Source organism: Microbispora catharanthi (genome assembly GCF_006334915.2).
GTDB lineage: Bacteria > Actinomycetota > Actinomycetes > Streptosporangiales > Streptosporangiaceae > Microbispora > Microbispora catharanthi.
On sequence record NZ_VDMA02000021.1, the window covers coordinates 111,967 to 163,461 of the forward strand.

Here is a 51,495-nt window from a genome sequence, read left to right on the forward strand (position 1 = left end):
TCCTAATCATTCATAGCTTGAATTATATGAGGACGGTAGCATTGAAGGCATGAACGGTGTCAAGCTGACCTCCACGCTGGCCTTCCGGCTCGGCACACTGGGGGCCGTGATGACCGAGCGGTTCTCGGCACGCCTGGCCGCCCACGGACTCAAGCCCAAGCACGTGGGGCTGCTGGCCCTGCTGGAGTCCGGAACGGCGACCTCTCAGCTCGACATCGCCAAGCTGATGAACGTGGCGCCCAGCCTGGTGGTGTCGCTCGCCGACCGCCTGGAGGAGCTCGGCGCCGTACGGCGGGAACGTGACCCCATGGACCGGCGCAGGCAGACGCTCGCGCTCACCGAAGAGGGCCGGGAGTTGCTGGCCACGTGCACCGCGGCGGCGGCCGAACTCGACACGGAACTGACCGACGGCCTCAGCCCCGAGGAGACGGAGGCACTGCGGATCGTTCTGGGCACGCTGGCCCGCCGCAACGGCCTGCCCGCCGACTAGAGGACCAGCGCCACCTCGCCGCCCGGCCGGCGCAGGTCATCCCTGCGAGCCGTTCGCGGCCTCTATGCGCGCGCCCTAGTGACCTGGTGACCCGGTGACCTGGTGACGCTTGACGAGTGTGACGAGCGCCACATCTTCTCCCTTACGACCACTGTGACCTGCCGTTTTGCGCTTTTGATCCTTTTTAGGTGATCCTTACCCTTTTGGTGCCCTTTGCAGCAATATGGGGCAACTTGGTAGTTTCCTTGCCCTACGACGGGGTCCACGTGACGCCGTCGTTACGAACCCGGCCCGGCCGTGTTCGAGAGACGACCATCCACTGTCACCGTCGCCACGTCCTCTCCGCCCCCCTGGGCGCCGGTGATGCCGAATCCGTGCAGCAAGGAGGCTCGGAACCGGGGAACCAATCGACCTTCGACGAAGGTCTGGGGTGAATCGGCGCGCCAGCGCCGTAGGGCGACTTCCCTGCCCGAATCCGTCAGCTAACCCGGTAGGCGCAAGCGGAAGACCCTAGGGAGAGATCCCCTGTTCACCAACTCCACCACTCTGCTCCGCATTGCCTGCGTCACTCTCGGTAGCGCGACGCTCACCGCCTCCGCAGGAGCACTGAGCGCACTCCCCGCGGCCGCCGCGACGGCGACGACAACGGCAACGGCGACGGCGACGGCGACAGCCCCGCCCTCGGCCCCGGCGGTCATCCCACCCGAGCCCCCCGCTACGGTGACCACCCCGTACAACGGCGAGGCCCCCGCGGCGTCCACGGCGGATGTCTCCGCGAACACGAAACTCACCAAGTCGGCCCGCCAGCAGGAGAAGGCCGAGCACGCCATCAAGGTGGCGAAGAAGCACCTCGGCGATCCGTACATATGGGGCGCTACGGGCCCACGGGCGTTCGACTGCTCGGGGCTGGTCCAGTTCGCCTGGCGCAAGGCCGGCGTCAAGCTGCCGCGCACGACGTGGTCGATGCTCGACGCCGTCAAGAAGAGGGTCTCCCTGGCGCATCTCAAGCCCGGCGACCTCATCTTCACCAGTGGCGGCGGCCACGTGGGCATGTACATGGGGCACAAGAAGGTGATCAGCGCCCCCCACAGCGGCGCGGTGGTCAGCGTCGACAAGCTCAACGGTTACTGGAGGAGCAGCTTCCTCGCCGCCGTACGCCCCGGCGTCTGACCCTGGGCCGTGAAGACATCCTCGCCGGAGATGCCCCGAGGCGTGCCGCCGTCCGGGGCATCTCCGCCGAGGGCCGACCAGGAGCCGGAGACTACGCGTCCTTCGCGATGAGGCGCTGGAGCAGGGCCAGCAGGGTCTCGCGGTCCCCGTCCGACAACGGGATGTAACACCTGGCGAGCACCTCGTCGGCGACCTTGTGCCCGGCTTCCAGGACTCGCTCCCCGGAAGGGGTGAGATGGTGCTCGATGCGCCGGCCGCGCCCGGGCCGGCGCTCGATCCACCCCTGGGCCACCAGCCGCCCGGCGAGGGTTCCGAAGGCCTGCTCGGTCTGGAAGGTCGCCGCGGCCAGCTCCCGGGCCGACGCGCCGGGAGAACGGCTCATCGCCCGGAGCGCGTCCCACTGGGCCAGCGTCGCGCCGATCGCCGAGAGCCCGCTCTCCAGGGCCCGGTGCTGCCGATACTGGGCCTGCTTCACCGCTCGTCCGAGTTCTTGCAGATCGCCATGCACGGCATGAGTCTAGTACGAGACTAAGGTAGTTTAAATAAACATCCTTAGTTATGCTGGGCCCATGAACACCATCCCGCTCTACGACGACCTGTCCCTCACGGTTTCGCAGGCCGGAACCGGCAGACCGGCCCTGATCCTGCACGGCGGCGGCGGCCCCGCAACCGTCGCCGGCCTCGCCCAGCACCTTCGCCGGACGACGCACACCATCACGCCGGTGCACCCCGGCTGGGACGGCACCCACCGCCCCTCATGGCTCACCGGCATAGACGACCTCGCCCTGGCCTACCTGCACTACCTGCATCGGCTCGGACTGCGCGACGTCCTCGTCGTCGGCTCCTCCCTCGGCGGCTGGACCGCCGCCGAGATGGCCGTACGCGACACCGCGGGGATCATCACCGGACTGGTGCTGATCGACGCCGTCGGCGTGCACATCCCCGGCCAGCCGATCCGCGACTTCTTCTCCCTCGACGCCCGCGGCGTCGCCGAGTACGCCTGGCACGACTCGCAGCGCTTCTACGCCGATCCGGCCGACGTTCCCGCCGACCAACTCGCGCGCCGGGCAGCCGACATGGCCACCATGCGCACGCTGGCCGGCGACCCCTACATGCACGACCCCAAACTGCTCCGCCGGCTGCGACACGTCGACGTACCCGCTCTCCTGCTGTGGGGGGAAAGCGACGGGATCGTCACCCCCGCTTACGGTGCCGCCTACGCCGACGCCTTCGGAAACGGCCGGCTGGAGGTGATTCCGGAGGCCGGCCATCTGCCGCACATCGAACAGCCGGCAGCCGCCTTCACCGCGATCGACGACTATCTGCGGGCAGCCGCGGCCCGGTGAGCGGCGGCGCACCTCGAAGCCGCACCTACGCTGCGCATCATGGAACTCCGGCAACTCAAATACTTCGTCGCGGTCGCCGAGGAGCTTCACTTCGGACGTGCGGCCGAGCGGCTGATGATCGTCCAGTCGGCGGTCAGCCAGCAGGTCGCACGGCTCGAGCGTGAGCTGAGGGTCGAGCTGTTCGACCGGTCGCCGCGGCATGTGCGGCTGACGGAGGCGGGTGAAGCGTTCCTGCCCGCCGCACGCGAGGTGCTGGACGCCGAACGCCGGGCGCTGACCACGATCGAGCGTTTCACGGACGGCCGGGAGACCGTGCTGCGTGTCGGCACCAGCAGGGGCATGGGGCAGCGGCTCGAGCGGGTACTCGAACGGCTGGTCGCGGGGACGCGGGTGGAGCTGCTGTCGGCCTCACCGGAAGAACGGCTGCGGCGAGTCGCCGACGGCCGGTTGGACGCCGCCTTCGTCCGCGGCGTCGTCACCGCGCCAGACGGCGTGCGGCTGATCCCTGTCTGGCAGGACCCGCTGCTGGTCGCCCTTCCCGCCCATCACCCGCCTGCCGAGGCGGCGGGCGATCCCGTCGCGGACGTGCCGTCCGCGGGGATCGACCTGGCCGAGCTGGCCGGGCTACCCCTGTACCTGGTCGGCCGCGAGGTCAATCCGCCGCTGGTCGCTCTGGTGCGCGAGGCATGCAGGGACGCCGGATTCGAGCCCGTTCCCGGGCCTCCGCACAGCTCGCTGCAGGACACGCTGGCCGCCCTGGGCGCGGGGATCGACGGATGGACAGTGATCTACGCCGCGGCGGCCGGGCAACTCCGAGGCGGGCGGGTCGCGTTCCTTCCCGTGCGCTCGCCCTACCCGTTGTCCCTTCCGACAGTGCTCGCCGTAGGCGGGACCACGCGGGCGCGCCCGCTGGTGGAGGCGTGCCGGGCGGTGGTGCGCGACGATCGCGAATCGTGATCGTGGCGTGCGCGAAGTGCTTCTCGTTCGAGCGGGTGCTTCCGTCGTGAACTGGGGTCATGCCAGTTGTCACCATTCAGCAGGGTCCACGAGACGCCGAATCCAGGCGAGAGCTGGTCGCCCGGATCACGGACGCCTTCGTGCACACGTACGACATCCCGGCCGACACGGTCCAGGCGGACCGGCCGACCCCGGCGGAGAATCGGCGATGACGGTTCTCCCGCCGGCGCGGCCGCACGCGGGGACCAAGTTCGCGGGAATCGCGGCGGGCAGCTTCATGATCGGGCTGGATGCGTCGGTCCTCAATGTGGCCCTGCCCGACATGCGACGGGAACTGCATGCCTCCGCGGCGTCGCTGCCCTGGACCGTGGACGCGTACACCGTCGTGCTGGCCGGTCTGCTGCTCGCGTCCGGCTCGATCGCCGACCGCTTCGGGCCGCGCCGCGTCTACCGGGTGGCGCTTGCCGGCTTCGCCCTCGCCTCACTGGTCTGTGCCGCGGCGCCGAGTGCGGGCGTGCTGATCGCGGGCCGGGCGCTGCTCGGCGCGCCGGCGGCCGGGCTGGTGCCGGCCTCGATGGCACTGCTCGCCGCCCTGTATCCGGACCCCGACCACCGGTCCAGGAAGATCGGCGCGCTCGTGTCGATCAGCGGACTGGGCATCGTGGGCGGTCCGGTTCTGGGCGGTGCGCTGGTGGCGGCCGGAGGCTGGCGGCTGGTGTTCCTGGTGAACCTGCCGGTGGCGGTGCTCACCCTGCTGGCCTCCGGTGGGCTGAGCGACCATCGCGGGGGTACGCCACGACCACTCGACCTGGCCGGGCTGCTCCTTTCCGTCGCCGGGCTCACCGCGCTGACGTTCGGACTGGTGGACGCGGGGACATCGGGCTGGGTTCGGCCACTGCCTCTCGGCGCGCTGACGGCCGCGGCGGTCGCGTTCGGGGTCTTCTCCGTGGTTCAGCGGCGAACCCGAGCGCCCGTCCTCCCGCCCGCCCTGACGGCGCTCGCCAGGGTGCGCACGGACCTGGCCGTCGCGGTGGTCTCCCAGCTCGTCTTCTACGGCCTGCTGTTCACCCTCACCCAGTGGATGGTGCGTGACGTCTCCCCGCTCCGGGCCGGGCTGTCCTTCCTCCCGATGACGGTGCCTGTGATCTTCATACCGATGGTCACCGGTCGGCTGGTCGTCCGCTTCGGCGCCCGCCCCGTGATGCTCGCGGGGTTGGTCCTGGATCTGCTGGGCGGCCTGCTGCTGACCATGGGAAGCACCTCGACCTGGGCGATCGTCGCGGTGCAGGTTCTCATCGGCGCCGGCAGCCCGCTCGCGATCCCCGCGTGCATCGCCGACATGTCCGCGGCCGTACCGCTCGAGCTGGCGGCGACCGGGCAGGGGGCGCTGAACGCGGCGCGCCAGGCGGGAACCGCGATCGGCGTGGCCGTCTTCGGCACGTTGAGCGCACTTTCGACCACGGGGATCGTGCTCGCCGCGTTCGCGGCGCTCACGGTCGCGGTGGTCTCCCTGAATCGGCTACCGCGACGTGCAGCACCGGGCCACCTCCGCGCGCGACTCACGCCGAATCCGCGGTAGCCGTACGACGCCTTGGGAGGGCACCGCCGGCAGGTAGGGCTGCGCTTCAGGCGACGACTGTGCCCGGCGCGGGCGGGACCCTGCGGGCGGAGGCCGCGAGCCGGTCCGCGAGCGCGGCGACAAGGCCGCGGAGCTCGTCCGGTCGCTCGATGACGAACGGCCGGTCGAGCGACGCGAGCACCGGAGGCAACCAGTCGAGCCGCTCCGCTCGCAACTCGACGCGGAGCCAGCCCTCGGTCTCGGGATCCGCGCCTTCCTCGGACGGGGACTCCTCCACGGTCGCGACGCCGGCGGGAAGCCGGACGCGGATCTGCTCGACCGTCCCCTGGATCCGCAGGACCACTTCGTGCCGATACCGAGCCTTGGCGAACCCTGACAGGACGTGCTGCGCCGGATCGAGCCCGGCGGGCGGCTCGAACGAACCGGGCAGGGTCCTCGCGTCCGCGATGCGATCCAGCCGGAAGGTTCGATCCTCGCCGATCGCGGGATCCGCACCGGTGACGTACCACCGGCCCGAATGAGCGACGAGTCCGTAAGGATGCAGCGTGCGTTCGCTGCGCCGGCCGTCTGCGGCGGTGTACCTGACCGAGATCGGCCGGCGATGGCGCACCGCATCGGCGACGGAGAGCAGGACCGCGGTGTCCGGGGCGGCGAACTCGCCGGGCGGAGCCGTGAAGGCGAGGGATTCGAGCACGGTGCCGAGCCTGTGGGCGAGCCGCTCGGGCAGGACCCGCCGGATCTTGGCCGCCGCCGTCTCACTCGCCGTGTCCGTCGTCGTCGTCAACCCTGCCCGGCGACCGGCGACCAGGCCGAGCAGCACGGCGAGCGCTTCGTCGTCGCTCAGCATGAGCGGAGGCATGCGATATCCGGGGGCGAGCCGATACCCCCCGTAGCGGCCGCGCACCGACTCGACGGGCACGTCGAGGTCGACCAGGTGGTCCACGTAACGCCGCACCGTGCGCTCGTCGACGCCGAGCCGGTCGGCGAGCTCGGCCATCGTCCGAATGCCACCCGACTGCAGGAGCTCCAGCAGCGTGAGAACGCGATGAGTAGGTCGAGCCACGTCACACAACCTAGTGACAATACTGGGCGGTTTCTGTCCGGTATCCGCCCTAGTGTGCCATCGGAGAACGACCCAACGACCCAGGGAGATCACCATGGACTTCGTATCGATCCGCATCATCACGGACGACGTGGCGCGCCTCGTGGACTTCTACGAGCGAGCCACGGGGGTGGAGGCCAGCCGGTTCAGCGAGGACTTCGCCGAGCTCAGGACGGCCTCCGCCACCCTCGCGATCGGCAGCACCCGCACCGTCACGCTCTTCGCCCCCGGCGCCGCCCGGCCGGCCGGCAACCGCAGCGTGATCATCGAGTTCCTCGTCGACGACGTGGACGGCGTGCATCAGAACCTGTCCGGCTTCGTCGAGGACTTCGTCAAGGAGCCCACCACGATGCCTTGGGGCAATCGGTCGCTCCTGTTGCGTGACCCCGACGGCAACCTCGTCAACTTCTTCACCCCTGTCAGCCCGGCCGCCATCGAGAAGTTCGCCCGCTGACGACACCGTTATCGCCCCGGCAGACGCCCGCGCTCTTTCCCCAGACCGTCTCCACCCGATCGCGGCGCGTGGCCGTCCCCGCGCCGCCCCGGGTCCTGAGGACGAAGTCATCGGCGCGGAAGTCGTCACGAAGGCGACCGGCGCGGGCGAGGGTGGCCATCGCCTCGAACCGGCGGCGGTGATCGCCGCGAGTAGCGCTTGCTTGTCGGCGAAGTGCCGATAGAGGGTGCCGACACCCAAACCGGCACTCGCGTCACCGGCGGCGCAAAGTCATCGACCATGTAATTTTCATCGCCGCGCCAATGGCAGCGGCGGCTTCTTCCCTGTTCAGAACCGAAGGAATGGACGGTCAGAGGCGAGGGGCTCTCGATGAGAACGCGAGATCCTTGACAGATCTCATGACTTCATATTTGCTCCGCCTCACCACCACCTCCAGTCGCCCGGCAGAGAGGAGCACTTGGTCGCCCCCGTCGCTGTTAGCGCTAACATGTCGTCGGCTCAATGCCGGGCGGAATTTGCCGGAATCGGCAGAGCCCGGTACAAGCGGCCTTCTATCTGGTATTCACCAGGTCGGAAGGCGCATTTCGAGATTCCGCCCCGTTCTCCATCAGGACCGCCGAGGAGAGAAGGCGGCCGGCGCCATGCCAACGCTGACGGACCTCTGAACTCACCTTGCTCTTCACGGCAGGGAAAAGGGCGAGCACGCGCACGCCGACGATGGTCGGCCGCCGCGCTCCTCCGGGTCGACTGACGGTGGGCTCACTTAGCGTTCGAATCCGTCCGGGGAGGCCGCTCGGCCGGCATGCACATGCCGACTGCGGGCGCCCCACCGGATAAAGGAAAAACCACTTGCTTCCCTATCGACGTATGTCGATTTTCGAACGGCAAAGGGAGTTGCGTTAAGTTGAGACAGAGATCCATCTTTACCGCTATCGCGGCCGCCGCGCTTCTCGTCCTGAGTACGGGACGCATGGCACTGAGCGACAGCCTCGGTGCGACCACGCCGTCCTCGGCCAGCGCCGTCGCGGCGGCGACCGCCGGATGCGGCAAGGCCCCGACGCTGAGAAGCGGTTCGCAGACGATCACGACCAGCGGCAAGAATCGCAGCTGGATCCTGAGGATTCCCGACAACTACGACAACAGCCACCCCTACCGGTTGATCTTCGCGTACCACTGGTTGAACGGCACCGCCCAGATCGTCGACTCGGGCGGATCGGACGGAGCCGTCTGGGCCTACTACGGACTCAAGCAGCTCTCGAACAACAGCACGATCTTCATCGCGCCCCAGGGCATCAACAACGGCTGGGGCAACACCAACGGTGAAGACCTGACCTTCACCGACGACGTGCTGAAGCTGGTCGAGGGCGATCTCTGTGTCGACACGACGCAGCGCTTCGCCATGGGGTGGAGCTACGGCGGCGCGATGAGCTTCGCGGTCGCGTGTGCCCGTCCGACGATCTTCCGTGCGGTCGCGGTCTACTCCGGCGCGCAGCTCAGCGGGTGCAACGGCGGCACTCAGCCCGTCGCCTACATGGGAATTCACGGCATCCACGACTCGGTGCTCAACATCTCCAACGGACGGTCGCTACGTGACAGGTTCGTCACGAACAACGGCTGCACCCCCATGACCCCGCGAGAGCCCACACAGGGGAGCCTGACGCACATCACCACCACCTACTCGGGGTGCCGGGCCGGATACCCGGTCGTCTGGGCCGCGTTCGACGGGGACCACACCCCCTCCCCGAACGACGGGTCCACCTCGACCAGCGGTGCCAGGACCTGGACCTCGGGAGAGGTGTGGAGGTTCTTCACCCAGTTCCAGTCGACGACGTCTCCTTCTCCTTCTCCCTCCCCGTCGTCGTCGCCCTCCGCGTCCCCGTCGTCGTCCCCGTCGGCGTCGCCTTCTCCGTCGCCGTCGCCGTCGCCCAGCGCCGGATCGGGCGCCTGCCGCGTCAGCGCCACCGTCAACGCCTGGAACAACGGCCTGACCGAGAACTTCACCATCACCAACACCGGCTCCTCGGCCGTCAACGGCTGGTCGCTGGTCTTCACCCTCCCCAGCGGACAGACCATCACCAACGGATGGAACGCCACCTACTCCCCCACCAGCGGACAGGTCACCGCGAAGAACGTCAGCTACAACGGCTCGCTGGCCCCTGGAGCCTCCACTGATATCGGCTTCCAGGCCACCCACACCGGCAACGCCGCCAAGCCCACCGCGTTCACCCTCAACGGAAGCCCCTGCACCGTCGCCTGATCGACAAGGATGACCGGGGGTGGCGCCCGACCGGGCTCCACCCCCGGGCCCTTTCCGGCGTACAAGACCCGCAACCGGGGCAAGCCGTCCCTTACCGCGGTCCAGTTCGCCAAGCATCAGAAGGAAGAGCCGCAGGGGGCTCCGCCCCCTGCCACTTTGCGATCGGGTCACGAGGGCGGCCGAGTGGCCTCACGTTGACTAGCCTCACCGGCATGCCCCTTGCCTCGATGCCCAGCCCTTCCCAAGGGGTCTGGTATCTCGGATTCATCCCGATCCGGGCCTACGCATTGTGCTTCATCGTCGCGATCGTCTTCGGCACCTGGCTCAGCGAGCGCCGCTGGCGCGCCCACGGCGGCGAGAAGGGCGCGATCAGCGACATCGCGGTCCCCGCAGTGATCTTCGGCCTGATCGGTGCTCGCCTCTACCACGTCATCACCGACTGGCAGACCTACTTCGGTCCCCGCGCGGTCAAGGAGCCCTACCGGGCGCTGTTCATCTGGGAAGGCGGGCTCAGCATCTGGGGCGCGGTCGCCCTGGGAGGCGTGGGCGTGTGGCTGGCCTGCCGCCGCCGGGGGATGTCTCTGGCCGCCGTGGCCGACACGGTCGCGCCCGGCATCGCGTTCGGGCAGGCGATCGCCCGCTGGGGCAACTGGTTCAACCAGGAGCTGTACGGCAGTCCGACCACGTTGCCGTGGGGCCTGGAGATCGACCAGGCGCACGGCGGCGAGCCGGGGGTGCTCTACCACCCGACGTTCCTGTACGAGTCGCTGTGGGACGCGGCGCTCGGTTTCGGTCTGATCCTGGCCGGCAGGCGGTTCACGCTGCGCCACGGCCGCCTGTTCGCCCTCTACGTCGCCGGCTACACGTTCGGGCGGTTCTGGATCGAAGGGCTGCGGATCGACCCGGTGGGCGGAGTGGACCACGCGGTGACGCTCCTGGGGCTGCGGATCAACCAGTGGACCTCGATCGTGCTGTTCATCGGCGCGCTGGTCTATCTCTGGGCGACTCGCCGCGGCGCTGCCGAGCGCCCGGCTGAACGCACTGATGCCGCTGCTCCCTCATGACCGCCCGGTCGCCGGGCCGACCGTGAGCCCTGCGGCCAGAGCGTCGAGCATGCCCTGGCGGAACGCGCGCATGGAGGGCACGGTCGCGTGGTGGTCGAAGTCGGCGCCGTGGTACATGCCGGGCTCGACGACGAGGTCGACCGGCACGCCGGCCGCCCTCAGCCGTTCGGCGTAGCGCAGGTTCTCCGAGTAGAACAGGTCGAGGTCGCCGACGCCGATCCACGCGGGCGGTAGGCCGCGGAGATCCTCCCGGCGGCCCGCCGCGGCGTAGGGGCGGGGTTCGGCGACGCGCGGCCCGCGACCGAGATAGCAGCTCCAGGCGTAGGTGTTGGAGCGCGGCGTCCATCCGATCCTGCCGCGTCCCCGATGGTCGCGCACCAGTGCCGTACGGTCGTCCAGCATGGGGTAGAGGAGCATCTGGAACGCCACCGGAAGCCCGTGATCGTGCGCCTTCTGCACGACCGAGGCCGCCAGCCCGCCGCCGGCGCTCGCTCCGCCCACCGCGACGCGCGCAGCGTCCACGCCGAGTGCGGGGGCGGCGTCGTGCAGCCAGCGCAGCGCGGCGAAGCAGTCGTCGAACCCGGCGGGGAAGGGGTGCTCCGGAGCGAGCCGGTAGCGTGCGCTCACCACCACGATCCGCAGGTCGCGGGCGATGCGGCTGCACAGTTCGTGGTCGCTCTCGGGATGGCCGAGAATCGTGCCGCCCCCGTGGATCCACAGCAGCGCCCCGCCGGGGCGCCGGGGCCCCGGCGACTCGTACACGAAGGCGTCCTGTCCGCCGGGGACGTCGTGCCGCGTGACCGCCACTCCCGCGACCGGGTCCGTCGTGCGGCGCGAGCGCCGCCGGGCGAGGGTCAGGCTCAGCTTGCCGATAATCGGGCGCGGCAGCCACAGCGCCGGTGTCCTCAGCTCCGGCGCGACGGCAGACAGTGTGTGGTGACGACGCGCCGCCGAGGCCGCCACCGAGGCCGCGACGGTGGCCGCCCCGAGCACTCCCGCCGCCGCGCCGCGCGACGTGCTCAACGCCCTGCTCCCGTCGACACGGGAACGACCTCAGAGGTGGCGTCCTCGTGCAGGGTGAGTTCGAGAACGGGCGCGATCGTCCCGCCGAAGGCGGCCCTCGCCTCCGCGGGCTCGGCCGTCCACGGGTCCGGCCCTCCGGTGGAGCGGTAGTTGAGGAAGCTCACGACCTTCAGGTCGGGCAGGACCAGCCAGGCGTACGCCTGGTCGGGCTCCTCCGCGGGGTTGCGCAGCACGAGCCCCGAGCCGTTGAGCGGCGTGTACGGCCCGGTGAGGCTGGGGGCGACGAAGCCGTAGAGCCCTGTGGGCGCGCTTCCCAGCGGGTGGAACGAGTGACGATGCGTGCAGAAGAAGAGGTAGTACGACGACCGGTGCACCACGATGTGCGGCCGTTCGATCTCGTGGTTGACTCCGTCGGCCACGAGGAGAGGCTGCCGCAGCGACCAGCCGCCCGGTGTCGCGGCGGCGAGGGCCACCGCGCCCATGAAGGCGTGGTCCGCGTCGGCGGACGCCGCGACGGACGCGGCGACGAGCAGGTACTCACGCCCGTCGGCGGGGTCGCGGAACCAACCCGGATCGCGGAAGGCCCTGATCCGCCCGGGCCCTCCCTCGACCTCGTCGGCCGGCAGGTACGTCACGCCGTCCGAGCGGAGGACCTCCCGGTGCTCGGCGGCCTGGTCCAGCAGGATCCGGCCGTCATCGGTCACCAGCCGGGCGCGGGCCTCGACGACGGTCTGGGCGAACGTCGGCCGGGCCTCCCCTCGCCGGCCCGCGGCCGTGTAGAACACCGACACCGTGCCGTCCGGTCTGCGGACCGCCGATCCCGACCACTCGCGGCTGCCCGGCGAGGCTCCGTCGGCGAAGGCGTGGCCGAGGTCGGTCCAGCCGTCGCCGTCCCTGGCGAGCAGCCGGAGGCGGGCGCGGTCGTGACGCTCCTCGGGGTGGCCGAGGGCGGGTGCGGAAAGCGCCATCCACAGCTCGCGGCCCCGCACCACGGACGTCGAGCCGTCCTCCTCCTGAATCGGCCACAGATCCCAGACGTCGTCGTGGGGCAGCACGCGCGGCGGCGCCTGAAGGCCCATGACCGGTGCCGTCGTCGCCGCGTCACCCACCGGCGCGGCGAGGTGCCGCCGCGTCCAGCGTGCGGGCTCGCCGTTCACGCGGTCCCCCCGTCACGTCGCCGTCCTCCGGCGAGCGCCTCGTACGCGCCGGACCGGGTCTCCGGTCCGGGCGTGCCACCTCGCCGCCCCCATGGAGCCATTCGAAGAACCTCCAACTCAGTCGCGCCGGGCGTTTCCCGGCGCGTCACAGAAAACGGTCGATTCGGGCCGCGCCGCGCGTGCGAGTTCAACGGCTCCGACCACTCCCGAGCGGTCGCAGAGGGAGGGGCCGGTGACGTACTCCTCCATGGCCGCGGGGCCGGCGGGCACCGGCGCCCCCGGGTAGCCGGCGGCGAGGGTGAGCAGCCGCGCCCGCACGGCCGGAAGCAGCGCGGGGTGCTTGGCGACGCCCCCGCCCACGACGATCCGCTCGGGCGACAGGGCGTAGGTCAGGTTCATGACGGCGAGGGCGACGTACTCGGCCTCGAGTTCCCAGGCCGACGGGTCGTCCAGGTGCTCGGCCGGACGCCCCCATCGCCGGCGCATCGCCTCACCCGACGCGAGCCCTTCGAGGCAGTCGCCGTGGAAGGGACAGCTCCCCGCGAACGGGTCCCTGACCGGGTCGTGGGGGACGCGGATGTGGCCGAACTCAGGGTGCAGAAGTCCGTGCAGGAGTCCGTCGTTCACCACCGCTCCCACGCCGACGCCGGTGCCCACGGTCATGTACGCGAACGTGCCGAGCCCCGCGCCCGCTCCCCGCCGCCACTCCCCCAGCGCCGCGACGTTGACGTCCGTGTCCAGGCGGACGGGTACGCCCAGCGCGGCGCGCAAAGGGGAGACGACGTCGACGTTCGCCCAGCCCGGCTTGGGCGTGGCCAGGAGGCGGCCGTACGTCGGCGAACCCGGTCGCACATCCACCGGGCCGAAGGTGCCGATGCCGAGCGCGGCGAGCGGCCGACGGTCCTCGAAGAACCGCACCGCGGCGCGGATGGTCGTCTCCGGCGTGCTCGTGGGGATCACTTCGGTGGCGAGAACGTCTCCGCCGGCGTCGGCCACCGCGCACACCCACTTCGTCCCGCCCGCTTCGATCCCCCCGTAGACCGGGGCGGCTGCGTCCACGCGCGTCACCCCTTCAGGGAGCCCTGGAGCAGAGCCGTGACGAAGCGGCGCTGGAAGACGAGGAAGATCACTAGTGTGGGGGTCAGGATCAGCAGCGACCCCGCGCACAGCAGTGGCATGTCGGTTCCCCACTGCCCCTGGAAGGCGCCCAGGGCCCCGGACATCGTCCGCTTCAACGGGTCGTCGACGAGGACGATCGCCAGGAGGAACTGGTTCCAGGTCCACAGGAACAGCAGGATCGCCAGGGACGACAGCGCCGGCATGGCCAGCGGGACGTGGATGCGCCAGAAGAGCTGCCACACGTTCGCGCCGTCCATCCGCGCGCTCTCCGACAGCTCGTCGGGCATGTTGACGAAGTGCGCCCGCATCCAGAAGACCGCGAACGGCATGAACAGCCCGATGAGCGGCAGGATGATGGCCCACCGGGTGTTCAGCAGCCCCATGTCGCGCACCTGGTAGTACAGCGGCGTGATGATGCCCTCGAACGGCAGCGTCAGCCCGAGAACGAACGCGAGGAACACCAGATTCCGTCCCGCCATCCGCAGGTGACCGATGGCGAAACCCGCCAACATCCCGAGGAGCAGCGAGACGGGAACCACGCCGAGCACGATGAGCGTGCTCGATTTCACCAGCTCGATCATCCGCGCGGCCTGGAAGGCCTTGACGAAGTTGCCCCACTGCGGATCGCGCGGCCACTCCAGGCCCGAGGGGTAGCTGCCGGACGGGTGCAGGGCGGTGACGAACAGGCTGACGAACGGCATGAGCGTGACCGCCATCAGCAGGACGAGCAGCAGCCTTCCGGTCCAGGTCTCTCGACGTCCAACGATCATGAGGACCTGTCCTTGGTGAGCCACTGGATGGGAAGGGCGACGACGAGGACGAGCACCATGAGCACGACGGCCAGTGCGGACGCCATGCCCACCTGCCGCTCCGAGAAGGCCAGGTAGTAGATCTCCAGCCCGGGGACCATGGTCGCGTTCCCCGGTCCGCCCTGGGTGGAGACGTAGACGATGTCGAAGCTCGCCAGAGCCGCGATCACGGTCACCGTGACGCAGACGCCGATCTCCTGGCGCAGGCTGGGCACGGTGATCGAGACGAACTCGCGCAGCGGCCCCGCTCCGTCCATCCGGGCCGCCTCGTACAGCGCCGGGTCGATCTTGCTCATGCCGGACAGGAGAAGGATCGTGCACAGGCCGAGCAGCACCCACGCCCCGATCACGCCGACCGCCGGCAGGGCCGTGGAGAAGTCGCCCAGCCACGCGCGTGCCACGCCGCCGAGCCCGGCGTACGTGAGCAGCTGGTTGACCAGTCCGGTCGACGACAACAGCCAGCTCCAGGCGATGCCGGCGGCGACGAGCGGGATGACCTGCGGCAGGAACAGGACCGTGCGCGCCACCAGCGCGAGCCGGCTCGCGGCGATCCGGCGGATCGTCGACGCGATCGCCAGGCCCAGCACGACCGGGATCACGCTGAAGAAGACGATCAGCTTGATCGCGTTGAGGATGGAGGCGAACAGGTCGGGGTCGGTGAACACCCTGGCGTAGTTGCCCAGCCCGGCCCAGGTGGACGGGCCGATGCCGTCCCAGCGGTACAGCGAGTACTGGACGGTGAGGGCTATCGGCCGTAGGACGAAGACCGCGTAGACGATGAGCGCCGGAGCCACGAACAGCCAGCCGACCCAACTCGGCGTGCGGAACCCCGCCGCGCGGGCGGGGCTCCGCTTCCTCGTCACGGCTGCCGGCCCGGGGCGGGTCGCGGGGGGATCGACCGCGCTGTCGGGAGTCGGCCGTGTCATCGGTGCTCAGCTCCCCCCGACCTGGCTCGTGTAGTCGCTCTGCACCGACTTCAGCAGCTCCGCGGGGGTCTGCTGCCCGGCGACCAGCTTCTGCAACTGGGGCGTCCAGCTCTTGGCGTAGATCGCGCCGGTGGCGTTGGCGATGAAGTCCATCGAGCCGTTGTCCTCGGCGATCTTCGCCCCAGCCTCCAAGGTGCTCGCTGTGACCGTGTCCTTCGCCACCTCCGGCATGGGGGCGTCCGCCGGGCCCATCGGGTGCGACCCGCCGACCTTCACGCCGATCTCACGCGCCTTCGGGTCGGTGGCCACCCAGTTGAGGAAGAACGCCGCGCAGTCGGCGTTCTTCGCCTTGGAGCTGATCCCGTAGGTGAGGGGCGCCGACATCGCGGCCTGCTTGCCGCCCTGCTGCGCCGGCGGCATCAGGAAGAAGCCCACCTCGCCCGGCATCTGCTTGTCGAGGTTCCCCGACTCCCAGTCGCCGTTGAACATGAACAGGCCCTCGCCCTTGATGAAGCGGCTCATCATCGTCGCGTAGTCGACGGCGTTGACGTCCTTCCAGAAGTACCCGGCCTTGATCCACTTCTCCAGGTGCTGCGTCGCCTGGAGGTTGGAGGGGGTGTCGATCGTGGCGCCCGGCTTCTGGTAGATCCAGTCGTTGATCGGCTTTGCGGGACCGTACGCGGCCATGAGGTCCTGCAGAGGGAAGGCGAGACCGCCGGTGGCCCCGCCGTTGAACTGGGCGATCGGAGTGATGCCCGCGCTCTTGGCCTTCGCGAGCGCGTCGTCCAGTTCGGCCAGGGTGGCCGGCGGGGACGACATGCCGATCTTGGCGGCGAGCTTCGTGTTGTAGAACACGCCGGTCATGCTGAAGTTCAGCCCCATGGCGTACAGCGAGCCCTCGCCGCGGGTCTTCCCGCCGGGGACCATGCGCATCTGTTCCAGCTGGGAGGCCGGCCAGGAGTCCCAGCCGAACGCCTTCGCGTAGCCGTCGAGGTTCTTCAGCAGGTTGTTCTTCACCAGCTCCGACACCTGGGGAAGCCGCATCAGGTCCGGCGGATCGTCGGCGAGGACGCGCGGCGCGTTCTGGGTGATCACCGCGAACTGGTCCTCGCGGATGTTCCATTTCACGTTGGGGTGCTGCTTGGAGAACTCGGTGCTGAGCTCCTTCGGCAGGGGGAAGCCGGTCTCGACATAGGCGTTCAGCGTGACCGGCGCCGTGCCGCAGGTCGGCGCGGCCGCCAGGGACGCGCCGGTGGCCTCCGGCTGGGGGGCGTCGCCGCCGGGCGCCCCGCAGCCTGCCGCCAGCGTCCCCCCCATCACGACCGCGAGCGCGGCCCCGTTCCAGCGAGTTCGACGCGACATCTGCGTCTCCTTGATTGCTCGGGGACTCGCCGGCACACACCGGATGCCCCAGGACTCAGGTTTGCTAAATCGGATTAGCAGTGCGATAGTCTCATCACACGAGTCGCGGGGTGTCAACCCCCACATCGCAGGAGGTCATCCGGTGAGCCCACGACGGGTCACGCTGGCGGATGTCGCCAAGATCGCCGGCGTCTCGCCGACCACCGCGTCGCTCGCGTTGTCCGGACGCGGCCGGGAGTTGCGCATCTCTCAGGATGTCGAGCAGCGCGTCCTCAAGGCCGCGGCCGAGTTGCAGTACCGGCCGAACATCGTATCCGTAGGCCTGCGAACTGGGACAACTCGGACTATCGGCTTTGTTTCGGACACGGTCGCCACGTCCCGGCTCGCCGGCGACATGATCAAAGGAGCACTCGAGGCCGCGCGGGAGCGCGGCTTCATGCTGTTCATCGGTGAGACGGAGGGGGACGCCGAACTCGAGCGGCTCCTCCTGCAGGCCATGCACGACCGTCAGGTGGACGGGATCATCCTGGCCGCGATGTACACGAGAACCATCAGGGTGCCGAAGGGCATGGCGGTCGCCCCCGCCGTGCTGCTCAACGCGCTCCCCAAACAGCCGTCACCGCTGCCCTCGGTCATCCCCGACGAGATCGAGGCCGGACGCGTCGCCGCGAGGGCTCTGCTCGACGCCGGCCATCGCGAGGGCATCCACCTGATCGGCGCCGGCCCCGGGCGGCGCAACGTCCCGGCGGGCGGAAGTGTCGCGGCCGTCGAACGGCTCATCGGCATTCGCGAGGTGCTCGCCGAGGCGGGGGTCAAACCGGCGGGCGGCCACGTCACCCCTGACTGGCAACCGGAGTACGGCCTCGCCGCGACCCGGGCGCTGCTGCAGAAGGAGCGCCCGCGGGCGTTGATCTGCTTCAACGACCGGCTCGCCCTGGGCGCCTACCAGGCACTCGACGACTTCGGGCTCAAGGTGCCCGCCGACGTCTCCGTCGTGTCCTTCGACGACCACCCCATCGCCTCGTGGATGCGTCCCCAGCTGACGACGGTGGCCCTCCCCCACTACGAGCTCGGCCGCAAGGCCGTCGACGTGCTGTTCACGGAGATCGGCCGTGACCGTGAGGACGACGGCGGGGAGGGCGAGGTGCATCGCGTGCCGATGCCCATCCGCCTCAGGGAGTCGGTCGCGTCGCCGGGCGCCTGACCGGCACGCCGGCAGTACGAGCAGGAGGAGCTGCCTCAGGGCCGGATGCCTGCGGGGAACCCGGTCCAGCGTAGGTCGGGCGGGAGGTGGCTCATGTCGTTGAACATCACGATCGTGGGCGGCAGCCCGTCGCGATACTCGATCACCGTCAGTGCGGTGTTGGCGCTGTTCAACCCGAGCCACCGGGATGGCGGCGCGTCCAGTGCGTGCCGCACCAGCCACGCGATCGGGTAGGCGTGCGTGACCAGGACCTCGTGTCTGTCGGGCCGGGTCCCTTGCGTGGTCGGGTCGGGGACCTTCGCGAACCGGGCGATCAGGGCCTCGGCGAGCCTGTGGCCCGAGGCCGCCTCGGTGTCGTCGTAACCGTCGAAGAAGCCGGCCCAGGACGGGGGTGTCTCGGCCGGGCCGGGAACGTAGGGCACGTGGTCGACGAGTTCGGCGGCCTCGGTTACGGGCACGTTCGGTAGATGACGGGCGAGTTCGTGCGCGCTTGCTACGGCCCGTGGGAGCGGAGAGTGCCACACGGCGTCGACCGGTACGCCGGCGAGCCGTTCGCCCAGCAGGCCCGCCTGCCGGCGCCCGATGTCGGTGAGTTCCCCGAACGCGTCGGCCGCGCCGTGGCGTGCCAGGTAGAGGCGCCGAGTTGTCATGCGTCGTCAGGGGCGGTCCGTGCGGGCCGTTTCCCCTCTCCTTTCGATCGGTACGTGCGGGGTCGGCGGCGGGACGCTTCGCCCGGGGACGGAAGCGATCGGTCACGCGTTCGCCGCCGTGACGGTGCCGGTGGCGCCGTCGACGGTGATGACGGTGTCGTCGCGGAGCCTGCTCGTCGCGTTCGGAATGCCGAGGACGGCGGGGATGGCGTGCTCTCGAGCGACGATCGCGGCGTGCGAGAGCACGCCTCCGGTTTCGGTGACGACGCCGGCGGCGATGCGCAGCAGCGGCGTCCACGCAGGGTCGGTGAAGGGGCAGACGAGGATGTCGCCCGGGCGCACGCGCGCGAAGTCGCCGGGACCACGGACGATCCTCGCGGTGCCGGTCACGGTCCCGTGGCTGCCTGGCGTTCCGGTGAGTGTGGCGGCTGGGATGTCGGAGGCGCCGGAATGCGATGTCGGTGGCGGGGGTGCGGCGGTGACCGGCCGTGCTTGCAGAATCCAGGTGCGGCCGTCGGCGATCGCCCACTCGATGTCCTGCGGTCCGCCGAGTACGGCAGCGATCTGTTCGCCCAGCCTGGCCAGCCGCGCGGCGGTCGCGTCGTCAACCGTCGGCTGGTTCCGGGCGGCGGTGGGCACGTCGCGGATGACGAGCCGCGTGCCGCGCCGGTCAAGGCGCTTCCGCTTGTCTGCGACGGTGCGGGCGACTGACCCGTCCTCGGCGACGCGGTAGGCGTCAGGGGTGACCCTGCCCTCGACGATGCTGGGGCCGAGGCCCCAGGACGCCTCGATCCGGGTCGCGTCGTCCGGGGCCGCGGGTGTGAACATGACCCCGGACATCTCGGCGTCCAGATGGCGTTGCACGATGACGGCCATCAAAAGATCGTCGGACGCTTGGTCGGCGCGGCCGGAGGCGGCCCGGTAGGCGATGGCACGCGGGGAGAACAGCGAGGCCCAGCAGGCACGCACGGCCTCGGCGACCGCACTGACTCCGTGCACGGCGAGGAAGCTCTCGTGCTGACCGGCCGCCGACGCCTGACCGGTGTCTTCCCTCGCTGCCGATGATCTCACCGCCACGGGTGGGCCGCCGATCTCGTCGAGCACGCGTCCCAGCGCGTCGATCACGGCCCCGTGGACCGGGCGGGTCTCGATCGTCCGCCGCACCGCATCGACGTCGTCCGGCTCTCCGGCGAACCGCCCGAGGTCCAGGTCGCGGACAGCGGCGAGGTAGGCGGCGAACGGGACGACGAAGCCGTCAGGGACCGGCAGACCCGCACGGAGCAACGCGCCGAGTGCGCCGGCCTTGCCCCCGCAGGTATCGGCGACAGCCTCCATGAGGGGTACGATCACCCACCCCACCTTTCAACAGAAGATTGACAACAATTTGTTGATTGTGCATCCTGAGGCGCATGGATCGCAAGCACGACATGGCTCACGGCGTGCACGCCGACCACGTCCAGGCCCAGCGTGAGCGGGACGCGCGCGAACGTCTTCTGAGCCTGGGCGCAGATGAGCTCGAGGCCCGCCCCTGGCGCCCCTTACCCGCCCCACTGTCGGCGGTCGACCTCGCGCAGTTCGCCGTCTGGCGCAACGCCGAGTTGGACCCGGAGGACATCCTGAGCGCGCTCGCCCTCCTGCCCGCCGCACGAGCCGAAGTCGAAGGACTCGAATCCGCCCTGCTGTTCATCGCCCGGAGCGCAGGTCTGACCTGGGCACAGATGGCGCACGTGATGGGGTTCAACTCCCCGCAGGCATGCCAGCAGCACTACACCCGCCTGGCGGCACGACAGGACGCCGACTCGTGACGCGGGACTCTCCGCTCAGCCTCCTGGTCCTGCACGCCGTTCGCATCACCGGGTTCGCGGACACTCCGGTGATCGCTCGTCGGTACGGACTCGACGCGGACACGACGAAAGAGGTGCTGCGCGACGCCGAGGCACATGGCTGGGTCGAGCACACCGCCTTCGCCGGCACCGGAGGCTGGTCGTTGACCGAACCGGGCCGGACCGAGAACGAGCGCCTGCTCGCGGCCGAGCTCACCCGCGTCGGCGCCGCCGACGAGGTCCGGGACGTCTACCGCAGGTTCCTCCCGCTGAACGCCCTCCTGCTGCAAGCCTGCACCGACTGGCAACTCCGGCCCACCGCCGGCGATCGGCTCGCCGTCAACGACCACTCCGATCCCGCCTGGGACGCAGGAGTGCTGCATGAGCTCGCCTGCGTCGACCGGGCGCTCACCCCACTCGCAGACCGGCTCGGCCGCGTCCTCACGCGGTTTAGCGGATATGACACACGATTCACCACAGCCCTGGGGCGCGCCCAAGCCGGGGACGGCGCCTGGGTCGACCACACCGACGTGGACTCCTGCCATCGCGTCTGGTTCGAGCTCCACGAAGACCTCATCGCCACGCTCGGCCTCGACCGGCACGCGGAACCCTGACCCCGCTACGGGGGCCCTGGCCCGCTCCCCCCACAGGTGACGACGGCTGCCGGCCGACCCGCCACGGCCTGTCCGAGGCTGTCCCTTCCACGGCGAGTAGCGTGGTCAACATGCGGATCGAGGACTACGCCCTCATCGGGGACACGCAGTCAGCCGCCCTCGTCGGTCGCAACGGATCGATCGACTGGCTCTGCCTTCCCCGGTTCGACTCCCCCGCATGCTTCGCCAAGCTCCTCGGTGACGAGTCCAACGGGTTCTGGCGGCTGGCCCCCACCGGACATGAGATGGCCACGCGGCGCGCGTACGTCGACGACACGCTGATCCTCGAGACCATATGGGAGACCTCCACGGGGACCGTCAAGGTCATCGACTTCATGCCTCCCCGGCACGTCAACCCCTCCTTGGTCCGGATCGTGGAGGGCGTGTCCGGGACGGTGGACATGACCGCAGAGATCAGCATCCGGTTCGACTACGGCAGGATCGTCCCTTGGGCCCGCCGCTTCGACGGCCGACTCCACGCCATCGGCGGGCCCGACTCGGTCTGGATCGCCACTCCCCTCCACCTGGAGGGCAGCGGCGACCGCCACACCGGCGCCTTCACGATCGCCGCAGGGCAACGCCGGTCGTTCGTGTTCACGTGGCACCCCTCGCACCAGCCGGAACCCCGCGGCATCGATCCCGGCGAGCAACTCACCGAGACCAACCTGTTCTGGGAGGAGTGGGTCTCCCGCTGCTGGCTCCCGGGCCGCCACCGCGCCGCCGTGGTCCGCTCCCTCATCACGCTCAAGGCGCTCACCTACAGCCCGACCGGCGGCATCGTGGCGGCTCCCACCACGTCGCTGCCCGAGCATCTCGGCGGGGTGCGTAACTGGGACTACAGATATTGCTGGCTGCGCGACGCCGCGATGACACTCGACGCCCTGACCGAATCCGGATACGTCACCGAGGCCGGCGCCTGGCTTGACTGGCTGCTCCGCGCCATCGCGGGCCGCCCGGAGGACCTCCAGATCATGTATGGCGTGGCAGGCGAAAGGCGCCTGCCGGAGCAGACGCTCGACTGGCTTCCCGGGTACGAAGGCTCCCGGCCGGTGCGGATCGGCAACGGCGCCGCCGGCCAGCTTCAGCTCGACGTCTACGGCGAGGTGCTCAACTGCTTCTACCGGGCCCGGAAGCTGGGGATGCCGCCTCACGACTACGCCTGGACCATCGTCTGCCGGCTGATGGACTTCCTGGAGCACAGCTGGGCCCAGCCCGACGAGGGCCTGTGGGAGGTACGCGGCCCGCGGCGGCACTTCGTCCATTCCAAGGTCATGGCGTGGGTGGCGGCAGACCGGCAGGTGCGGGCGATCGAAGAGCTCGGCCACACCGGTCCCCTCAAGCGCTGGCGGGCCATGCGGGACCGGATCCACGCCGAGGTCTGCGACAGGGGCTTCGACCGCGAGCGCGGCACGTTCACCCAGTCGTACGGCTCTCGCGAACTCGACGCGGCGCTGCTCCTCATCCCGATCGTCGGCTTCCTGCCCCCTGAGGACCCCCGGGTCACCGGCACGATCGACGCGATCGAACGTGAGCTGATGTCCGACTGCTTCGTGCTGCGCTATCCGATCTCCGAAAGCAACCACATCGACGGCCTGCCCGGAGCCGAAGGTGCCTTTCTCGCCTGCAGCTTCTGGCTGGCCGAAGCGCTCAACCTTGTCGGCCGCAAGGACGAAGCCATGGTCCTGTTCGAGCGGCTGCTGGCCCTCACCAACGACGTGGGCCTGCTCTCCGAGGAGTACGACTTCGTCCAGGCGCGCCATCTGGGCAACTTCCCTCAGGCGTTCACCCACCTGCACCTGATCCATACAGCCCTGGCGCTCTGCTAGTGGTGCCGGAACGTTCACCGGCTTGATGCTCACGCGAGCTCGGATCGGAGGATCTCCGCCACGGAGCGGTGGGCGCCGAGGCGGGATGGGATGGCGGTGAGCCCTGCCACCACAAGCGGGGTTCCGAGCAACACGAGGAGCAGCCACCCTGGCGAGGGGATGGTGAGAACTCCGTGTCTGAAGATATCGCACAGGTAGATGCCTACAGGGATGCCGACGACGGCACCCGGCAGCGCGGGGAGCAGCTGTGCCGCGGACAGTCCTGCGCTGACCTGTCCGGGGGTCGCGCCGAGAGCGCGTGACAGTGCCGATGAACGCCTGGCGTCGAGCTTCGTCGCCCAGGTGACGGCGATCATGTTGATGGTCGCGAGAACGACCAACATGATCGTGATCATCGCCATCAGCTGGTTGATCCGGTCGATCCGCGGATCGTCTACATCGTGGGAGAAGTGACGGGCCAGATAGGAATCGTTGGCCAGGATCGTGACGATCCCGGTGACGGTGATGGCGACACTGAGCGCGCTCAGGACGGCGCGGCGTGGCCGGCGGGCGGTCAGCCGCAAGCCGAGAAGCATGGGGACGGGCAGTCGTGCCGAGACGGCGATCAACCAGGCTCTGCGCCGTGGCGGGCGGGCCTCGTCGGCCAGTGCGCTGACCGTGCTGGTGCGGGCGGCTCGGATGGCGGGAACGAGCGTTGCGGCCAGCGCCACCGCCAGTGCTACGGCGAGGATGAGCACGATCGCGGACACGGTCAGCGACGGCGCGCCCGGGGTACCGATCAGGCCGGCACCGGTCCTGGCGAACGGCGGGGCGGCCAGCCATCCGGCCACCAGCCCGACCGCTGCCGCTGCCAGGGCCAGAACCAGATGCTCGGCGAGGAGCACGGAGGCGACGAGCCCCGGCGTGCCGCCGACCGCCTTGAGCAGTCCGACCCGCCTGGTCTGCTCCACCATTCGGCGGCCGACCAGCACGGCCAGGCCGGCGACCGCGAGCAGGCCGAACAGCCAGCCGCCGATCCGCATGGCCTGCTGCGCGTTCTCCACCACCAGGTTGTCCACGTCAAGGATCCTCTGCCACGGTGACAGGATCGGCTCGGTCGGAGACCAGTTGGCGTTGTGGGCGATGGCGAACGCTTGGGCCTGGGCCGGATTGGCCAGCTTCAGGTTGAGGAGGTAGGACAGGGACCCCGCTGATGTGGCAAGAGCCGTGGCAGCCGGCTTGGTGAGCCAGACCAGGCCGGGAGTGGGGAACCTCGAGGAATGGAGCAACGACGCCGGAATGCTGGCGCAGCCCATGCTGCAGAGGCCTCCGGGGTAAGCCGGAAGGCCGGCGGTGACCGCCATCCCGACGACCCGGAATGAGCGGCCACCCAGGGTGACCTGATCGCCGACGTGAACGCCGAGCGCGTCGGCGAAGCTGCGCTCGATCACCACACCGCCGTCGCGCACCCAACTGCCCTGCGTCGGTTTCGGCTGGTCGATCGAGGCCGGCGCCAGGTCGCGCCCTTCTGCCATGACGTCTGCTGTACGGCCCCGTGCCCCGATCACGGTGAAGGCGAGCGGATACGGCCCGCTGTGGCCGGTGACGCCGGAAGCGTGGATCAGCGCGTCGACGACGGCGGACTGGCCGGGCCCAGCCGGGAGGCTCGCCACCACGTCCGGCCCGGCCGTCGCCGCCCGGGTCTGCTGGTACGGCTTGTCGGTCACCCCATACAGGGCGAGCCCGATGGTCAGTGTGGTGGTGGCGACCCCGATCACGAGGATCATCAACACCGCCTCGACCGGGCGTCGCCGCAGGTCTCGGATGGCGAGGCGGAGAATGAGCAGGATGCGGCCCACTGCGTCAGCCCTCCAGCCCGGCGAAAGCGCCGGGGTTGCCGCTGATGAGGCCCATCGTTCTGGTCTCGTCCACGAAGGCGCCGTCGCGCATCGAGATCAGTCGCTCCGCGGTGGCGGCGATGCGCGAGTCGTGGGTGATGATGATCAGCGCCTGCCCGGCCCTGTGCAGGCTGCCGAACAGTTGAAGTACGTCCAGTGTCGCGGCGCTGTCCAGATTGCCGGTGGGTTCGTCGGCGAGGACGACGAGCGGCTTGTTGCTCAGCGCGCGGGCCACCGCGACCCGCTGGCGCTGACCGCCGGACAACGCCGAGGGCAGAAACCCGGCCCGGTCGGCCATGCCGACCCGTTCCAGCAGATCGATGGCCTGTGCTCGTGCCGCCCGCGGCGAGCGGCCGGCCAGCAGTGCCGGCAACTCCACGTTCTCCACCGCGCTGAGCTCGTCGATGAGGTGGAAGGCCTGGAAGACGAAGCCGACGGCCTCACGCCGCAGCCGAGCCAGGGCCTTCTCGCTCATCTGATCGAGACGGCATCCGGCCAGCCGTATCTCACCATCGGTGGGCCGTTCAAGCCCGCCGAGCAGATGCAGCAGGGTGGATTTCCCACAGCCGCTGGGGCCCATCACGGCCACCATTTCGCCCGGTGCGACATCCAAATCGACACCGTCGACGGCGCGCACCAGTCCCGTGGCTTTGCCGAACTCCTTGCGCAACCCGCGGGTGCGCAGTACCGAAGTGGTGTGGGTCATGGTTCATTCCTTCGCATTGCGGTCAGCGTGCAATCGGAAAGCGCACAGCGGCGCCGATACTGCTTGTCCGGCCCGCGGCCTCGCAGCATGCCGACCACGGTAGGTAGCGGCCGACTGATGACGACATACGGCTGAGAGGCGTCTGCGAGGTGTATCCAGGTACACCTCCGATTGAGGGTTCAGCAGCACTGTGGGCTCGACCACGTGCCCGGCACACTGAACGGGAGTGACCCCGGCCAAGGAGATCAGCAGTGAGCGGCACAGCGACGACCCCGGGCGCACAGATCCCTCGGCGTGGACCTTTGTCCTGGATGGGCGGGGGCCTGGTTGCCGCTGCCCGCGGGCTGGCATTCTGCCTGGCGTTCAGCGGGCTGACGCTGGCCGGGGCCGCCGCCCTGCTGGCGGCTCCGGCCCTGGTGCTGGCCGTGCTGACCTACGGTGGGGCGCTGCCCGGCGGTGACCATGGCGTCGTGTGGCTGGGCGTGGCGGTCACGCTGGTGCCCTGCGGCGTGCTGGGCGTGCGCTGGGTGGCCGGGCTGACCAGGCGGCTGGCCGGGAAGTGGTCGGGGGTGCCCATCGCCGTTCCGTACCGGCCGGATCCGGGCGGCGAGCAGACCAGCCGTTGGTCGCGGCTCCGGCGGTGGACCGGCCGGCTGCTGGCCGACCCGGCAACCTGGCGGGACCTGCTGTGGACGGCCGTGAACGCATGCGGGGGCTGCGTTCTGGTCGCCGCGCCGGCCGGGCTGGTGCTCTATGGGCTGGGGGCCATGGTCGCGCTCGGCCCAACCGGGTCGCGGGCGCCGGATCTTCCAGCGCCGGCGGCCCCTGCGGCGCCGTCTGCTCCAGGTCCCGCTCTGCCGGCCGAGACGCACTCCGAGGGCCTCATCCACTGGCTGGCCATCCCGCTTCACCCCGGCAGCCTTACCGCGTGGCTGGCCATCCCGCTGGGTCTGGCGATAACCGCACTCGGGCTGTGGGCCGGCCGGCGAATGCTGCCCGCGTACGGCGTGTTCGCCCGCTCGATGCTGGGACCGACCCGCCAAGCCGAGCTGGCGCTGCGGGTCCGGCACCTGGCCCGGACCCGGTCCGACGCCATCGACACCGGCGCGGCCGAGATGCGCCGGATCGAGCGGGACCTGCACGACGGCGCGCAGGCCCGGCTGGTGGCGATGGGAATGACCCTGGACGCAGCCTCGCAGCTGCTCCACACCAGCCCCGCGGCTGCCGAGGCACTCCTGGCCGAGGCCAAGGATTCCTCCGTCAAGGCGCTGGCCGAGCTGCGTGACCTGGTCCGCGGCATCCACCCGCCGATGCTGGCCGACCGCGGCCTGTCCGACGCGGTCCACGGGCTGGCTCTGGACCTGCCGCTGCGGGTCCATTTCGCCGGCGAGCTACCCGGTCGTCCCCCGGCACCGGTCGAGTCGGCGGCCTATTTCGCCGTCAGCGAGCTGCTGGCCAACGTGTCCAAGCATGCGGGGGCCGATCAGGTGTGGATCGACATCAGCCATGCCGGCGGGGTGCTGCGGATCGGCGTCACCGACGACGGCCGCGGCGGTGTCGACCCCGCCCGCGGCACCGGCCTCCGCGGCGTCGAGCGACGCCTTGCCGCGTTCGACGGCGTTCTGGCCGTCAGCAGCCCGCCAGGCGGGCCTACCATGGCGACCATGGAGATCCCGTGCGCGTTGTCATCGCCGAAGACCTCTTCCTCCTGAGGGACGGTCTGACCCGGATGCTCGAGGCGCACGGACTGCAGGTCGCTGCCGCCGTCGACAACGGGCCGGATCTACTTGCCGCCGTAACAGCGGACAAGCCCGACGTAGTCATCGTGGACGTCCGGCTGCCCCCGACCTTCACCGACGAGGGACTGCGGGCTGCGCTGGAAGCCCGGCGCCGGATGCCCGGGCTGCCGGTGCTGGTGCTGTCGCAGTACGTCGAGCAGCTGTACGCCCGCGAATTGCTGGCCGGCGGCACCGGCGGCATCGGTTACCTGCTCAAGGACCGGGTGGTCGACAGCGCCCAGTTCGTCGACGCGGTGCGCCGGGTGGCCGGCGGCGGTACCGCGATGGACCCGGAGGTGATCGCCCGCCTGCTGGCACACAACTCCGGCGACGGCGCCGTCACCGCACTCACCCCGCGCGAGCGCGAGGTGCTCGCCCTGATGGCAGAAGGCCGCTCGAACGCGGCGATCGCCGTGCAGATGGTCATCACCGAGCGGGCCGTCGCCAAGCACACCGCGTCCATCTTCCTCAGGCTCGGTCTGCAGCCCTCCGACGATGACAACCGGCGGGTCCTCGCCGTCCTCGCCTACCTCAACCGCTGACCCCGCGCGCGACATGCCCATACTTCGCAGATCATCGATCGCCGGAGCCGTGAAGAGCACGTCGGACACGGGCTACTCGAGGCATCGAGTCGAGGGGTGTCGAGCCCCTGGACCCGGGTAGGGCACAGCACGGTCACGGAAAGTCAGCGCGCGAGCACTTTCCCGCAGCGGTGTCGGGCGATTGGTGCCGTCAGCGAATAACACCCGATCGAACGGGATAACCAAAAGGATGGATCATGAAGAAGTCCTTTGACGTCGTCGTGATCGGAACAGGGGAAGCCGGCTCAGCGGTGGCCATGCGATGCCGGGCGGCCGGCCGGAACGTGGCGATCGTCGACTCCCGGCCCTTTGGCGGCACCTGTGGGCTGCGTGGCTGTGACCCCAAGAAGGTGTTGGTGGGAGCGGCCGAGATCATCGATCGGAAACGTCGCATGGAGGGCCGAGGCGTTGCTGGTGACCTGCGCATCGACTGGCCTGAGCTGATCCGTTTCAAGGCCACGTTCACCGACCCCTTTCCCCGGCAGCGTGAGGATGGCTTCGTCCAAGCAGGGGTGGAACCCTTCCACGGGCGTGCACGCTTTCTTGACCAGCGTTCGATCGAGGTTGGCCAGGACGTGCTCGACGGCGCTCACCTGGTCGTAGCAGTCGGCGCGTGGCCGGCCAGGCTGGGCATCCAGGGCGAGCACCATCTCACCCGCAGCGACCAGTTTCTCGACCTGCAGGAGTTGCCTCGACGGATCGCGTTCGTCGGAGGTGGTTACATCGGCTTCGAGTTCGGGCACATCGCGGCCAGGGCCGGGGCGACAGTCACGATCTTGCACGGAGGGGCTCGGCCGCTCAAACACTTTGACCACGACCTCGTGGCGCGGCTATTGGAGCGCACCCGTGACCTGGGCATCGACGTTCGGACCGGTACGAAGGTCACGGGCGTCGAGGGAGCACCGGGAAGCTTCAAGGTCACGGCCCTGACGGATTCGGGGCCTGAGGTCTTCGAGGCGGACATGGTTGTCCATTCGGCCGGTCGCGCACCCGAGGTGGACGATCTCGATCTGTCCGCCGCGGGGGTCGAGTTCGATCGCCGTGGGATCCGGGTCAACGGCCACCTGCAGAGCGTCTCGAACCCGGCGGTGTACGCGGCGGGTGATGCGGCCGACAGTGGAGGTCTGCCCGAGACGCCCCTCGCGCAGTACGAGGGCGGCCTCGTCGCCGAGAACATCGTGGAGGGCAACCAGCGTACGGCGGACTACCTCGGCATGGCGAGTGTGGTCTACTCGATTCCCGCACTGAGCGCGGTGGGGATGACGGAGGAGGAAGCCCACCTCAAGGGTCTGACGTTCACCGTCAACCAGGCGGATACCTCTGGCTGGTACTCAGCGCGGCGGGTCGCCGAGCCTGCGTCGATGTACAAGATCCTGATCGAGAAGGACAGTGGCAGGATTCTCGGAGCTCACCTCTTGGGCCCGGAGGCTGACGAGTTCGCGAACGTCTTCGCTCTTGCCATCCGAGCGGACGTCCGCGCTGACGCGCTGAAGCACGCGCTGTTCGTCTACCCGACCCAGGCCTCCAACATGGCATGGATGCTGTAGTGCCCGATCTCGGACGGGCCAGACGGAGGCCACCATGAACCGCGCGCTCTATGGCCAGTAGCGACGGCGGGACTCGGTGAACTTGGCCGGATCGTGGTCGTGCCATCGGCGCAGTTCGGTCGAGAGCGCCACATCCCTGCTCCCGGTGGGGAGCGTCATCGCTGGGCCTCGCGACCCCGGCGCCACAGGCTGTCCACAGCGAGGGCTCCTCCCCCGCTATAAGCGATGGCCTCCAAGCAGGCCTGACCACCGCCCGGAGGTCTCAGCAATCCGGCTACTCCTCCGAAGAGGTCGTCAGCCCAGTCGCGCACCAAGCCGATGGGGCAGGAGACTCCGGTGCCAACGAGCGTGTATCTATGTGATCCACGCGCAGAGCTGCGATCTTCCGCCAGTCAGCCAGGACCACGCGGGCGTCGGACGCGGCGTCGCCCGTCAGGAAGCCGACTGCCGAGCGTTGATCGAACTCCGAGGGTGGGACGTGGTGGACGTCTACTCCGACAACGACGTCAACGCCCACTCCGGAAGCCCCCGCCCCGCATGGCAACGACCCCTTGACGACATCGAGGCCGGGACCGTCGACGCCATCGTGTGCTGGCACGTGGACAGGCTCGTACCAGAGCCTGCTGAGCCAGGCGGTCGAGTGATCAAGGGATCACAGGTGCCAGCCGAGCAGGTTCCAGTGCTGGCAGAACCAGAGGAGGGCGAGCAGTCCCGCCAGCACGACCACCTGGTGGCCGCGGGCCAGGACGCCCGCGCGCCGCCAAGCCCTCACGGTGGTGGCGATCGCGGCGACGGTGAGTGCGAGGACCAGCAGCGGCAGCACCAGGAGGACCTGGACGTTGGCCGGCACGCCGTACAGGATGCTCGTGTCGCCGGTCAGGACCAGCGTGAACAGCACCACGAACACCAGTCCGACCGCGGCGGCGAGCCCGGTCAGCACACGCCCGGCGCGCCAGACCCGCGGAACGGGACGCTTCTTGGCCCGGCGGACCACAGCGGCCACCGGCAGGCCGAGCACGGCGGTCAGAGCGGTGACGGCGAACAGCAGGACGATGACGACATTGACCGGCGGGGTATCCCACCAGGGGACGCGTTGGTAGGCGGGGCCGTCCGTGGCCACGTACGCGACACCGCTCCCGCCGGTCACCAGCGCCAGCCGCTGCGTGCCGCCGCTCTGCTGATACAGCCCGGGCCCCAGCGGGCTCCACGTCGAGCCCCTGAAGGTGAGCTTCCCACCCTCCACCCGCAGCCGGGTGGAACTGGTCAGGGCGACCACCTTCTCGATGCTGGACTCGGCGGACCGGGTGAGCTTGTAGAAGCCTTCGACAGGCATGACGGAAGCACCGCCGCCGGGCACGGCGCGCTTTCCGGGCAGGAAGCGGTCGAAGAAGGCAGGAATGATCTCGGTCATGGCGTCGCCCCCGTCCAGACTGTTCGTGGAGACGAACAGGCCGAGGCCGGCGTCGGGCACCAGCAGCAACGCACTCTGGAAGCCCTCCCAGCCGCCGTCGTGCATGATCACGCGGTGCCCGTTGAGCGTCTGCTCCTTGAACCCGTGGGCGTACCCGTCGATGCGCGGGTCGGCCGCGAACGTCCGCCGGTGCATGAGCCGGGCCGTCGGCTCGTCGAGGACGCGCCGGCCGCCGAAGCGTCCGTCGAGCAGGTGAGCGATCATGAAGTGGGCCATGTCGTTCGCGGTGGCACTGATCGACCCGTCGGGGGCGAGGTTGTCGAAGACGAACGGCTTGCGCCGATACGCCCCGCCCTCGTAGTCGTAGCTGCGCGCCAGATCCGCGGCCAAGGGGGCGGGGACGGGCTCGGCGGCCGTGCTGTGCCGCATCGCGAGCGGGTCGAGGATGTGGTCGCGCACGTACTCGTCATACGGCTGCCCGCTCACCCGCGACACGATGTATCCGGCCAGCGCCGCCCCATAGTTCGAGTACGCCGACACCTCGCCGGGCGGGCGCACCCGCGCGGGCATGTTGTCGGCGAGATAGTCCGCCAAGGGCGGCACGTCGTCCTTGCTCCGCGACCCCACGCCGATCGTGCGGTCCTCGAACCCGGCCGTGTGGTCCATCAGGTCCTGCAGGGTGATCGGCCGGGGGTAGGTCGCGGGGATCCGGAACGCGGCGAGGTAGCGGTTCACGTCCGCCTTCAGGTCCAGCCTGCCCTGCTGAACCTGCTGCATCACCGCGGTCCAGGTGAACAGCTTGGTGATCGAGGCGATCCGGACCATCGAGGTGTCCGGGTCGAAGGGCCTGCGGTTCTCGACGTCGGCCAGTCCGTACCCCTTGCTGAAGAGCGTCTTCCCACCGCCCACCACCGAGACGACCGCGCCCGGCACGTGGTTGGCCGCCAGCGCGTCCCCCATCGCGGCGTCGAAGAAGCCCGCCAAAGCACGTGCGTCGGGAACATCGGTAGCCGCCGCGGCAGGGGAGGCGACGCAGGGCGGCACGAGGATCATCAGCGCCGCGCACACCGCGACGAGCATCGAACGGAAGAGATACACGGGACGGCTCCTGACCTTGTCGAGGCCATCCACGATGCGGCCGGCGAGGGTGCGGCCACATCGCCATCGCGGCCACAGGCGTATGCGACGAAAGTCGGAGACCGCCCGGCGTACGGCATCGACGCCGGTATGAGGTGGCGCGCCGCCGCCCTGGCTACGCTGAAGCGATGCTGTCGTACCGCGCGGCGCTGCGGCGGGTGGCCGCGCTCGGGCCACACGCGATCAGCGCGGCCTTCGTGGCGCTCTGCCTCTTCCTCACCGTCCTGGCGGTCAAGACGCCGTGGGCGCCGCTGCCGCGACCCGTCATCGCCGCCGCCGGGCTGGCAGGCACGGGTGCGGTGTGGTTCCGGGGCCGGTGGCCGGTCGCGGTGGCCGTCGCCGGGGCGGGCGCGTACGTGCTGTCGGGCAATCCGGGACCGCTGCTGATCAGCCTCTTCTCCGGCGCGGGCACGCGCTTCCTGGCACTGGCGGCGATCGGCATGGCGGGGTTCCTGGCCCAGCAGTGGGTGGACGGCGGCCGGTTGGGCACCGACGCGCTGATCTCGGCGATGACGGCCACCGGGGTCACGCTGGCGGCAGGGGCATACGCCACGACCCGCCGCGAACTGACCCGATCGCTGCGCGAGCGCGCCGAACGCGCCGAGACCGAGCAGCGTCTGCGCGACGAGCAGGCGAGGTCCGCTGAGCGCGGCCGGATCGCCCGGGAGATGCACGACGTGCTCGCGCACAAGGTAACGCTCATCTCGCTGCACTCCGGCGGCCTGGAGGTGAACGCGAGCGCAGGGCCGGAGCGCGTCGAGCGGGAGGCGGCGTTGATCAGGGTTAGCGCGCAGGAGGCACTCGAAGAGCTGCGCAAGATCCTTGGCGTGCTGCGCGCCGGGCCCGACGATGACGACGGCTTCCCCGACCTGCGGCGGCTGGTGGACTCCTGGGTATCGGCCGGCGGGACCGTTGCCCTGCACGGCGATATCGGCACGTGGCCACCGGAAACGGCCAGGGCCGCGCATCGCCTCGTCCAGGAGGGCCTGACCAATGCGCACAAGCACGCCCACGGGGCCCCGGTCACGGTCACGGCGACCGGGAGCAGGGAAGACGGCGTCACGATCGTGGTCGCCAACGGACGATCGCCCCAGCCGAGTCTGGAGACCGGCGCCGGGGTCGGTCTGGTGGGCCTGGCGGAGCGTTTCCGGCTGATCGGCGGAACCGTGCGCGGCGGGCCGGACGATGCGGGAGGCTGGCGTCTTGAGGGCCGGCTGCCGTGGCACGCCGCGGACGCATCCCCAAGGGAATCACATGATCAGGACACTGCTGGTTGACGACGAACCGCTGATCCGCGCGGGGCTGCGGTTCATCATCGACTCCGCACCCGACGTGGAGGTCGTGGGCGAGGCCGAGGACGGCAACCAGGCCGTCGACGCGGTCCGCCGCCTGGGGCCCGACGTCGTCCTGATGGACGTCAGGATGCCCCGGTACGACGGCCTGACCGCCACCGGGGCCATCCGCCGGCTCGCCCGGGCACCCGCGGTGATCATCCTCACCACGTTCGACAGCGACGAGCACATCTTCACCGCCCTGGAGGCGGGAGCCTGCGGGTTCCTGCTCAAGGACACCTCGCCCCACGACCTGATCCGGGCGATCCGTCTCGCGCACGGCGGTGACTCGATGCTGTCCCCGCAGGTCACTCGGCGGCTGATCCACCGGCTCACCACCGACCAGCCCATACGGCGCCGCCGTGACGCGCTCGCCCGGTTGGAGGCCCTGACCGGTCGCGAGCGCGAGGTGCTCACCGAGGTCGGGCTCGGCCGCTCCAACACCGAGATCGCAGCCCGCCTGAACATGAGCGAGGCCACGGTCAAGAGCCACATCTCCCACCTGTTCGACAAGCTCGCCGTCACGAACCGCGTACAGGTGGCCATCGCCGCCTACCGCGCCGGCCTGGTCGACTGACTCAGCCCAGCCCCGCCACGATCTCGCGACCGGGCCCCCGTCTGTTCGTCCAGCTCGCACCGCAGCTCATTTCGGCGCCTCCCGCTTGCTCCGCGACGAGCCGGCGCCCCCTGCCGTTGCGGGCTACATCGTGATGGCGGATCCGGAGGGAAACGAGTTCTGCTTGGACTGAACGACGGGGAACTTCACCCCGGTGAGGTCTTCGGAGACGGCCCACAGCCGCTGCTGGACGGCTACCTCGTACGACTCCGGGCTGGAGGTGACCAGCCGGGGGTGGCCCATGACCTCGAAGCGTCCGCCGGGACCGTAGTACTGACCGCCGAGCACGGCGGGGTCGGTGGCGGCGCGCAGGGTCGGCAACGCGCCCATCGCCGGCGTCTGGGTGATCAGCGGCGCGAGCCAGGTGAGCGGAAGCCGGAGGGCCGCGGGGGTGTTGCGGGCGAGCTCGGTGCTGGACATGCCGGGGTGCGCGGCCACCGCGACGGTGGTGCCGTGCGTGGCGAGCCGGCGCTGCAGCTCGTACGTGAACATCAGGTTGGCCACCTTGGACTGACCATAGGCGGCGACCCGGCTGTACGACCGCTCCCACTGCAGGTCGTCGAAGTGGATCGCGGCCCGGATGCGGTGGCCGGTGCTGCTGACCGTCACCACGCGCGAGCCGGGCACCGGCAGCATCAGGTCCAGCAGCAGCCCGGTGAGCGCGAAGTGGCCGAGGTGGTTGGTGCCGAACTGCATCTCGAAGCCGTCCCGGGTGGTCTGCTTCGGGGTGTACATCACGCCGGCATTGTTGATCAGCAGGTCAATCCGTTCGATTCGGGACCGCAGCGCCGCCGCCGCGGTCCGAACGGAGTCGAGCGAGGTCAGGTCCAGTGCCTGCACGGTCACGTCGCCGGTCATGCGGGCCGCGGCCTGCTCGCCCTTCTCGACGTTGCGCACGGCGAGCACCACGGACGCCCCGCGCTCGGCGAGCGCCTTGGCGGTCTCGTACCCCAGTCCGGTGTTGGCCCCGGTCACCACGGCCACCCGCCCGCGTTGGTCCGGAATGTTCGCCGTCGTCCACTTCTCGCCCATGTCAGGCTCCCCAACTAGCTAACGTACCGAAGGTATCTTGTGTCGACGACGTTAAAGTACTTTCGGTACGTTGTCAACGTACCGAAGGTACTTAAGTTAGGCTGGCGATCGTGACGTTCCAGCGGGCACGAACCGAAGAGCAGCGGGAGATCCGCCGACGGGCGATCCTCGACATGGCGTCGGCGATGCTCCACGAGATGCCCGTGGCCGCGGTCACCCTGAACGAGCTCAGCCGCCGGGTAGGCCTGGCGAAGCCGAACGTGCTGCGCTACTTCGAGTCTCGCGAGGCGGTGCTGCTAGAACTGCTCGACCGCTTCCTGCAGGAGTGGCTGACGGAACTGGCGGACGAGTTGGCCGCCGGCATCGACGAAAATCTACCCATGGCCGAGCGAGCGGCAGCGGTGGCAGAGATCCTCAGCCGCTCGCTCTCCAGTCGAATGGTGCTGTGCGACCTCTTCGGCGCACAGGGCAGCGTCCTGGAACACAACGTCTCCGTCGAGGTCGTAGCACGCTACAAGCGCGCCTCCCTGAACCGCCTGACAACCATGACCGCCCTGATCCAGAACTACCTGCCGGAGCTGGGCGAGAACGCGACACTGTTCAGCCTGCAAACCATGGTCATGGCCGGCGCACTGTCGGCGTACAGCACACCCCCACCCAGCCTGCAGGCGGCCTACCAGGCCGAGCCCGACCTCGCCCGCTTCCACTTGGAGCTGAAGGACTCCTTGAAGCTGGCCCTGACCGCAACCCTCCTGGGCGTGCTACCCCGCCGCTGACCTGCCTTGCACTGGACAGGTCCTGGAGCCTCGATCCCCGGTCGGGACCAGGCCCGTCGGGCAGGCGGCCCACCCGGATTGGTCACCTAGCTTGACGCTGGTGCCGCCGAGGCCGCAGTAGCCGTCTGGCACCTTGAAGAGGTATTGCTGGTGGGCAGTTCGCTTCAGGCAACAAATCGCGCTGGACCTCGCGACACTTGCTCCTACCCTCGGCGCCGGGACTGGCTGTGTCACAGATCTCGGCGGGCGCAGGCTCTCTGGTGGCGGGGACGTTGACGAGGGACAGGCGCACCTACCGGCAGATCCTGGGGCTCCGCCTGGAGCCGCGTACGCTGCGCGACACCGTCGCGCATATGCAGCTCAGGCGTCGGGCTGCCGGCCTGCCTCGCTGAGCAGTCGGTCACCGAGTTCGGTCCGCGAGTAGAGCACCTGCCGGCCCGCCCGGCGCGAGGTGAGCAGCCCGGCGGCACGCAGCGCCTGGAGGTGCACGCTGAGCGTCGGCGCGGAGAGCGCCATTTGAGTGGCGGCCTGGCTGGTCGACATCGGCAGGTCGAGCTGGGTCAGCAGGGCGGCCCGGGTCTGCCCGAGGACGCCGGCAAGCGCCGAGCCCGTCTGCTCGGGGTGCTCCTCCCAGAGCCGGCCGAGGCCGCGCGGGGAGTAGGAGACGCTGGGTGAATCCGGCTGCGCGGTCCGCACCAGGACGTCCGGCCAGGCGAAGGCGCACGGCACGAGGAACAGGCCGCGCCCGCCGCAGTCGGCGTGGCCCTCGTAGTACTTGACGATCCTCAGCGTCTGGTCGGCGAACGTAACCGACGGGTGCAGGTTGCTCATCATCCGGTCGACGCCGCCGTCGGCCAGGGCGTCGAGCCGGTAGGCGATGTCGTCGTTGAGTAACGCATTGATCCGCGGCCAGTCTGGGGCGATCGCAACCCGGTGGTACGCCTCGAGCGCCTCCGTGACGGGGCCGATGCCCGCATCCGGCCGGTCCACCAGCGCCTGGAGCAGGGCTCCCCGCCCTTCGCGGCCGGGCCCCTGCTGGGCGACCGGGTGGGCCGCCAGGTGCGCCAACTCCTGCGCCACGATCTCCGGATCGGCGTCGGCGATCTGCGCCAGCGCGTCCGCGAAGGTCGAGGACCGGCGACCCGGCGGCGGCACCAGGAAGTCGGGGATGTAGCCCTCCGGACGCACCAACGCCCGCAGTAGGTCGAGGTCGCGCTCGCGCAGCCGGCCCGCTCGCTCGGCGAATCTGTCCATCCAGGGACGGTGCAGGTGCCGCCCCTGCCTGCGGGCGGCCAGCGTACGCAGGCTGGCGACGGTCTCCATGAGGGGTGAGGCGGCGAAGCGTACGCGGGTCAAGTCCGTCGCCGTGAAGTGCAGGTGAATCACGCGGCCGCCCTTCCGATTAGCCCTGAGCCTAATCGTGGCCGTGTGCGTGACGTCAGGACAGACTGAGGCCATCCACGTTGACCACGGATAGGACATCGAAGATGCGCACGCTGATCTACACCGCCTTCGTCTCGCTGGACGGCGTCATCGACTCTCCCGGCGGCGGCACCGAGGCCCACCGCAGCGCCGGCTGGACCTTCAAGGACATCGAGTTCCTGCCCGAGGCGTACGAGCTCAAGGGCCGGGAGACCGAGGAGGCCACCGCGCTGATGTTCGGCCGGACCAGCTACGAGGTGTTCTCGCCGGTATGGCCAGACATGGTGGAGTTCGCCGCTCTCAAGGAACTGCCGAAGTACGTCGTCTCGACCACCCTCGGCCAGGACGCCCTCGTCGACAACTGGGGTGACATCACGATCCTGCGCTCCCTCGAGGACGTCGTGAAGGTCAAGGAGACCGACGGCGGCCCCATCTTCATCCACGGCAGCGCCACCCTCGCCCACAGCCTTTCCGACGCCGGCCTGATCGACCGCTACCACCTGCTGGTCTTCCCCGTGCTGCTCGGAGCCGGCAAGCGGATGTTCAGCGACACCGACAAGGACAAGCAGATGCTGAAGGTGGCCGAGTCCGAGACGTACGCCAACGGCATCACCAAACTCGTCTATGACGTCGTCCGCTGAGGTGGCCGTCATGACCCGCGAGTCGATGACTGAGGCCCTGCCCGCAGCGTACGAACGACTGCACGCGTACGGGCCGGAGTTCGGCGGCGACGAGGAGGGCAACCACGGGTTGACCAACCACGGTCCGATGGCCGTGGAGGTCATGGTCCGGCGGGGGCTCGACATCGACGTCGATGGCTGGCTCGACCGCTACGTACGCCGCCTGGCGGAGCTGCCCGGCACGAGCGCGGCCATCCAGCCCGGCGAGTGGCGCGCGGCGCTGGGCCAGGCGCGACGGCTGCCCGACTGGGCCGCGTACTTCCGGCACGAGCTGACCGAGCGCCCGTGGCAGGAAGTGCTCGCCGGGTGGTGGCCACGGCTGCTGCCGGGCATCGTGGCCGGCTCGACCCACGGCGTGATCCGGGTCGGTCACGCGGTGCGTACACTGCGCGGCACCGCTTGCGCCCCAGCACGCCAGACCCTCGACGAACTGGCCCACGGGCTGGCGTTCTGGGCGGCGCGCTACCGCGAGCTCGCCGGGGTGGTCGCGCCGGAGGGCACCCTCACAGCGCAACAGGCCCTGCCAGCCGTCACCCGGCTCAAAGAGCAAAACGGCTTCATCGCCCACCGGCTCGACCGGCTCGAGCGCAGCTCGGGCTGGACTGCGAGCCTGCGCGCGTTGAAACCCGCTGCGTCCGCCGAGGAGGTCCCGGCGCGGCTGGAGTCGCTCGTCGACAGCGCCGCCAAGGCGTACCTCAGGCTCGGCCACGGCTCGCCGGTCCTGCTGGTCCACGCCGCTACCGCGCCTAACGCCGTGCGGCACGTGCTCCCGGTCCTGCCGACCGAGCAGTGGCTGCCGAGCCTGACGGCGGCCTGGGCGGCCGTGGTGGCGGTCATCGCGACGTACGCCCCGGCCCGGCCGGCCCCGTGCGCGGAGATCGTCCGGCGCTATCCCGAGCTGACCCGCGAGGACGCGCTTCAGCGGGCAGCTGAGCACGGCGACGAGCACGTCCTGAAGTTCACCGACACGGCCGTCGAGTCGTACGACTGCACTGGCGACCCCGAGCTGCTCGCCGCGACCCTGCACGTCGGCGAGCTGATCGACCGTCCCTGACGCGAGCAAGGTCAGATCCCGACGACGACCTTGGTGCGGACGTGCGCGACCCCGAGGTGGCGCATCGCCCGTGCAACCCCGAACAACTTCGGCCTGAGTTGTTCGCCTCGGCCGAAATAAGCGAACCGAACAACTCGCCTGGCGATCCGGCAGAACGGCCCAGGATGACAAGACGTCAGAGGCCCGGAATCCCCTGGTTGACCACTCCTGGTAGGGCTTCCTTCCCAGCCCAAGAGACGAACGAGACCTCTGAGCAGGCGAGCCTGCTCCGCAAACGGATTCGGCCCTCGGACGGCGCCGGGATAGCCGGGCGGAAAAGGATCACGCCCGCTGTGTCCGGTTTCTGGCGCGAATTGGGCCAGACTCGTTGTGCCGTCGCTCGCGGTGACAGAGATCTGTCGTCTACTCTCCGATCCGGTCCGTCGCGGCAGCCCCGATCTCGCGGCCGAGTTCTGCGCTGCCATCGCCGACGACGAACTCCGCGTGATCGAGGTGACGCCTCACGACTATCGGCGAATGTCCGAGCTGCTCGCGGCCTACGCCTCGCTCCGTCTACAGGCTGTGGACGCCTGCGTGATAGCCCTTGCCGAGCGCTTCGACCTTCGCCAGGTCGCCACGCTGGATCAGCGCGACTATCTCGTCGTTGCCCCTCGTCATCTTCCCAAGGGGCAACGACTCACGATCCTGCCCGGCGACTGATCAGCTCTCAGGGGAAAAGGTCAGTACGGCCAGCCGGGGACGTTCAGCCGGACGCGGTAGAGGCCGAAGTTGCCGGTGTTCCCGCCGCGGGAAGGTGTGCCCGACGTGATGTACAGCGTTTGGCCGTCGGGGCCGCCGAAGGCGACGTTGGTGGTGTTCAGTCCGGCGGCGATGGTGCCGAGCTGTACGCCGGACGGCGCGTACACGTGGACCTTGCCATCATTGAAAGAGGCCTGGTAGAGGTTGCCGGCACAGTCGATGGTCGCGCCGTCCGAACCGGTCAGAGACGCGAAGTCGGCGCGGGAGCCGACACTGCCGTCGGGGTTGACGGGCCACTTGTAGATTCGGCCCGTGCCGTTGCCGCCGACGTAAAGCGTCTTGCCATCGGGGGAGAGCACGATGCCGTTCGGCTGCCGGATGGTGTCGTCGATCAGCGAGACGACGCCGTTTTTGACCCGGAACACGCCGGTGCGGCCGGACATCTGGTCGGGCCGGTTGGCACGCTGGAAGTCGGGGTCGGTGAAGTAGACGGTGCCGTCGGCGCCGACGGTGAGGTCATTCGGTGAGTTGAAGGCACGGCCTTGGTAGGAGGAGGCGACCACGCCGCGTGTCAGGCCGGGCAGGCTGAAGGAGGAGACGCTGCGCTGGTCGTGTGTCGCGGCCAGCAGGGTGCCGCCGTCCCGGCTGAGGGCCAGGCCGTTGCTGCCGGCGCTGGGGATGAGAGTCTGGAAGGTGTTCGGCTCGGTGTACCGCAGGACGTCCGAGGGCTGGACGCCTTCTGGCCCGGTGCCGTCGCGCATGAGCGACAGCAGCAGGGTCTGGGTGGTGGCGTCCCAGACCGGGCCTTCCAGGAAGTTGAACCCGTCCCGGATCTTGGTGGCGGTCACCGACGATGCCGGCAGCGGGTTGGGGTAGGTCGTGCCTGGCGTGCACGGTCCCACGCCGGGGCGCGGCGTGCCGGGCGTGGTGGTGACGGTCGGCGTGGGTGTCGGCGTCGGCGTCGGTGTCGGCGTCGGCGTCGGTGTCGGCGTCGGCGTCGGCGTCGGTGTCGGCGTCGGCGTCGGAGTCGGAGTGGCTGTGACCGTGGGGGTGGGGGTGAGGGTCACGGGGCCGCTGCACATGACACCGTTCAGCCAGAAGGTGGTGGGTACGGGGTTGGCTCCGGTGAGATTCGCGGTGAACGCCATGCCACTGGCTGTGGCGTTGGTGGCGATGGAGCCGTTGTAGGACATGCTGGTAGCAGTCACGTGCGTGCCGGACTGCGTCCAGGTGGCGTTCCAGCCGGACGCGATTCTCTGGCCGGAGTCGGGGAAGTCGAATTCCAGCTTCCAGCTGCTGATCGGGTCGCCGAGGTTGGTGATGGCCACGTCGCCTTGGAAGCCGCCGCTCCATTGGTTGACGATTTTGTAGGTCACCTTGCATGCGGCGGCGGCCGCAGCCGGCGTCGTCACCGTTGCGACTCCACCGGCGGCGACCAGCGCGGCCAGTCCGGTGGCCGCGACGGTGGCGAGACTTCGTCTCATCAGGAAGTCCTTTCGCGAACGACGACGGGCGACTGCCGCCCGTTTCAGGGTGCCGACCGGGGCCGGGAGGCCACCGGCACGCACGCGGCGCACCGCTGGCCCCGCGTCTCGAAATTAAGCGACTAAGTGGGCGGTCGCGATCGGTCGCCCGGTGCGGCGTTCGCCATGCGAGACGCGGTGTGCTCACCTTTGGTGCGGTGGCCGGTTGTCGCCACGCCGGTGGCCGCCTCAGCCTGGGTGAACGGGACCGTTGGCCCATCCGCCGAGCCGCTCGGCGCCGAAATGAGCCCTGGCCACGGCGCTGAAACATTCAGTCCGCGTTGAGCGTGCCGGGGCGTGCGTCGGGGGAACATGAGCGGTCCGGCCTTGTAGTGGAGGTTCTCGCCGAAAACGACTCTGGCCCTCGGTCGGCACCGGGTTAGCCGGGCAACCGAGAGCCAGGATCAGGCGGTTACCACAGGTCAGGTTTCGCCGATGGTCAGGCCGAGGGGCAGGAGACACCGGTGCCGCCAATACCGCAATAGCCGTTCGGCACCTTGAAAGGTACTGCTGGTGGTAGTCGAATCGCTGGCGCAATAAATCAGCGCTTACACGTGTACGAGGCGAACCGCCTTACCGCAGAGCTTGCTCATGTCGTCCTCGTCCGAGGTGAGGATGATGACGGGCCGGGTGGAGCGAAGAGCCGTGGCGGCCACGACGGCATCGATCGCGTACTTGTGGCCGTGAAGACCGCTCTCACGGAGCAGGCCCAGCGCGTGGACGGAGACCTCCTCGGTCACCGGCTCGACACGTAACCGGGACAGGTGCCAGCGCAACCGATCGTTTGTCACCCGCCCGTCGAAGGCCTCGATAGGCGTCAGGGCACTGACGGCAACGCGGAAGTCGTTGTTCTGCGCCTCTCGGACAATCGCCGTGACTCGCTGGTCGGCCACGCACCACTTCGAGAGCCCCTCGGAGTCAAGGATCACCGTCCCCGCACTCAGCTTGCTTCGTGCGCGTGCCATCCACGCTCCTCCTGCAGCTCCGGAGCGGACTTCACGCTACGGAACAGCTGCTCAGCCTCGTCCCGCAGATGCTGTGGGATGGGACCGAACTCGTTCTCGTTCGCCTGCAGGGCCTCCTCCAGCAGGTCCCGCTCGATCTGCCGCTCCACAGCGGCGTCCACGTAGGCAGAAAACCCGCGCGCGCCGACACGCTCCTTGATGGCGCGGATGTTGCCGGCCCGCAAGGAGACGCTCACCTTGGCCGCGGGCCCTTCCCCTGGCGGGAAGGCTTGCTCAGGCATACTCATGGCAGCAGTTTACTACTCCAAGTAGCAAACCACCGGCACCAGAAACATGAACCCTCCGAGTAGCGCGACGCCGCTCGGAGGTCTCACGATCCGGCTACTCCCCGCTGGAGGTCGTCAGGCCGATCGGACACGCCACGCCCGTGCCTCCGATCCCGCAGTAGCCGTTTGGCACCTTAAAAAGGTATTGCTGGTGGTAGCCCTTCACCTCAGGCAATAAATACGCGAGGACGAGCTACGCATCGGTGTTCTTGGAATGCCGTCGGGATGCATGGACGAGCCACACTGTTCGCGCCTCGTCATCGAATGATGTAGCGGACACGACCTCCACTCGTGATCTCGAACTCCGAGATCGACTCGAAGGCGACGCTGCCGTTCGACATTCGCTCGCGAGCGTGGATCTGCGCGCAGAGCTTCTAGACATCGCCATGTATTCGCCAGGGCGTGCCTGAAGAGCTCCTCCCACCTCTCAACGGCATCACCGGTCGTGCTCCCCCACAGGCCCACCGAAAGGGCGGCTGATAAGCCAGGCTGGACGTGTGAAGGACGACGGGCTCTACACGATCGGCCAGGTGGCGCGGCTCGCCGGGGTGCCGGTGCCGACGGTCCGGTACTACTCCGACGAAGGGCTGGTACCTCCAGCTGGCCGGTCGGCCGGCGGCTACCGGCTCTACGATCACGACGCCCTGGACCGGCTGGAACTCGTCCGTACGCTGCGAGATCTCGGCGTCGAGATCGCGACGATCACACGAGTGCTCGCCGACGCGCAGACTCTGAACGAGATCGCCGACGGGCAGATCGCGGCCATGGAGGACCAGATCCAGACCTTGCGGGTACGCCAGGCGGTGTTGCGCTACGTCACCACCCGCCGTACCGGCACGGCCGGAATCGCCCACGTGAACCGGCTCGCCCGGCTACCGGCGGAGCAGCGCAGGCAGCTGGTGGCCGATCTCGTGGCCGAAGCGACTCGCGGGCTCGACATGGAGCCCGCGTTCGCCGCGCACCTGCGCTCGATGCTGCCCGACCTGCCCGACGACCCATCGGTCGAGCAGCTCGACGCGTGGCTGGAGCTGGCGCACCTGGTCGGCGACCCCCACTTCCGGGAGAGCGTACGCGAGGCGTTCGAGCGGCACGCGACGGACCGCTCCTCCGGCGCCGAGCACGGCGACCTCGAGAGCTGGGCGCGAGCCGAGCAGGCCACGCTGGACCTCGTCGGCCGCGCCCTGGCGGACGGGATTCCGCCGGTCTCCGCCCTGGCCCGGCCCATCGTGAACGAGCTGGTCGCCGTCTTCGCCCAGGCCCACCGGCGGTCCGACGACGCCGGGTTCCGGCTCTGGCTCGCCGAGCGGATCCGCATCGGGGCCGACCCTCAGGTCTCCCGATACTGGCAACTGCTGGCCATGATCAACGGTACGCCCCCGAAACCCGATCCGGTCCCTGCGGCCCGCTGGCTCCTCGCCGCACTCGACCCCCGCGTACCCGACCTTTAGGGAACGGGATGGTGCCGGAGCGCCTGAGTGAACCAGTCGAACGCCGGCGCCAGGCTCGGCGGCGCCGGCCAGCCGTTGATCGTGGACAGCAGGGCGAAGTACCGCTCCGTACGGGGATCATTGGCGATCTCCAGCCGAGTCAGCAGCTTCCGGCGGTACTCGGCACTGTCGAGATGGCCGAATGTCGCGGTGTATCCGGCGATCAGCTCGACCAGCACCATTCGCGCCTGCTGCGAACCCGGCTCGACCCCGTCCGCCTGCGCCTGCCGCACCCGTTCCCGGACCAGCTCGGTCACCTCGTGGTGCAGGCCGGTCTGATCCCCGGCCGCCCTCTCGGCCGCCTGATGCTCGGCCATCCTGCGGACCCTGGCCTTGAAGTCGGCATCACGGACCAGCTCGGACAGCTCCGTCCAGGCGCCCAACTGCTCAGGGCTGGGAGCGGCGGGCATCTCAGGCACCACCGTACGCAGCATGGCGACGAAGTCCGGGTTGGCGTCCAGATCACCGAAAGTCTCGTCGATGAAGTCGTTGATGAGGCGCTTGCCATCCTCAGCGGACGGCGTCACGTATCGCGGCATGGAATGCGCTCTCCCGGAGTCGGATCGGATGGGTCGCGGACGGCGGAAACGAGCACGTGCCGCCCACGGCATCGATCCTGGAGTCTCCGGTTACTTGAGACTCAAGTGCCGGTCCAAACAAAGGCTCAGCCCACAACGCGATCAGGTGCCGGGAATCTGGCTGTCCGGGCCGCCGTCGACAAGCTCATGGACCACGTGAGCCCGCTCTCAAACTCCAATGACCCGCAATTACGGACCATCGGTTCGAAGGGTTACGCCTCGCCGGCGGTGAGGCCGACGGGCTCGCGCCCGTGCCGTTCGATCAACAGATCACTGCTCAGGACCGCGGGGCGGGACGGCGCTCAGAGCTGTTCCGGTAGCAGCATGAACGCACCGGTGTGGTGAGGACGGACGACGGTGAAGTGGCGGCGGTCAAGTGTTGCCACTTCCATGACGCCGAGTCGCTCAGCAATGGCGATCACAGAGGCGTCAACCGCCCCGAGTGGGAGACTTGCGTACGTCTCCACCAGGTCGCTCATACGCTGCAGATCACGTTCTGTGAGATCCACCAAGGTCAGGCCTGCTTCAAAGGAGCGCAGAAACGCCGCCTCCGCTTTGCTCCCCTGCCGCTTCTCGACGAGTTGGCATACCTCGGTGACCACGCTCGCGGGGACGAGCAAGGGCCCTGGATGGGTCCGCAGAAGTCGGGCTCAGGCCTGATGATGGCGGTCCCGGACGTTCACGGCCGCAACCAACGGACCCGAGTCGATGACGATCACAAAGAGTGATTGTCCTCCGCGCGGAGGATCTCCTCCGAGCGTTCCGCGAAATCCGGCTCCGCTTCGAGCATGCCGATGAACGGCAGGTCGCGTACCACAGGCGGCTCTTCGAGCTGATCGCGGACGAGCCTGAGCAGAGGAGCCACCTTCTCCTCTGGCAGCCGATCAACCAGGTGGTGGAGTTCCTCGCGCATCACGCTCATGTATCGAGTGTAATCAGCGGGACCGCCCCGGACAGCCGCGCGGCGCGGCAGCTGATCGCAACCCGCTGAGAGCGGCTGTGCCGGCCCGGGGCAGCCCGGGCTCCGGGCCGACTGGTTCCTGTGAGATCAAGCGTCACCCGCGGTCAGGCCGACGGGGCAGCTCACACCGGTGCCGCCGATGCCGCAGTAGCCGTTGGGCACCTTAAAGAGGTATTGCTGGTGATAGCAGTTCGCTTCAGGCAATAATTCGCGGCTAGCGTGGCCTGGAGCGGAAGTCAGCCCAGAGGTCGACCGCCTGCTGCAAGTCGAGAGCGGCGACATCCTCGCGAGACATGCCGACGGTGTAGATCAAGCGATCCGCGAGCCAATCCGGCACCGGCTCCCTGGGAGGCGGTTGCTCCACGCGAATGTGCCCGGCCAGCGCGCCCAGGCGTTCGATGATCCGGCCAAGCTGCACTACCTCAGGACGCCCCTTGCCAGCGGCACGAACCCTGGCTGTGGCCTCGGCGTAGACCTCATCGCCGTTCGGCGACCGGCGATCGCGGATACCATGCGCGGAGCTGGATCTACTGCACGATCAGCCGGGACCGCGCGGGCGTCAAGCTCGGCGTCCCCCGTCAGTCAAGCGGGCTGCCGAAGCGCTGATCGAGCGCCGAGGGTGGAACGTGGTGGACGTTTACTGAGACGAGGAAACGATCGAGCGTCTCGGCCACGCAGATGAAAGCCCAAGTCAGCGGATTCTGACCTGGGCTTTCGTCGGGTGGGCGCTCAGCGAAGCGCCTCGGTCGGCGAAACCCTGGCGGCGCGCCACGCTGGGTATCCACCGGCAACGCCACCGATGAGCATGGCCGCGGCCAGCCCGGTGCCGGCCGCCCAGAGCGGGATCACCACAGGCCAGCCCTCGTGGAGCGCGTACGCGGAGGCCAGTGCCGCCCCGAAAAGGACGCCGGCCAGCCCGCCGGCGCCCGACAGGGTCAGCGACTCCGCGAGGAACTGGAGCCGGATGTGCCGGCGGGTCGCGCCCAGGGAGCGGCGCAGCCCGATCTCCGATCGCCTTTCCAGCACCGACACGATCATCGTGTTGGCCACCCCGACGCCGCCGACGAGCAGCGCCACGGCTCCGAGGCTGAGCAGCAGGGCGGTCAAGGTGTCGCCGGCAGCGCGCTTGGCGATCAGCGCGTCCGAGGGGCGGGAGACCTGGACCTCGTCGGGCGTCTCGGGGTCGGCGGTGCCCGCCAGGATCGCGCGCACCGATTCGACCGTCGCGTCGTACGTACGCACGTACACCGTCGTCGGGTGACCGTCGAAGCGGAGCAGACGCTCGGCCACGTCCCAGCCGATGAGGGCGGCCGAGTCGAGCTCGGGCGCCAGCGGGGTGGGCGTCAGTATGCCGGTGACCGTGAACCAGTGGCCGCCCAGCCAGACCTGCTCCCCCGGCGCCACCACGTTGAGCCGGACGGCAGCAGCGGAGCCGAGCACGGTCACCGGGAAACGCGCAGTCGCGGCGTTGAGGAACGCCCCCCGGGCGAGCGTGGTGCGCAGCGTGTCCGGCAGGTCGGGACGTGCGGCCAGGACCGCCAGGCTGCCGGTCTGGATCGGCGGGATCAGGTCGCTGCGGTAGGCCGACGCCGTCACCGTGCCAGTCGCGGTCACCGCGGTCACCGCAGGGATCCCGGCGATCATCATCGGCGCCTCCGGGGGCAGGTGCGTGGGCGCACCGTCCATCGACGCACCGGGGGCGACGGTCAGAAGGTTGGTGCCCAGGACGGCGAGCCGCCGGTTGAGGTTCTCGGTGCTGGAGGCGGTCACGCCCACGACGCAGACCATGGCCGCGATGCCGATCGCAATGCCGAGCGCGGCCAGCGCCATCCGTCCCGGGCGGGCACGCAGCCCGGCCGCCCCCGTCCGGAGTACGTCGCGGGGGAGCAGTCGCGACCTCATGCGACCACCCGGCCGTCGCGCAGCTCGATCCGACGGTCCAGGGCTGCGGCGACGTCGCGGTCGTGCGTGATGACCACGACGGTGGAACATAGGCCGCGCAGCAAGCGCAGCACGTTGGCGCCGGAGGCCGAGTCGAGATTGCCGGTGGGCTCGTCGGCCAGCAATACGTCAGGGTCGCCGACGACCGCGCGGGCGACCGCGACCCGCTGACGTTCGCCGCCGGACAGCTCGTGCGGGCGGTGGGTGAGCCGGTCGCCGAGACCGACCCGGCGCAGCGCATCGGCGGCCCGTTCCCTCCTGGTCCCGGCCGGTACGCCCCGGTACAACAGACCGTCGGCCACCAGGTCGACCGCCCGTACGCCGGGGGTCAGGTGGAAGCGCTGGAAGACGAAGCCGATCACGTGGCCGCGCAGCGCCGACAACGTCCTGTCCGGAAGACCGCGCAGCCGATGCCCGGCGAGGGTGACCGATCCAGAGGTGGGGACGTCCAGAGCCCCCATGATGTGCAGCAACGTTGACTTGCCCGACCCGGAGGGGCCGACCACCGCGACCTGTTCACCGGGCTCCACGTTGAGGCTGATCCCTTCGAGCGCGACCACGCCGGGGTACTCCTTGCGTACGTCCTCAAATGTGATCACGAGGGAACTCCGACCAGTGTGCCTGCGGCCACACCACGCACCTCGACCCGGCCGTCGGCGAACAGGCCCACCTCCACCGGGACCTGGCGGATGCCGACGCGCACCGCGTAGCCGCCGCCGGGCCGGGCGAGCAGCGCGGTCACCGGCACCGTCAGCACGTTCTTCGCGCTCGCACCGCGCAGCCCGACGACGACCGGCGCCTGGTCGAACCGCCCGAGGGCCTTCTGGTCGCGGGTCGTGACGGTGACCGCGATCGTCGAGGGCCCGCCCTCCTGGTGCGCCGCGCTCGCCACCCGCCCGACCGTGGCCACCCGGCCGCGTACGGTCCGGCCGTCGGGCAGCGTGATCACGGCCGCCGAGCCACGCCTGGCCAGATCCTGCAGGGCGACGTCGAGAGCGACCGTCACGACCCGCCTGGTCCCTGAGTACGTCAGCACCGGCCCCGAGGCCGGATCTCCGAGATGGGCGCTGACCGCCGCCACCCGGACGGGGCCAGGGGTGACCACGAGACTCGACGGTTCCACCACACCGGTGCGCGGTAGGTGCAGCTTTCGCTGCCAGGCGCGTACTGCGGTCGAGGTGGCGGTGCTGAAGTGGCCGTCGACGGTGAAGCCGCGGTAGCCGAGGGCCCAGAGGTTGCGCTCGACCAGCCGTACGTCGCGGCCGGACAGGCCCGGGCGGAGCGTGCGGTAGAGCGGCAGCGGGCCGTAGAACAACGGGACCGGCCGGTCGTCGGCCCGGAAGACCGCGCGACCGCGGCGCAGTACGGCGGCGGGGGCGGGCAGCCAGGTGATCGTGCCTTGGCCGGCGCCCGGCACCGGGACCGTCGTGCCGTAACCCAGGACGCCGTTGACCGGTTCGGTCCTGGTCAGGGTCTGGCGGAGGACCGGTTCGACCGCCTGCGGCGCGGTCGGCGGGACGGTTGTCCCGCCCCCTAGCCCAGCCGCCCCCGCGGCGATCGCGCCCGCGCACGCCAGCGCCGCGGCGCCCAGGAGGAGAGCCCGCCTCACCTTTTCTTCTCCTTCTCCTCGGGCAGTCGGTTGCGGCAGGCGGCGAGCGCGGCCTTGTAGGCGGGGTCGGCGTTGAGCTGCTCTCGGTTCATGTGCTCCATCCGGCCGAGCATGCGCATGTTGCCGTCCGGAAGCGGATCGGTCATCTGGATCTGGTGCGCGCGCATGCACTGCGCGAACGCGCGCAGCTTGGCCATGTCCTCGGCCGGAGGCCGTGCGTGGCGTTCGGCCTCGCCGCCGGGCAGGAGCGGACGGCATTTCGCGGCCGCCGCCTGAGCGTCGGCCGGCACGTTGTTCACATCGACCGGCTCGGGCAGCGGATGCCCCTGGCGGCGCATGCAGGCGGCATACGCGGCCGTCGACCCCGCGCCCGGGGGCGGTGTCGTCGTGGTCGTGGGGGCGCCGCATGCAGCGGTCACCAGCACAAGCAGCACGATTCGTCTCATGCGCCAAGATCTAGCGATCGGGTGGTGATACGGCCGCTACCGCCGATGTCGGACGGATGTCATCCGCTCCGCGCACAATGTGCACATGCGTGTCTTGGTGGTCGAGGACCATGAGGTGCTCGCGGCCCGGCTGGCCGAAGGCCTGCGAGACGCCGGCCTCGCCGTCGACGTGGTCGGCGACGGGGCGGCGGCGCTGGAGGCCGCGGACGGTACGGCGTACGACGTGATCGTGCTGGACCGCGACCTGCCGGTGGTGCACGGGGACCGCGTGTGCCGCACGCTCGCCGGGCGCGGTCCCCGCATCCTGATGCTGACCGCCGCCGCGTCGGTCGACGACCGCGTGGACGGCCTGGAACTCGGCGCGGACGACTACCTGGGCAAGCCGTTCGCCTTCCACGAGTTGGTCGCACGGATCAGGACCCTGGGCAGGAGGGCTCCGTCGGCCCCGCCCGTGGTCCGCGTGAGCGACCTGACCGTCGACCGCGCCCGTCACCGCGCCGCCCGTGGTCAGCGCGCGCTTTCGCTGACGCGCAAGGAGTTCGGCGTGCTGGAGATGCTCGTGGCCGCCGAGGGGGCGGTCGTCAGCGCCGAGGATTTGCTGGAACACGTCTGGGATGCGCACGCCGACCCGTTCAGCAACATCGTGTCGGTCACCATGGCCCGGCTTCGTCGCAAGCTCGGACCGCCGCCGCTGATCGAGACCGTCGTCGGGCGGGGTTATCGGCTGTGATCAGCGTCCGGGCCCGGCTGACCCTGCTCTACGTCGCACTGTTCGCCGTCTGCGGCGCCGTCGTCGTCACCGTCTCATACGGACTGGTCGCAGGGCTTCCCGAAGCCTCGGCGGAACGGAGCGTCCGCCCGGCCGCTCACGAGATCGACATGTTCCTCGCCAGGTGCCAAGATCAGCATTACACCGCCGACCAGACCTTCAAGCACAAGTGCGACCAGTCCTATCGGGAGGGCCTGGCCGACGGAGCGCAGAATCAGCGGCAGTTCACACTCGACAGCCTGCTCCAATACTCCACGCTGACGCTGCTGGCCGCCATTGTGCTGTCGGCCGCTGCCGGATGGCTTCTGGCCGGCCGCGCGCTGCGTCCGGTCGAGGCCGCGCACGCCGCTCAGCGCCGGTTCGTCTCCAACGCCGCCCACGAGCTGCGTACGCCGCTGACCGTGATGCGCACGGCCGTCGACGTCGTGTTGGCCAAATCCGCGCCTACGAACGCCGAACTGACCGGCATGGGGCACGAGGTGGCCGCGGTCGTACAGCAGGCGGAAGGGCTGATCGACGGCCTGCTCACGCTGGCCCGCGCCGAGCGGCCACCGACCCGCCAGGAGGTGGACCTGGCCACGGTGGCCGAAGACGTCATCGACACCGTGGACCGGTCCGTCCACGCTCGGCTCGGTCCCGCTCCCGCGGCCGGCGATCCTGTCATGCTCGAACGCCTGGTCGCCAACCTGGTCGACAACGCGATGCGCTACAACGTGCCGGGCGGCGAGGTTTGGGTGGAGACCTCCTGTCGTGACGGCCGCGCACTGCTCACGGTCGCCAACACCGGTCCTGTGATCGACCCGTCGTCGGTGCCCGGGTTGTTCGAGCCGTTCCGCCGGCTGGTGGATCGGACCAGTACTCAAGGGCATGGACTCGGCCTGGCGATCGTGGCGCAGATCGCGGCGGCGCACGAGGGCGCCGTGACCGCCGAGGCGCGCCCGGACGGTGGGCTGAAGGTCACGTTCGCACTACCAAGCCGCTAGGCCTGTACGGGGTTCGGATCTTCAAGCCAGGAGGCTTCGGATCCACAAGATGGCGCCTCGTAAGTAGAGGCCGGCGAGATACTCTCGGGGGTCTTGTCGAAGCGGAAGGCCAGACCGCGCCACTCCTAGGGCGCGTATCGGGTTGTGATCAAGGGGTGGTCCGGGTGAGGTCTTTGATCCAGATCATCGCAGCGCGGAGGTGGAGGCCGGCGAGGTAGCTCGCAGGAGTCTTGTCGTAGCGGGTGGCGAT

51 protein-coding genes, 4 pseudogenes and 1 riboswitch are annotated in these 51,495 nt (G+C 69.7%); of the genes and pseudogenes, 26 read left to right on the forward strand and 29 right to left on the reverse strand.

The annotated features are described in order from the left end of the window. Positions 1 to 49 precede the first annotated feature (49 nt). Positions 50 to 490, forward strand: a complete 441-nt coding sequence (locus FH610_RS32415; protein WP_205826224.1) for a MarR family winged helix-turn-helix transcriptional regulator — start codon at positions 50 to 52, stop codon at positions 488 to 490. A 354-nt stretch (positions 491 to 844) separates the two neighbouring features. Further along, positions 845 to 1,002: riboswitch (cyclic di-AMP (ydaO/yuaA leader) on the forward strand. A 208-nt stretch (positions 1,003 to 1,210) separates the two neighbouring features. Beyond that, a complete protein-coding gene (locus tag FH610_RS32420) occupies positions 1,211 to 1,660 on the forward strand; it encodes a C40 family peptidase (RefSeq protein ID WP_139579034.1) in 450 nt (149 codons plus the stop codon). Between the two features lie 91 nt (positions 1,661 to 1,751). Here FH610_RS32420 and FH610_RS32425 read toward each other — a convergent pair whose 3' ends face one another. After that, complete coding sequence (locus FH610_RS32425) at positions 1,752 to 2,168, reverse strand: MarR family winged helix-turn-helix transcriptional regulator (RefSeq protein WP_139579035.1); 417 nt, start codon at positions 2,166 to 2,168, stop codon at positions 1,752 to 1,754. 61 nt (positions 2,169 to 2,229) lie between these two features. Here FH610_RS32425 and FH610_RS32430 point away from each other — a divergent pair, with 61 nt between their 5' ends. Genes FH610_RS32430 through FH610_RS32445 form a run of 4 tightly spaced genes read left to right on the forward strand, consistent with a single transcriptional unit; the run spans position 2,230 to position 5,542 of the window. Then, entirely contained in the window at positions 2,230 to 3,006 is a 777-nt protein-coding gene (locus FH610_RS32430; RefSeq protein WP_139579036.1) for an alpha/beta fold hydrolase, read from the forward strand. A gap of 39 nt (positions 3,007 to 3,045) precedes the next feature. Next, positions 3,046 to 3,963, forward strand: a complete 918-nt coding sequence (locus FH610_RS32435) for a LysR family transcriptional regulator (protein WP_139579037.1) — start codon at positions 3,046 to 3,048, stop codon at positions 3,961 to 3,963. A 59-nt stretch (positions 3,964 to 4,022) separates the two neighbouring features. After that, positions 4,023 to 4,175 (forward strand): tautomerase family protein, encoded by a 153-nt coding sequence (locus FH610_RS32440; protein ID WP_139579038.1) that lies wholly within the window; start codon positions 4,023 to 4,025, stop codon positions 4,173 to 4,175. Then, positions 4,172 to 5,542, forward strand: a complete 1,371-nt coding sequence (locus FH610_RS32445) for an MFS transporter (RefSeq protein WP_139579039.1) — start codon at positions 4,172 to 4,174, stop codon at positions 5,540 to 5,542. Before FH610_RS32440 ends, FH610_RS32445 begins: the two co-directional genes overlap by 4 nt. A 46-nt stretch (positions 5,543 to 5,588) precedes the next feature. Here the strand turns inward: FH610_RS32445 and FH610_RS32450 are convergent, their stop codons facing one another. Beyond that, positions 5,589 to 6,605, reverse strand: coding sequence for a helix-turn-helix transcriptional regulator (locus FH610_RS32450; protein WP_139579040.1), 1,017 nt, complete (start codon positions 6,603 to 6,605; stop codon positions 5,589 to 5,591). Positions 6,606 to 6,699: 94 nt separating this feature from the next. On the opposite strand from FH610_RS32450, the gene FH610_RS32455 reads away from it, so the two are divergent. Further along, the gene (locus tag FH610_RS32455) at positions 6,700 to 7,098 is read left to right on the forward strand and encodes a VOC family protein (protein ID WP_139579041.1); all 399 of its coding nucleotides are present in this window, start codon (positions 6,700 to 6,702) and stop codon (positions 7,096 to 7,098) included. 186 nt (positions 7,099 to 7,284) lie between these two features. On the opposite strand, the pseudogene FH610_RS45745 reads toward FH610_RS32455, so the two are convergent. Next, positions 7,285 to 7,341, reverse strand: a pseudogene (locus FH610_RS45745) (TetR family transcriptional regulator); the annotation flags it as partial. A gap of 727 nt (positions 7,342 to 8,068) precedes the next feature. On the opposite strand from FH610_RS45745, the gene FH610_RS32465 reads away from it, so the two are divergent. Together FH610_RS32465 and lgt are read left to right on the forward strand one after the other, a co-directional pair. Continuing rightward, entirely contained in the window at positions 8,069 to 9,355 is a 1,287-nt protein-coding gene (locus FH610_RS32465) for a CE1 family esterase (RefSeq protein ID WP_139579042.1), read from the forward strand. A 212-nt stretch (positions 9,356 to 9,567) separates the two neighbouring features. Then, positions 9,568 to 10,419, forward strand: coding sequence for a prolipoprotein diacylglyceryl transferase (gene lgt, locus FH610_RS32470; RefSeq protein ID WP_139579043.1), 852 nt, complete (start codon positions 9,568 to 9,570; stop codon positions 10,417 to 10,419). On the opposite strand, the gene FH610_RS32475 is transcribed toward lgt, so the two are convergent. The 6 genes from FH610_RS32475 to FH610_RS32500 all read right to left on the reverse strand — a co-directional run bounded on the left by FH610_RS32475 (position 10,414) and on the right by FH610_RS32500 (position 16,815). Further along, positions 10,414 to 11,442 carry an alpha/beta hydrolase gene (locus FH610_RS32475; protein ID WP_240809334.1) on the reverse strand — a complete coding sequence of 343 codons (1,029 nt, stop codon included), beginning with the start codon at positions 11,440 to 11,442 and terminating at the stop codon, positions 10,414 to 10,416. The two genes, lgt and FH610_RS32475, sit on opposite strands and share 6 nt — an antisense overlap. Continuing rightward, complete coding sequence (locus FH610_RS32480; protein ID WP_139579044.1) at positions 11,439 to 12,599, reverse strand: glycoside hydrolase family 68 protein; 1,161 nt, start codon at positions 12,597 to 12,599, stop codon at positions 11,439 to 11,441. The genes FH610_RS32475 and FH610_RS32480 overlap by 4 nt, the downstream gene beginning before the upstream one ends. 117 nt (positions 12,600 to 12,716) lie before the next feature. Further along, positions 12,717 to 13,658, reverse strand: coding sequence for an ROK family protein (locus FH610_RS32485; protein ID WP_139579045.1), 942 nt, complete (start codon positions 13,656 to 13,658; stop codon positions 12,717 to 12,719). Positions 13,659 to 13,663: 5 nt separating this feature from the next. Next, positions 13,664 to 14,488: a carbohydrate ABC transporter permease gene (locus tag FH610_RS32490; protein ID WP_139579046.1), complete on the reverse strand. Its 825-nt coding sequence runs from the start codon at positions 14,486 to 14,488 to the stop codon at positions 13,664 to 13,666. Further along, the gene (locus FH610_RS32495) at positions 14,485 to 15,453 is read right to left on the reverse strand and encodes a carbohydrate ABC transporter permease (protein WP_139579047.1); all 969 of its coding nucleotides are present in this window, start codon (positions 15,451 to 15,453) and stop codon (positions 14,485 to 14,487) included. Before FH610_RS32495 ends, FH610_RS32490 begins: the two co-directional genes overlap by 4 nt. 6 nt (positions 15,454 to 15,459) lie before the next feature. After that, entirely contained in the window at positions 15,460 to 16,815 is a 1,356-nt protein-coding gene (locus tag FH610_RS32500; RefSeq protein ID WP_139579048.1) for an ABC transporter substrate-binding protein, read from the reverse strand. Between the two features lie 142 nt (positions 16,816 to 16,957). Between FH610_RS32500 and FH610_RS32505 the strand changes: the two genes are divergently transcribed. Next, positions 16,958 to 18,019: a LacI family DNA-binding transcriptional regulator gene (locus tag FH610_RS32505; RefSeq protein ID WP_205826225.1), complete on the forward strand. Its 1,062-nt coding sequence runs from the start codon at positions 16,958 to 16,960 to the stop codon at positions 18,017 to 18,019. Between the two features lie 35 nt (positions 18,020 to 18,054). On the opposite strand, the gene FH610_RS32510 is transcribed toward FH610_RS32505, so the two are convergent. Together FH610_RS32510 and FH610_RS32515 are read right to left on the reverse strand one after the other, a co-directional pair. Continuing rightward, a complete protein-coding gene (locus FH610_RS32510) occupies positions 18,055 to 18,669 on the reverse strand; it encodes a histidine phosphatase family protein (RefSeq protein ID WP_139579050.1) in 615 nt (204 codons plus the stop codon). Between the two features lie 102 nt (positions 18,670 to 18,771). Next, positions 18,772 to 20,019, reverse strand: a complete 1,248-nt coding sequence (locus FH610_RS32515; protein ID WP_139579051.1) for a PEP/pyruvate-binding domain-containing protein — start codon at positions 20,017 to 20,019, stop codon at positions 18,772 to 18,774. A 59-nt stretch (positions 20,020 to 20,078) separates the two neighbouring features. On the opposite strand from FH610_RS32515, the gene FH610_RS32520 reads away from it, so the two are divergent. The 3 genes from FH610_RS32520 (at position 20,079) to FH610_RS32530 (ending at position 22,971) form a co-directional block, all read left to right on the forward strand. Continuing rightward, positions 20,079 to 20,474, forward strand: coding sequence for a DNA-binding protein (locus FH610_RS32520; RefSeq protein ID WP_139579052.1), 396 nt, complete (start codon positions 20,079 to 20,081; stop codon positions 20,472 to 20,474). Next, positions 20,471 to 21,106: a transcriptional regulator gene (locus tag FH610_RS32525; RefSeq protein ID WP_139579053.1), complete on the forward strand. Its 636-nt coding sequence runs from the start codon at positions 20,471 to 20,473 to the stop codon at positions 21,104 to 21,106. The genes FH610_RS32520 and FH610_RS32525 overlap by 4 nt, the downstream gene beginning before the upstream one ends. A 110-nt stretch (positions 21,107 to 21,216) precedes the next feature. Then, the gene (locus tag FH610_RS32530; protein WP_139579054.1) at positions 21,217 to 22,971 is read left to right on the forward strand and encodes a glycoside hydrolase family 15 protein; all 1,755 of its coding nucleotides are present in this window, start codon (positions 21,217 to 21,219) and stop codon (positions 22,969 to 22,971) included. A 29-nt stretch (positions 22,972 to 23,000) separates the two neighbouring features. Here the strand turns inward: FH610_RS32530 and FH610_RS32535 are convergent, their stop codons facing one another. Both FH610_RS32535 and FH610_RS32540 read right to left on the reverse strand, forming a co-directional pair. After that, positions 23,001 to 24,737 carry an FtsX-like permease family protein gene (locus tag FH610_RS32535; RefSeq protein WP_205826226.1) on the reverse strand — a complete coding sequence of 579 codons (1,737 nt, stop codon included), beginning with the start codon at positions 24,735 to 24,737 and terminating at the stop codon, positions 23,001 to 23,003. Positions 24,738 to 24,813: 76 nt separating this feature from the next. Beyond that, positions 24,814 to 25,554, reverse strand: coding sequence for an ABC transporter ATP-binding protein (locus tag FH610_RS32540; RefSeq protein WP_139579056.1), 741 nt, complete (start codon positions 25,552 to 25,554; stop codon positions 24,814 to 24,816). A gap of 311 nt (positions 25,555 to 25,865) precedes the next feature. Here FH610_RS32540 and FH610_RS32545 point away from each other — a divergent pair, with 311 nt between their 5' ends. The 4 genes and pseudogenes from FH610_RS32545 to FH610_RS45750 form a co-directional block, all read left to right on the forward strand. Then, complete coding sequence (locus FH610_RS32545; protein WP_139579057.1) at positions 25,866 to 27,266, forward strand: sensor histidine kinase; 1,401 nt, start codon at positions 25,866 to 25,868, stop codon at positions 27,264 to 27,266. After that, complete coding sequence (locus FH610_RS32550) at positions 27,230 to 27,874, forward strand: response regulator (protein WP_139579058.1); 645 nt, start codon at positions 27,230 to 27,232, stop codon at positions 27,872 to 27,874. Before FH610_RS32545 ends, FH610_RS32550 begins: the two co-directional genes overlap by 37 nt. Before the next feature lie 236 nt (positions 27,875 to 28,110). Continuing rightward, on the forward strand, positions 28,111 to 29,460 hold the full coding sequence (locus FH610_RS32555; protein WP_139579059.1) for a dihydrolipoyl dehydrogenase family protein: 1,350 nt from the start codon (positions 28,111 to 28,113) through the stop codon (positions 29,458 to 29,460). A gap of 358 nt (positions 29,461 to 29,818) precedes the next feature. After that, positions 29,819 to 30,061: pseudogene (locus FH610_RS45750) on the forward strand (recombinase family protein); the annotation flags it as partial. A 51-nt stretch (positions 30,062 to 30,112) separates the two neighbouring features. Here FH610_RS45750 and FH610_RS32565 read toward each other — a convergent pair. Beyond that, positions 30,113 to 31,969, reverse strand: coding sequence for a serine hydrolase domain-containing protein (locus FH610_RS32565; protein ID WP_139579060.1), 1,857 nt, complete (start codon positions 31,967 to 31,969; stop codon positions 30,113 to 30,115). Positions 31,970 to 32,136: 167 nt separating this feature from the next. On the opposite strand from FH610_RS32565, the gene FH610_RS32570 reads away from it, so the two are divergent. Together FH610_RS32570 and FH610_RS32575 are read left to right on the forward strand one after the other, a co-directional pair. Continuing rightward, on the forward strand, positions 32,137 to 33,285 hold the full coding sequence (locus FH610_RS32570; RefSeq protein ID WP_139579061.1) for a sensor histidine kinase: 1,149 nt from the start codon (positions 32,137 to 32,139) through the stop codon (positions 33,283 to 33,285). Then, positions 33,263 to 33,916 (forward strand): response regulator transcription factor, encoded by a 654-nt coding sequence (locus tag FH610_RS32575; protein ID WP_139579062.1) that lies wholly within the window; start codon positions 33,263 to 33,265, stop codon positions 33,914 to 33,916. The genes FH610_RS32570 and FH610_RS32575 overlap by 23 nt, the downstream gene beginning before the upstream one ends. Positions 33,917 to 34,039: 123 nt before the next feature. Here FH610_RS32575 and FH610_RS32585 read toward each other — a convergent pair whose 3' ends face one another. Further along, complete coding sequence (locus FH610_RS32585) at positions 34,040 to 34,987, reverse strand: SDR family NAD(P)-dependent oxidoreductase (protein ID WP_139579063.1); 948 nt, start codon at positions 34,985 to 34,987, stop codon at positions 34,040 to 34,042. Positions 34,988 to 35,097: 110 nt separating this feature from the next. On the opposite strand from FH610_RS32585, the gene FH610_RS32590 reads away from it, so the two are divergent. Next, positions 35,098 to 35,763: a TetR/AcrR family transcriptional regulator gene (locus tag FH610_RS32590; RefSeq protein WP_139579064.1), complete on the forward strand. Its 666-nt coding sequence runs from the start codon at positions 35,098 to 35,100 to the stop codon at positions 35,761 to 35,763. 360 nt (positions 35,764 to 36,123) lie between these two features. Here the strand turns inward: FH610_RS32590 and FH610_RS32600 are convergent, their stop codons facing one another. Beyond that, entirely contained in the window at positions 36,124 to 37,149 is a 1,026-nt protein-coding gene (locus FH610_RS32600; protein WP_205826227.1) for a DUF5937 family protein, read from the reverse strand. Positions 37,150 to 37,250: 101 nt separating this feature from the next. Between FH610_RS32600 and FH610_RS32605 the strand changes: the two genes are divergently transcribed. The 3 genes from FH610_RS32605 to FH610_RS32615 all read left to right on the forward strand — a co-directional run bounded on the left by FH610_RS32605 (position 37,251) and on the right by FH610_RS32615 (position 39,618). Next, entirely contained in the window at positions 37,251 to 37,826 is a 576-nt protein-coding gene (locus FH610_RS32605) for a dihydrofolate reductase family protein (RefSeq protein ID WP_139579067.1), read from the forward strand. Between the two features lie 10 nt (positions 37,827 to 37,836). Further along, on the forward strand, positions 37,837 to 38,919 hold the full coding sequence (locus FH610_RS32610; protein WP_205826228.1) for a questin oxidase family protein: 1,083 nt from the start codon (positions 37,837 to 37,839) through the stop codon (positions 38,917 to 38,919). 369 nt (positions 38,920 to 39,288) lie between these two features. After that, entirely contained in the window at positions 39,289 to 39,618 is a 330-nt protein-coding gene (locus FH610_RS32615) for a PIN domain-containing protein (protein WP_161628134.1), read from the forward strand. A gap of 20 nt (positions 39,619 to 39,638) precedes the next feature. Here the strand turns inward: FH610_RS32615 and FH610_RS32620 are convergent, their stop codons facing one another. The 5 genes and pseudogenes from FH610_RS32620 to FH610_RS44800 all read right to left on the reverse strand — a co-directional run. After that, the gene (locus FH610_RS32620; RefSeq protein WP_205826229.1) at positions 39,639 to 41,141 is read right to left on the reverse strand and encodes an SMP-30/gluconolactonase/LRE family protein; all 1,503 of its coding nucleotides are present in this window, start codon (positions 41,139 to 41,141) and stop codon (positions 39,639 to 39,641) included. Between the two features lie 461 nt (positions 41,142 to 41,602). Continuing rightward, a pseudogene (locus FH610_RS44795) lies at positions 41,603 to 41,702 on the reverse strand (peptide-methionine (S)-S-oxide reductase MsrA); the annotation flags it as partial. A 26-nt stretch (positions 41,703 to 41,728) separates the two neighbouring features. Continuing rightward, the gene (locus tag FH610_RS32630) at positions 41,729 to 42,145 is read right to left on the reverse strand and encodes a PIN domain-containing protein (protein WP_139579070.1); all 417 of its coding nucleotides are present in this window, start codon (positions 42,143 to 42,145) and stop codon (positions 41,729 to 41,731) included. Continuing rightward, complete coding sequence (locus FH610_RS32635) at positions 42,121 to 42,432, reverse strand: hypothetical protein (protein ID WP_205826230.1); 312 nt, start codon at positions 42,430 to 42,432, stop codon at positions 42,121 to 42,123. Before FH610_RS32635 ends, FH610_RS32630 begins: the two co-directional genes overlap by 25 nt. Positions 42,433 to 42,526: 94 nt before the next feature. Next, a pseudogene (locus tag FH610_RS44800) lies at positions 42,527 to 42,628 on the reverse strand (peptide-methionine (S)-S-oxide reductase MsrA); the annotation flags it as partial. Positions 42,629 to 42,968: 340 nt separating this feature from the next. Here FH610_RS44800 and FH610_RS32650 point away from each other — a divergent pair. Next, positions 42,969 to 43,919: a helix-turn-helix domain-containing protein gene (locus FH610_RS32650; protein WP_161628135.1), complete on the forward strand. Its 951-nt coding sequence runs from the start codon at positions 42,969 to 42,971 to the stop codon at positions 43,917 to 43,919. Here FH610_RS32650 and FH610_RS32655 read toward each other — a convergent pair. The 8 genes from FH610_RS32655 to FH610_RS43965 all read right to left on the reverse strand — a co-directional run bounded on the left by FH610_RS32655 (position 43,916) and on the right by FH610_RS43965 (position 49,493). Then, a complete protein-coding gene (locus tag FH610_RS32655) occupies positions 43,916 to 44,497 on the reverse strand; it encodes a hypothetical protein (RefSeq protein ID WP_139579072.1) in 582 nt (193 codons plus the stop codon). The genes FH610_RS32650 and FH610_RS32655 overlap by 4 nt on opposite strands. A gap of 341 nt (positions 44,498 to 44,838) precedes the next feature. Continuing rightward, on the reverse strand, positions 44,839 to 45,156 hold the full coding sequence (locus FH610_RS32660) for a type II toxin-antitoxin system VapC family toxin (RefSeq protein WP_276607720.1): 318 nt from the start codon (positions 45,154 to 45,156) through the stop codon (positions 44,839 to 44,841). Positions 45,157 to 45,251: 95 nt separating this feature from the next. After that, positions 45,252 to 45,458, reverse strand: coding sequence for a hypothetical protein (locus FH610_RS32665; RefSeq protein WP_139579074.1), 207 nt, complete (start codon positions 45,456 to 45,458; stop codon positions 45,252 to 45,254). Positions 45,459 to 45,711: 253 nt separating this feature from the next. Next, positions 45,712 to 45,915 (reverse strand): hypothetical protein, encoded by a 204-nt coding sequence (locus FH610_RS43960; RefSeq protein WP_205826231.1) that lies wholly within the window; start codon positions 45,913 to 45,915, stop codon positions 45,712 to 45,714. 311 nt (positions 45,916 to 46,226) lie between these two features. Next, positions 46,227 to 47,399: an ABC transporter permease gene (locus FH610_RS32680; protein ID WP_139579075.1), complete on the reverse strand. Its 1,173-nt coding sequence runs from the start codon at positions 47,397 to 47,399 to the stop codon at positions 46,227 to 46,229. Continuing rightward, positions 47,396 to 48,037, reverse strand: a complete 642-nt coding sequence (locus tag FH610_RS32685) for an ABC transporter ATP-binding protein (protein ID WP_139579076.1) — start codon at positions 48,035 to 48,037, stop codon at positions 47,396 to 47,398. The genes FH610_RS32680 and FH610_RS32685 overlap by 4 nt, the downstream gene beginning before the upstream one ends. Further along, positions 48,034 to 49,047, reverse strand: a complete 1,014-nt coding sequence (locus FH610_RS32690; protein WP_205826232.1) for a peptidoglycan-binding protein — start codon at positions 49,045 to 49,047, stop codon at positions 48,034 to 48,036. The genes FH610_RS32685 and FH610_RS32690 overlap by 4 nt, the downstream gene beginning before the upstream one ends. Beyond that, positions 49,044 to 49,493, reverse strand: a complete 450-nt coding sequence (locus FH610_RS43965) for a hypothetical protein (protein WP_205826233.1) — start codon at positions 49,491 to 49,493, stop codon at positions 49,044 to 49,046. Before FH610_RS43965 ends, FH610_RS32690 begins: the two co-directional genes overlap by 4 nt. An 85-nt stretch (positions 49,494 to 49,578) precedes the next feature. Here FH610_RS43965 and FH610_RS32695 point away from each other — a divergent pair, with 85 nt between their 5' ends. Together FH610_RS32695 and FH610_RS32700 are read left to right on the forward strand one after the other, a co-directional pair. Next, positions 49,579 to 50,223, forward strand: a complete 645-nt coding sequence (locus tag FH610_RS32695) for a response regulator transcription factor (protein WP_139579078.1) — start codon at positions 49,579 to 49,581, stop codon at positions 50,221 to 50,223. Continuing rightward, positions 50,220 to 51,245 (forward strand): sensor histidine kinase, encoded by a 1,026-nt coding sequence (locus FH610_RS32700; RefSeq protein ID WP_139579079.1) that lies wholly within the window; start codon positions 50,220 to 50,222, stop codon positions 51,243 to 51,245. Before FH610_RS32695 ends, FH610_RS32700 begins: the two co-directional genes overlap by 4 nt. The last annotated feature ends 250 nt before the right edge of the window (positions 51,246 to 51,495 follow it).

Excerpts from the sequence above, each read along its gene's own strand:
- FH610_RS32635 (WP_205826230.1), bottom strand. The coding sequence starts at position 42,432 with ATGAGTATGCCTGAGCAAGCCTTCCCGCCAGGGGAAGGGCCCGCGGCC.
- FH610_RS32655 (WP_139579072.1), bottom strand. The coding sequence starts at position 44,497 with ATGCCGCGATACGTGACGCCGTCCGCTGAGGATGGCAAGCGCCTCATC.
- FH610_RS32555 (WP_139579059.1), top strand. The coding sequence starts at position 28,111 with ATGAAGAAGTCCTTTGACGTCGTCGTGATCGGAACAGGGGAAGCCGGC.
- FH610_RS32465 (WP_139579042.1), top strand. The coding sequence starts at position 8,069 with ATGGCACTGAGCGACAGCCTCGGTGCGACCACGCCGTCCTCGGCCAGC.
- FH610_RS32500 (WP_139579048.1), bottom strand. The coding sequence starts at position 16,815 with ATGTCGCGTCGAACTCGCTGGAACGGGGCCGCGCTCGCGGTCGTGATG.
- FH610_RS43965 (WP_205826233.1), bottom strand. The coding sequence starts at position 49,493 with ATGAGACGAATCGTGCTGCTTGTGCTGGTGACCGCTGCATGCGGCGCC.
- FH610_RS32530 (WP_139579054.1), top strand. The coding sequence starts at position 21,217 with ATGCGGATCGAGGACTACGCCCTCATCGGGGACACGCAGTCAGCCGCC.
- FH610_RS32490 (WP_139579046.1), bottom strand. The coding sequence starts at position 14,488 with ATGATCGTTGGACGTCGAGAGACCTGGACCGGAAGGCTGCTGCTCGTC.
- FH610_RS32575 (WP_139579062.1), top strand. The coding sequence starts at position 33,263 with ATGATCAGGACACTGCTGGTTGACGACGAACCGCTGATCCGCGCGGGG.
- FH610_RS32610 (WP_205826228.1), top strand. The coding sequence starts at position 37,837 with ATGACCCGCGAGTCGATGACTGAGGCCCTGCCCGCAGCGTACGAACGA.
- FH610_RS32445 (WP_139579039.1), top strand. The coding sequence starts at position 4,172 with ATGACGGTTCTCCCGCCGGCGCGGCCGCACGCGGGGACCAAGTTCGCG.
- FH610_RS32440 (WP_139579038.1), top strand. The coding sequence starts at position 4,023 with ATGCCAGTTGTCACCATTCAGCAGGGTCCACGAGACGCCGAATCCAGG.
- FH610_RS32415 (WP_205826224.1), top strand. The coding sequence starts at position 50 with ATGAACGGTGTCAAGCTGACCTCCACGCTGGCCTTCCGGCTCGGCACA.
- FH610_RS32620 (WP_205826229.1), bottom strand. The coding sequence starts at position 41,141 with ATGAGACGAAGTCTCGCCACCGTCGCGGCCACCGGACTGGCCGCGCTG.
- FH610_RS32605 (WP_139579067.1), top strand. The coding sequence starts at position 37,251 with ATGCGCACGCTGATCTACACCGCCTTCGTCTCGCTGGACGGCGTCATC.
- FH610_RS32570 (WP_139579061.1), top strand. The coding sequence starts at position 32,137 with ATGCTGTCGTACCGCGCGGCGCTGCGGCGGGTGGCCGCGCTCGGGCCA.
- FH610_RS32545 (WP_139579057.1), top strand. The coding sequence starts at position 25,866 with ATGGGCGGGGGCCTGGTTGCCGCTGCCCGCGGGCTGGCATTCTGCCTG.
- FH610_RS32495 (WP_139579047.1), bottom strand. The coding sequence starts at position 15,453 with ATGACACGGCCGACTCCCGACAGCGCGGTCGATCCCCCCGCGACCCGC.
- lgt (WP_139579043.1), top strand. The coding sequence starts at position 9,568 with ATGCCCCTTGCCTCGATGCCCAGCCCTTCCCAAGGGGTCTGGTATCTC.
- FH610_RS32630 (WP_139579070.1), bottom strand. The coding sequence starts at position 42,145 with ATGGCACGCGCACGAAGCAAGCTGAGTGCGGGGACGGTGATCCTTGAC.
- FH610_RS32430 (WP_139579036.1), top strand. The coding sequence starts at position 2,230 with ATGAACACCATCCCGCTCTACGACGACCTGTCCCTCACGGTTTCGCAG.
- FH610_RS32695 (WP_139579078.1), top strand. The coding sequence starts at position 49,579 with ATGCGTGTCTTGGTGGTCGAGGACCATGAGGTGCTCGCGGCCCGGCTG.
- FH610_RS32435 (WP_139579037.1), top strand. The coding sequence starts at position 3,046 with ATGGAACTCCGGCAACTCAAATACTTCGTCGCGGTCGCCGAGGAGCTT.
- FH610_RS32585 (WP_139579063.1), bottom strand. The coding sequence starts at position 34,987 with ATGGGCGAGAAGTGGACGACGGCGAACATTCCGGACCAACGCGGGCGG.
- FH610_RS32680 (WP_139579075.1), bottom strand. The coding sequence starts at position 47,399 with ATGAGGTCGCGACTGCTCCCCCGCGACGTACTCCGGACGGGGGCGGCC.
- FH610_RS32540 (WP_139579056.1), bottom strand. The coding sequence starts at position 25,554 with ATGACCCACACCACTTCGGTACTGCGCACCCGCGGGTTGCGCAAGGAG.
- FH610_RS32510 (WP_139579050.1), bottom strand. The coding sequence starts at position 18,669 with ATGACAACTCGGCGCCTCTACCTGGCACGCCACGGCGCGGCCGACGCG.
- FH610_RS32455 (WP_139579041.1), top strand. The coding sequence starts at position 6,700 with ATGGACTTCGTATCGATCCGCATCATCACGGACGACGTGGCGCGCCTC.
- FH610_RS32535 (WP_205826226.1), bottom strand. The coding sequence starts at position 24,737 with ATGATCCTCGTGATCGGGGTCGCCACCACCACACTGACCATCGGGCTC.
- FH610_RS32665 (WP_139579074.1), bottom strand. The coding sequence starts at position 45,458 with ATGAGCGTGATGCGCGAGGAACTCCACCACCTGGTTGATCGGCTGCCA.
- FH610_RS32520 (WP_139579052.1), top strand. The coding sequence starts at position 20,079 with ATGGATCGCAAGCACGACATGGCTCACGGCGTGCACGCCGACCACGTC.